The organism is Streptomyces sp. NPDC048258, from assembly GCF_043201995.1.
GTDB lineage: Bacteria > Actinomycetota > Actinomycetes > Streptomycetales > Streptomycetaceae > Streptomyces.
Genome location: NZ_JBICZH010000001.1, coordinates 122591 through 177273, shown reverse-complemented (window position 1 = coordinate 177273; position 54683 = coordinate 122591). Strand labels below are relative to the sequence as shown.

The window sequence follows — 54683 nt, the reverse complement described above, 5'->3', positions numbered from 1 at the left end:
CGCTGCCCAGCTGCTGGGCGCCCAACGACCGCGGGATCATCGCCCTCTACCAGGGCCGGCACGCGGACGGCGAGCGGTACCTGCTGGAGGCCATCGAGAACTTCCGCGCCGACGGCAACAACGTCGGCGAGGCCAGCGCGCTGTGCAACCTCTCCCGCATCCACGTGGAGCTGGGCCGCCTCGCGAGCGCGATAGACCTCGCCCAGCAGGGCATCGCCATCTACGACCGGATGGGGCTGACCCTGCGCCTGGCCAACGGCCGCTACGCGCTCGGCATCGCCCTCACCCAGGCGGGCCGGCTCGGCGAGGCCCTGGCGCAGCTCGCCGAGGCGCTGTCGCTGTTCCACGACAACCGCCAGCCCCTGTGGGAGGGCGTGACGCACTTCCGGCTCGCCGAGGCCCATCTGGCGGCGCGCCGCCCGACGTTGGCCGCCTCGCACGCCGAGCAGGCCATCGCGCTGCGCGGGATCGGCGGCGAGTGGCGGCGGGCGACCGTGCTGACGGTGCTGGGCAGGGCGCTGCGGCAGCTGGGGCAGACGGACCGGGCGCGGGCCTGCTGGCGGGACGCGGAGACGGTGTTCGCGCAGCTGGGATCGGCCGAACTGGCCGAGGTGCAGGCCCTGCTGGCCTCGGAGATCGCGGCCTGACCCATGGGTGCGGGCACGCGGACGAGATGAACGAGTCGGCGCTGACCTGCGGCGGAGCCGGCCGGCGTGTGATGAACGAGGCGTTCATCGTTCGTTTATCGCCACACGACAGTATTAGTGCATCGACCCGGCGCGTCGGGGGGCATCCGGGTCGGTTGGAGGACTACCCGTTCGGCGGTCCTCGGGGGAATCGCCGAACGGGCCCGACCCATCCATCAGGAGATCCGATGACGACGAACGAGAACATCCTGCCGACCGACGGCGACCTCAAGCCGCTCGACAACCACGCCTCGGGCGTCGAGATCAAGCCGCTGGAGAGCCCTGCACCGGGCGTCGACGTCACGCCGATGGACAACCACGCCTCCGGCATCGAGATCAAACCGCTCGACAACCACGCCTCGGGCGAGGACATCGTGACGCTGGACAACCACGCGTCCGGTCCGCGTCCGTAAGACGTCCCACGGGGGATACGGGGGACGGTCCCACGGGGGAAGACACGGGGGACCACGGGGGATACGGGGGGTACGGGGGAGATCACCGCGGATCGGGGGACCACGGGGGTCACGGGGGAGCACAACCGATGAACGGCGGCCGCGGTGGCCCGGAGGGGGAGCCACCGCGGCCGCCGCACGCGTGTGTCCGGGTACCCGCGTGCCCATACGCTGGGTGTGTGTTCACCACCCACGGGCCGAGCGTCCGAGAACTCGCCGTGCAGGGCCTCTCCTCCGTCGAGCGGGGCTACGACCTGCTGGCGCCGAAGTTCGACCTCACGCCGTTCCGCACCCCGGACCGGATGCTCGACGCCGTCGAGGAGACCCTGGCCCAGCGGGAGGGCTCCTTCGGCACCGGGCTGGACGTGTGCTGCGGCACGGGAGCCGCGATCGGGATGCTGCGGCGGCTGTGCCTGGACCGCGTCACCGGGGTGGACCTGAGCGCGGGCATGCTGGCCGAGGCCGCGCGGGCGTACCCGGACGAGCGCGTGGACTTCGTACGGGGCGACGCGCGGGCCCTGCCGCCCGCGCTCGGGGACTCGTACGACCTGGCCGTGAGCTTCGGGGCCTTCGGCCACTTCCTCCCGGCCGAGCGGCCCGCGCTCTTCTCCGGGGTCCACTCCGCGCTGCGCGAGGGCGGGGTCTTCGCCTTCCCGATCGGCGCCCCGATCCCGCCGAGTTCACCGCTGTGGTGGGCGGTGGCCGGGTTCGACGCGGTGATGCGGGTGCGCAACGCGGTGTGGCGGCCGCCCTTCGTCATGTACTACCGGACCTTCCCGCTCAGCGGGGTCCGCGCCGACCTGCGGGCGGCCGGCTTCACCGTGGAGACCGTGCCGCTGGACCACTTCGGACGCACCCCCCAGGGCGCACCCCACTGGCGGCTGGTCCTTGCCCGGCGCTAGGCCCTGTCCGACCTAGTTCCCGGACACGGCCCGGGCCCAGGGGGCCACGCGCATCGGCCCGGACCCGAGGCGGGTCCGGGCCGATGCGGCCGGTGCGGGCCGAGACGGCTCAGCGCAGGGTGAACGGGGCCACGTGTGTCGTGGTGTCCGCTCCGCTGATGGTGAACCGCAGGTTGTAGCTGCCGTCCGCCAGCCCCTTGGTGGGGAGGTTGACGATGTAGCCGCGGATACCCGCGTCGTACCGGAACGGGGTCGTGAACGGCCTGGTGGTGGGACCGACGACCTGGCTGGGTGTGAGGGTGATGCCAGGGCTGGACAGGTTGACGCCGTTGACGTCGCAGATCTGGAGCCTGATCGGAATCGTGCTGTTCCCGCCGCGGATCGGCCGGCTCGGGTCGTAGAGCAGGCAGATCCGGTACGCCACGGTGTACGTGACGCTCTTGGTGGCCGGGTTGGCGGCGACGTCCGTGGCGTTCACCGTGAAGGTGTGCGAGCCGAACGTCGAGGTGTCGATCGGGCTGCCGTTCGGGACCGTACCGACGCAGCTCGCCACACCGGAGGTGGCGTCCGCGCACGAGTAGGACGCCGTGACCGACTCGTGGAACAGGTACGTGCCGGCCGTCGGGCGCACGATGGTGATCGTCGGCGCCGCGGTGTCGAGGCGCACCGTGATCGTCTGCGGAGCGGACGTGTTGCCGGCGTTGTCGGTGGCGGTGAACGTCACCGTCGTGACGCCGTCCGTCGTGATCGGCACGGCGGCGCTCGCGCCGGGCACGTCGGTGGATCCGATCGGCTGGGCGCCGCTCGCGCTGTAGGTGATCTTCTGGATGCCGGAGCCGCAGGACCCGTCAGCGGCGCTGATGTTGACCGTCGCCGGACTGCTGTTGTTCCAGCCGGCGCCGTTCGGCGACGGCGAGATGCTCGCGGAGGCGGTCGGCGCGGAGGTGTCCGCGTCGTACGTGAACCTGTCGGCGGCGGTGACCGGGCTGGTGCCGTTGGCGTTGGTCACGGTGACGTCCACCGTGCCCCGTGCCTGCGGGGGCACCTGCGCCGTCAGTTCCTCCGGCCCGATGACGTTCACGCTCGTGGCGGCCACGGAGCCGAACTTGACGGTGGCGCCGCTGGTCGGGAACTCCGTGCCCCTCACCGTCACCGTGTTCACGCACTGGGCCAGTTCGGGCCCGTGGTTCGGGGTGACGCTCGTGACGGTCGGCGGGGACAGCGTGACGCGGTCCATCGCGGTGCCCCAGTCGCCGCCGCGGATCCCGGTGTTGTCGATGGCTCCGATCTGCTGGACCGTCCAGACGTCCTTGGGGTTGCTCGGGTCGCGTGCGGTGCCCGAGTAGTCACCCCAGCGTGGCCGGCTGCAGTTGGTGCACGTGTAGGCCTGGGTGCCCGCGTCGTAGAAGTCGCCGAAGGTCGTCGCCGGGAAGTTCCCGCCCGGCACTCCGATCGCGACCGCCGTGACGAACATGGTGGTCGAGGACGCACTGAAGCCCGCGAACAGGTCGTCCTCGTCGTTCAGCGCCAGGGAGCCGTAGTAGAGGTCTCCACCGACGAGGCCGAGATCGAGGTTGGTGGCCAGGCTCTGGCCCCCGCCGGTCGCGATCTGGATGAAGCGCTGGCAGGAGTGGCCCGCGGTGTCGCCGATGGGGGTACAGCCGACGTTGAAGAGGCCCCACAGGTGGTTGTTCTGCCAGGCGACCGACAGCATCCGGTCGTCGTTGGTGTTGATCGTCGCGTCGCCCCCGGCCGGCTGGGCAGCCATCGGCGGTGGGGGTGCGGCCCCGATGGCGATGGTGTTCTCGGTCTGGTTGACCGCGCTGACGCCGGGCACGCCGGTGATCGTGGTCACCACGACGTCGGTGCCGTCGTGTTCCATCGCGAGCTGGTCATTGATCGCCGACAGGGAGGTGGCCGGGACGACGTCGGCCTTGGTGTTGTCCTGTGCGAACGTCGCGAGGCTGACCGAGGCGGCACCGGCCAGGAGGTCCGCCTTGTTGACGACCACGGTCTGTTCGCCCAGGAACGGCTGGCCGGGTGCGACGAGGTCGAAGTTGTTCCAGGTCAGCGTGACCTTGTCGTTGGTGTAGCCGAGCGTCGGCCGGTCGTGCTGGACGTTCGCGTTGTTGCTCCCGGCGATGTAGACGGACCACCCCCCGCGGGGGTCGGAGCTGTCGCTGACCGCGACGTCGACCTCGTCGCCGCCGGCCGGGAGTCCCTCGTACGCGGCGAAGAAACGACCGGAGCCCGCGTCGTAGTGCACCCGCGGATCACCGCCCGTGTTCGCCGCGAAGCCGAAGAAGGTGCCCAGGTCGAAGGGGGCGCCGACGGCGTTGCCGGCCTTGTCGTAGACCTGGCCCGTGCGGTTGATGAACTGGACGATGCGGGTGGGGCCGACCGCGAGCTGCGTGTCGGAGGGCGCAGTTCGGGCGGCAGCGGCGTTGTCCGCGTTCCCGAGCGTGCGGAAGGTCTTCAGCCGCTCGATGACGGCCGTGGACGGAACCGCCTTCGGCGACGCCGCGCCCTTCGGAGTCAGCTTCACGGTGGTGACGGGCAGGCTCGGCTGCCGCCGCGGTCCCACGGGCGCCGGCCGCTTCGGAGGGGCGAGGTACGGTCGCTCCTGGGGCTCGGCGGTGCCCTTCGGCCGGGGCAGCGTGCGTACGTCCACGCGCTTCTTCACGCGGACCCGCGACGGCTTCCCCTCGCCGTCCGCCGGCGACGGGCTGCTGGCCGTGGGCGGGGCGCTGGGACGCGGCTCGGCCGCCGCCCCGCCCGCGGGTGCGGCCACGGTGAGCGTCACGGCGAGCGTGAGGAGCAGGGCGCGCGGCCAGCCGCGTACGGCGCGCATCACACTGCGGTTCACTCGGAGAAGGCGTCTCGACGACACGGGCTCCCCCCTTCAGCCCTTGTCGGAAGTACGGTCCCGCCGGCGGATCGGCAGCGGGCGGTCGTTGTCCTGCAGTAGCCGATGATCACGACCGGGTGTCTATCGGATGGACCCGTCATCGGCTGCCGTCTGCGGCAAGCGTTGCCGACGCTTCCCTCTTACGGCCTACTTCGCTTCGCGCAGCTCGCGCTTGAGGACCTTGCCGCTCGCGTTGCGCGGCAGCTCGGTGACGAACTCCACCGCGCGCGGCACCTTGTAGTTGGCCATCTCCCGCCGGGACCAGGCGATCAGGTCGTCGGCGGTGAGGGTGGAGCCGGGGCGGCGGACCGCGTACGCCTTGCCGACCTCGCCGAGCCGCGGGTCCGGGACCCCGACCACCGCGACGTCGGCTATGTCCGGGTGCAGGCCCAGGAGTTGCTCGATCTCGGCGGGGTAGGCGTTGAACCCGCCGACGATGAACATGTCCTTGATCCGGTCGGTGATGCGCAGGTTGCCGTCCGTGTCGAGGACTCCGACGTCGCCGGTGCGGAGCCAGCCCTCGGCGGTGACGGCCGCGGCGGTTTCGGCCGGGTCCTCGAAGTAGCCCCGCATGACGTGGTGGCCGCGGACCCATACCTCGCCGGCCGTGCCGGCGGGCCGGGCGCTGCCGTCGGGTCCGGCGATGCGTATCTCCGTGCCGGGGATGGGCCGCCCCGAGGTGGCGGCGATGACCTCCGCCGGGTCGCCGCGGCGGCACATGGTGACGATGCCGCCGGCCTCGGAGAGCCCGTACGCGGTGAGGACGGTGGCGATGTGCAGCTCGCCGCGGAGCCGCTCGACGAGCCTGAGCGGGACGACGGCCGCGCCGGTCACGACCAGGCGCAGGGCGGAGAGGTCGTGGCGGTCGCGCTGGGGGTGGTCGAGGAGGGACTGGTGGAGCGTGGGCGGGCCGGGGAGTACGGAGATCCGCTCGGCGGCGATGTTGGCGAGGACGGTGTCCACGTTGAAGACGGGCTGGGGGACCATCGTGGCGCCGCGCATCAGGCAGGCGATGATCCCGGCCTTGTAGCCGAAGGTGTGGAAGAAGGGGTTCACGATCAGGTACCGGTCGCCCTCGCGCAGTCCGGCGAGTTCGCTCCAGACGGCGTAGCAGCGCAGGGACTGGGCGTGGGTGATGACGGCGCCCTTGGGGCTGCCGGTGGTGCCGGAGGTGAAGATGATGTCGGAGGGGTCGTCGGGCCGAATCGTTTCGGCACGCTCGCGGACCGCCGCCGCCGGTACGGGATCCCCGCCCGCGAGGAAGTCCTTCCAGGTGCGGAACGACTCGGGGGCGTCCTCGGCGAGGACGACGACCTGCTCCAGGTGCGGCAGCCCGGGCAGCGGCCCCGCGCCGGGGCCCTCGGCCGCGGCGCGGCGCAGGGAGGCGACGTACGAGGTACCGAGGAAGGTGCCGGTGACGAAGAGCAGCCTGGCCCGGCTGCGCTGCAGGACGTACGCGGCTTCGGTGCCCTTGAAACGGGTGTTGAGGGGGACGAGGACCGCGCCGGCGGAGACGGCGCCGAGCGCGGAGACGATCCACTCCAGGGTGTTGGGGGCCCAGACGGCGACCCGGTCGCCGGGCTCGACCCCGGCGGCGACGCAGGCGGCCGCGGCGCGCTCGACCCGCTCGCCGAGCTGCGCGTAACTGATCCGGACGCGGCCGTCGACGACGGCCTCGCGGTCGGCGTACTGTTCCGCTGCCGCCCGGACCAGCCCCGCGATGCTGCCCCAGCGCAGGTCTCCGCGTACGTCCTCGCGCCGGTCGTCGCGCCCGTCGTCGCCCATGTGTGTCACCCTCCCGCGAACCCAGTAGCTGACTATCCGTCAGATTAGCTGTAGCCTTCGCGGCTGTCAGTACTGGCGCACCCCGGAGGTGGCGATGGCGGCAACGCTCAAGGACGCTACGGCGATAGTCGGCATCGGCCAGACCGCCTTTGCCAGACAACTGCCGCAGTCCGAGAAGGAACTGGCCTGCCGGGCCATCCTGGCGGCCCTGGCCGACGCGGGCATCGAACCGTCCGAGGTCGACGCCTTCGCCTCCTACACCATGGAGGAGACCGACGAGGTCGAGGTCGCCAAGGCCATCGGCGCCGGCGACGTCACCTTCTTCTCCAAGGTCGGCTACGGCGGCGGCGGTTCCTGCGCCACCGTCGGCCACCTCGCCTCCGCCGTCGCCACCGGCCAGGCCACCGTCGGCGTCGCCTGGCGCTCCCGCAAGCGCGGCTCGGGCCCCCGCCCATGGAAGAACACCGCCGTCCAGCTGCCCACCCCCGGCCAGTGGACCCGCCCCTTCGGCCTGCTGCGCCCCGCCGACGAGATCGGCATGCTGGCCCGCCGCTACATGCACGAGTACGGCGCCACGCGCGACCACCTCTTCAACGTGGCGATGGCCTGCCGCAACCGGGCCAACGAGAATCCGGCCGCGATGATGTACGAGCGCCCGCTGACCCGCGAGATGTACATGAGCTCCCGCATGATCAGCGACCCGCTCTGCCTCTTCGACAACTGCCTGGAGACCGACGGGGCCCTGGCCTGCGTGATCGTCTCCGCCGAGCGGGCCCGGGACTGCCGCCAGAGGCCCGTCTACGTGCACTCCGTCGCCCAGGGCCTGCCCGCCCAGCACCACGGCATGGTCAACTACTGGAACGACGACCCGCTGTCCGGACCCGCCTGGACCGCCGCCCGACACCTGTGGAAGCAGGCCGACTTCGGGCCCCAGGACGTGGACGTCGCCCAGATCTACGACGCCTTCACCCCGCTGATCCCGCTCTCCCTGGAGGGCTACGGCTTCTGCGGACGCGGCGAGGGCGCCGCCTTCACCGAGGGCGGGGCCCTGGAGATGGGCGGCCGGCTCCCGATCAACACGGGCGGAGGCGGCCTCTCGGAGGCCTACGTGCACGGCTTCAACCTGATCAACGAGGGCGTCAAACAGCTGCGCGGCGTCTCCACCGCCCAGGTTCCCGACGCCGCCACCTGCCTGGTGACGGCGGGCGAGGGCGTCCCGACCTCCGCCATCCTGCTTCGAGCCTGACCCGAGGAGCCGACCGATGACCGCACCCGCCACCGACGAACTCCTGCTCCCGGTCCCCGACGAGGACGGCGCCCCCTTCTGGGAGTACGCCGCCCAGGGCGAACTCCGCGTCCAGGCCTGCGCCGCCTGCGGCAGACTCCGCTTCCCGCCGCGCCCCTGCTGCCCGCACTGCCGGTCCTTCGACTCCGAGTGGCGCCTGATGAGCGGCCGCGGCCGGATCTGGTCCTACGTACAGCCGCACCCGCCGCTGCTGCCCGCGTACGCCGCGCAGGCCCCGTACAACGTGATCCTCGTGGAGCTCGCCGACGCCCCGCACATCCGGCTGGCCGGGAACCTGGTGGCCTCGGCCGACGCCCCGCTGAACTCGGTGGACCCGGCCCGGCTGCGCATCGGGGCACGGGTGCAGGTGGTCTTCACCGAGACCGGCGGGATGTCCGTGCCGCGCTGGGTGCTGGAGCGGTCATGACGCTGCGGGTGGAGCGGGACAAGGCGACCGGGGTCGCGGTCGTCACCCTGGACCGGGAGCGCAGGCACAACGCCATCGACCTGGAGACCGCCGCCGAACTGGGCGAGGTGTGGCGGGAGTTCCGCTTCGCCGAGGACGTACGGGCGGTGGTGCTGACGGGCGCCGGGACGGCGGCCTTCTGCACGGGCATCGACCGCGGCGTGGACGTCCCCCAGCCCGGCTCCCCGTACTCGGTCGACGATCCGCTGCTCTCCATCGGCCCGAAGGCGGGCGACCTGTGGAAGCCGGTGATCGCCGCCGTGAACGGCATGGCGTGCGGCGGGGCCTTCTACCTGCTGGGCGAGGCGGAGTTCATCATCTCCTCCACGTCCGCGACGTACTTCGACCCGCACACCGCGTACGGGATGGTCAGCGCCTACGAGGCCGTGTACATGGCGCAGCGGATGCCCTTCGGGGAGGCCGCGCGGATGTCCCTGATGGGCACGGCGGAACGGCTCTCCGCGCAGCGGGCGTACGACATCGGCCTGGTCTCGGAGCTGACCGGGCCCGGGGAGCTGCTTCCGGCGGCGCTGTGCGCGGCGGGGACGCTGGCCGGCTTCCCGACGGAGGCCGTACAGGGCACCGTACGGGCCCTGTGGTCGGCGAAACAGGCCGCGCTGCAGCAGGCGCTGGCGCAGGCTCCGGCGCTGATCGCGCTGGGGAACCTGGCGCCGGAGCGGCAGGCGGACTTGTTCGCGGGGCGGCGGCGGGCGGCGGAGCCGCGGGTGCGGTGACGGGCGGGCCTGGCCGGGCCGACTGACCGCTAGGAGCGGGTGATCCGGCCGAGCCGGCAGTTCTTGACCTCGGCCGCCTTGTCCGCCTGCGTCATCGAGACGGTGACGATCCGGGTCTCGTTCGCCTTGAGCGTGAGCCGGATGGTGTTCCGGTCGACCACGGCGCCGCTCGTACCCTCGAACACCACCGGCACCTCCACCGCGCGTTCCGTGTTCAGGTCGGAGGTGACCTTGAGCGTGGCTTCCTTCTTCCCGGCGCCGGCGCAGGTGACGACCTCGGCGTGCGCGCGCGGGGCGGTGCTGCTGGGCGAGGGCGTCGGGCTGCTGGAGCTGCCGCTGCCGCTGTGGGACTTCTTCTTCGTCTTGGAGCTGGAGCAGCCGCCTCCGCTGCTGCTCTTGCTCTTGCCGCTGCTCCCGCTGCTCCCGCTGCTCCCGCTGCTGCTGCTCCCGCCGTGCGACGAGAACCCGGTCAGCGCGAGCACGACGCCGACGAGCACCGCGGTGAATCTGATACGACGTCCAGCCACCATGGCCCGAACCCCTCCCGTTGGACAGACGGCGCGTCACGCTACCAGGCTCCCCCCGGGCACCCGTCGTCCGCGTGCGCGGTCCCGGGTCCGGGCGTAGCGTCGGGATCGAGGCCCGCACCTCGGAGGGCCGGGCATGCCCCCGCGACGTACTCGGCTCGCCGACGGGTCCCCTCGAAGCGGCGGCCGCCGTCTGAGCCCCTTCCGTGCCTGGTACGACGGCCGTCCCACGGGCGCGGGCCCGGCCGTACGCCGAAACGGCGGCGGCCCCGGCCCCCGGGGAGGGGGCGGGGCCGACCGGCCGTACTGGCGGGGTGGGGATCAGGCGGCGTCGACGACGCCCGAGGCCGCGATCTCGATCTTGGCGCGGGTGGCGCCGGACTGGGAGCCCAGGGACTCGATCTTCTTGACCAGGTCCGAACCCGAGACGACCTCGCCGAAGACGACGTGCTTGCCGTCGAGCCACGGGGTCGGGATGGTCGTGATGAAGAACTGCGAGCCGTTGGTGTTGCGGCCGGCGTTCGCCATCGACAGCAGGAACGGGCGGGTGTGCTTCAGCTCGAAGTTCTCGTCGGCGAACTTCTCGCCGTAGATGCTCTTGCCGCCGGTGCCGTTCTGGTTGGTGAAGTCGCCGCCCTGGAGCATGAACTCCGGGATGACGCGGTGGAACGGCGAGCCCGCGTAGCCGAAGCCGTGCACGCCGGTGGCGAGCTCGCGGAAGTTCTGGGCGGTCTTCGGGACGACGTCGTCGAAGAGCTTGAACTCGATGCGGCCCGCGGCCTCGCCGTTGATGGTGATGTCGAAGTAGACGTTGCTCATGGGGTCCATCCTGTCACTCCCCGTCCGGTGCGCTACCCGGCGGGGCCGCAGCCCCACCCCGGACAGGTCAGCCGCTCGTCCGCGTGCCCGTGCCCTTGGCCGCGTCCAGGGCGTACACGCAGCGGTCCTTGCTGCACGCGTAGACCACGCCCGCCTCGGCGACCGGGGCACCCGTGATCTCACCGCCCGTGGCCAGCTTCCAGCGCAGCTGGCCGCCCGCCGCGTCCAGGGTGTACAGGCAGTGGTCGGCCGAGCCGAAGTGCACCCGGCCGTCCGCGACCGCCGGCAGGCCGGTGATCTCGCCGCCCGCCGCGAACCGCCACTTCGGGGTGCCGGTGACCGCGTCGAGCGTGTACAGCGCGCTGCCCGCGCCCAGGTGGACGCTGCCGTTAGCCACCAGCACCGGGTCCGCGGACGTGCGCGCCTCGGTCGCGATCCGCCAGCGGTCCTGCCCGGTGGCCGCGTCCAGCGCGTAGACGGTGCCCAGGTAATCGGCGAGGTAGACCCCGCCGCCCGTCACGGCGGCGCCCGGCGCGAAGGCCGGCGGCGCCAGGAAGACCGCGGGGGCCTCGAAGTGCCAGCGGACCCGGCCCGAGGCCCGGTCCACGGACAGCACCCGGGTGCCGGCCGCGACGTAGACGTTGCCGTCCGGCGCCGGGGTGACCCGTACGGGGACGTTCCCGCAGGAGGCAGCGTCGCCGACCGGGTAGGACCAGGACTCGCGGCCGCTGCGGGCGTCGAGCGCGCGCAGCCGGGCGTCCGCCCACACGTAGACCGTGCCGTCGTGCAGGACGGGGGCCGCCTCCGGGGTCTCGAAGTCGGTCTGCGCGCCGTTCAGCTCCCACAGCTTCTGGCCGTTGGACGCCTCCCAGCCCTGTACGCCGCCACCGCGGGTGGCGGTGACGACCGTGCCGCGATCCGCGCGCAGGGCGTACACCCAGGCGTCGGAGGACAGCCTCCACCGCTCGGAGCCGTCGGAGGCGTCGAGGGCGTAGAGGGAGGGGCCGTCGGAGGCGTGGATGCGGCCGTCGGCGACGGCCATGGACCAGGCGACGTCACGGGTCTTGAACTGACGGCGGCCGCTGGCCACGTCCAGGGCGTGGACCTCGAAGGAGGTGACGTAGAGCAGGTCGCCGGCGACGGTCGGGGTGCCCCAGACCTCATTGGACATGCGGAAGCGCCACGGGCGCCAGCGGCCGCTGTCCGGGGCCGGCCCGGGAGCCGGTACGGACGGCAGGGCGGAGCCGGCGGGGGTGACGGCCACCGCTCCGCCCGGCGGGCGGATCCAGCCGGTCGCCGAGTCCACGGAGGCGTGCGCGGCGGGCGCCGCGGCCGTCGCACGCGGCCCGGGGCCGATCGGCACCGGGGAGCCGCCCAGCCGGACCGGCTCGCCCGAGGGCACCGGCGACATCGGCGGGTGGTGCGGGCGCTGCGGAACGGCCTGGCCGGTGCGCGGGTCCACCCACGCCTCGGCGCCGCGCTGGCGGCGGTGCGTGGCGGCTCCGGAGCCCGGCCCGCGGGATGCGGCGCCGCCGCCCCCGCCGTCCCGGCCGGAGCCGGGCACGGGCACCACGGCCGCGGCCGCGGCGGGCGTACGGTTGCCCGCGCGCCGGGCCTCGATCATCGCGACGGCCCGCCCGGGCAGCCACGCCGAGGCGGTCCCGCTGTCGTCACCGCCGTCGAAGAGGTGCGGGGCGAGCTGCGCCTGGAGGTCGGCCGGGGTCGGCCGCAAGGTGGCGTCCATCTGCATGCAGGATTCGATCAGCGGCCGCAGCTCCTCGGGCAGCCCCTCCAGGTTGGGCCCCTCGCGCAGCAGCATGAAGACCGTCTCCACCGGGTTCGCCCCGTGGTACGGCGGATGCCCGGTCGCGGCGAAGACCAGCGTCGAGCCGAGCGAGAAGACGTCGCTGGCGCCCTTGACGCTGCGCGAGTCCTTCGCCTGCTCGGGCGACATGTACGCGGGAGTGCCGACGGCGACGTTCGTCATGGTCAGGCGGGTGTTGGAGACCCCGCTCGCGATGCCGAAGTCGATCACGCGCGGCCCGTCCTCGACGACGAGGACGTTGGACGGCTTCAGGTCGCGGTGGACCAGGCCGGCGCCGTGGATGGACTGCAGGGCCTCGGCGATGCCGGCCGCGAGCCACCGCACGGCCTGGGCGGGCATGGGCCCGCACTCGTTGACGATCTCCTCCAGGGAGGGCGCCGGGACGTACGCGGTCGCCAGCCACGGCACGGCGGCGCGCGGGTCGGCGTCGACCACGGCCGCGGTGTAGAAGCCGGACACGGCGCGGGCCGCCTCCACCTCGCGGGTGAAGCGGACCCGGAACAGCTGGTCCTCGGCGAGCTCGGTGCGCACCGTCTTGATCGCGACCCGCCGTCCGGACGCGGACCGCGCGAGATAGACCAGCCCCATGCCGCCGGCGCCGAGCCGTCCCAGCACCTCGAAGGGGCCGATCCGTCTCGGGTCGTGCTGCGTCAGCTGCTCCACCACTCGCCTCCACACCTCCCCGTACGGGCCCTCGCCGGGCCCGCTTCCACCAGCGCGCGCACCGGTACGGGGCCCTGGTCGTGCCCCGTGCAGCGTCTCACCCCCGGACGCCGCCCGGGTCGCGCAACCCCGATTCTGTCAGGCCCGCGCCCGGTCCGGCCCCGGCACGGCGGACGCCGCGTCCTGTCGTCCGGGTCACACCCGGCTCAGGCACGGCTCATGCGCGCATCAGGCGCGCATCAGGCGTGGCCCGTCTGCTTGGTGCGGGGTTCCGACAGCAGCCCGAAGACCGCCCCCTGATTGTCGGCGACGACCGCGATCCTCCCGTAGGGGGTGTCGAAGGGGTCGGCGGTGACCCGGCCGCCGAGCCGCTGCACCATGGCCACGGACTGGTCGCAGTCCGGGACGGCGAAGTAGGCGAGGAAGTGGGCCGGCATGATCTCCGGGAAGGCGTCGGTGATCAGGCTGCGGCCCATGACGGCGGTGTCGGTGCCGGGCGCGCTGCCGGGCGGGGACCAGACGCGGTACTCCACGCCCGCGTCGTCCTGGTCCTGCGGTACGTAGCCGAAGACCTTGGCGTAGAAGACGTCCACGGCGTCCCGAGCCCGCGTGTACACCTCGGTCCAGCAGTACGTGTACGGCTCCTGCTGGGCCTCGAAACCGTGGTGGGTACCGGGCTGCCACAGGCCGAAGACGGCTCCGCCGGGGTCGGCGGCCATCGCGGCGGTCCCGTACGGGCCGACGGGCATCGGGTCCATCACCATCTGGCCGCCGGCGGCGCGGATCCGCTGCGCGCAGGCGTAGGCGTCGGTGGTGTAGAGGTAGATCCCCCATACGGTGGGCATCCGCCCGTCGGGCTTGGGGGCGAGGGCGGCGACGTTGCGGCCGCGGCTGTAGGCCTGCGTGTAGTGGCCGTATTCGGCGCCCGCGCTCTCGGAGAAGGTCCACCCGAAGAGCTCACCGTAGAAGCGCTTGCCCGCCTCGACGTCCGGGAGCGAGGCGTCCACCCAGCAGGGTGCGCCTTCCGCGAATGCGGCCATGAGCCCGGTTCCTTCCGTTGTGCGGAGGTATGTACCCTCCCACCTCTCCCAGCCATGATCCGCCCGAAAACTTGTCCACAGCCTGTTGATAAGACTATTCGGGGGAAACATTGCGGAACCGGGCGACACGCCCTGGCCTGGCCCCCCGGGCCGGTCGGGGGCCGGCTCCGGCCGGATCCCGGGGCGGACCGCGGGCGGACTACGGCAGGACCGCAGCCGAATCGCGGCCGGATTTCGCCGCCGCGGCCGTGCGGGACCCGCTTCCGCCCAGGCCAGCGACCCCGTAACCCCATTTGCAGGCGGCCGAATAGCGCGCCGATCACCCCTCGGTAAGCTGACGGCATGACAGGACAAGTACGCACCGTCGACGGGCGTGTCGCCGGCCGGCGCGGTCAGGCGACGCGGCAGAAGCTGCTCGACTGCCTCGGCGAGATGCTCAGCTCCTCGCCGTACCGCGACGTCAAGGTGATCGACGTCGCACGCAAGGCCGGCACCTCCCCCGCGACCTTCTACCAGTACTTCCCGGACGTCGAAGGCGCCGTCCTGGAGATCGCCGAGCAAATGGCCACCGAGGGTGCCCAGTTGACGGCACTTGTCGAGGGCCGGAACTGGGTCGGCAAAGCCGGTTGGGCCGCCGCCGAGGAACTCGTCGAGGGCTTCCTGGAGTTCTGGCGGCGCAACGACGCGATCCTGCGGGTCGTCGACCTCGGCGCGGCCGAGGGCGACAAGCGGTTCTACAAGATCCGCATGAAGATCCTGAACTCGGTCACCAACTCCCTCACGGAGTCGGTGAAGGAGCTCCAGTCCAAGGGCAAGGTCGACAAGGACATCAGTCCGGCGGCCATGGCCGGTTCGCTGGTCGCGATGCTGGCCGCGGTCGCCTCGCACCAGAAGGGCTTCCAGACCTGGGGTGTCAAGCAGGCCGAGCTCAAGCCGAACCTGGCACTGCTCGTCCACCTCGGCATCACGGGCAAGAAGCCCACCAAGTAGCGGCGGGCCCCTTACAGGGTCCGCCGCCCCGGTACTGCTTCCGCACGCCTGTGATCAGCGACGCTCCAGGCGGAACAGCCGGATCTCGCGCTCGATGCGCGCCTGGTACGTCGCGTACGGCGGCCAGAACCCCAGCACCGCCCGCCACGCCGCCGCGCGCTCCTCGCCTGCCAGCAGCCGGGCCCGTACGGCGATGTCCTGGCCTTTCCAACTCACGGACGCGTCCGGGTACTTGAGCAGATTCCCGGTCCACGCCGGGTGCCCGGGCCGGCCGAAGTTGGAGCCGATCAGCAGCCAGGTCGCCCCGCCGTCCTCCGGCATGCAGGCGAGTGGCGTGGTGCGCGGTTCGCCGGTCTTGGCGCCCTTGGCGGTGAGGATCACGCCCGGCAGCATCTGCGCGCTGAGCATGACCTTGCCGCGGGTCAGCTTGTGCACCGCCTTGTCCATGGCGGGGATGAAGTGCGGTGCGATCTTGGCGAACAGCATGGTCGAGGAGACCTTCTGCATCAGCCTGACGCCGGGAGCCACGCGGTCCACGCGAGCCATCAGACGGCCACCTTCACGTGTGCGGTCGGGGACGCGAACAGGCCCGCGCGGTCGGCGGCGTGTGCCCGCAGCCGGTGGACCGGGCCGAACAGCAGCTCGTCGGCCGCCGCCCGCTTGAAGTAGAGGTGCGCGTCGTGCTCCCAGGTGAAGCCGATGCCGCCGTGCAGCTGGATCGCCTCGCCCGCGGTCACGCGCAGGGCCTCCAGGGCCTGGGCGAGGGCGAGGCCGCCCTGCCGCGGGTCCCAGGCGGCGTAGTAGGCGGCCGAGCGGGCCGCCTGCACCTGTACGTAGAGGTCGGCGAGGCGGTGCTTGACCGCCTGGAAGGAGCCGATCGCCCGGCCGAACTGCTCGCGCTGCCGTACGTACTCCACGGTGCGGGCGAGCGCCTGGCCGGCCGCGCCGACGGCCTCGGCGGCGAGCACGGCGCAGGCGGTACGACCGGTCGCGGCGAGGGCGCCCAGTACGTCGGCGCCGGCGCCGACGCCGGTCCCCGCACCGGCACCCGGCTCGCCCAGCAACTCGGCCGGGGCGTCCCTGAGCTGGATCCGGGCCTGGGGGCGGGTCTCGTCCAGTGTGGCCTGCCTCGACCGTACGAGCCCGGGCGCGTCCTCCCGTACGAGGAACAGCAGCGTACGGCTGCGCGCGAAGCCGCCCGTGTGCGCGGCGACCAGCAGCACCGAGGCGCTGTGCCCGTCGAGCACCTGGGCGGTCTCCCCGTACAGCCGCCAGCCGTCGCCCTCCGCGTCGGGACGGGCCTGGACCCCGCCCGCGCGGCCGCCGCCGGACCACGGGCCGGCGGTGTTGTCGCCGGTCAGCGCGAGGGCGGTGGCCAGCGCCGGGCCGGGGACGGCGAGGGCGGCGGTCAGCCCGCCGGCGGCCAGCGGCGGGAGCAGCGCGGAGCGCTGGGCGGCCGTGCCGAGCGCGGTGATCAGCGGCACGCAGAGCGCGGCGGTGGCGAACAGCGGCGAGGGCAGCAGCGCCCGGCCGGTCTCCTCGCAGGCGAGGGCCAGGTCGGCGGGGGTGCAGCCGACGCCGCCGTACTCCTCGGCGACGGCGAGGCCCGGCAGCCCGAGCCGCTGGGAGAGCTGCTGCCACAGCTCGCGGTCATGTCCGTCGGCGGTGCGGACGGCGGCTTTGACCTCGTCCGGGCCGCAGCGTTTGCCCAGGATCTCGCGCAGGGTACGGCGCATCTCGTCCTGCTCCGCGGTGAAGGCGGCATCCATCGTCGGGCTCCTCCCCGTATCTGACGGGCCGTCATGTTAGGGCGGGCGGAGTCAGATGCACAGGGGGCGGGCGGAACGGGCCGCATCGCATCGCGGGCTAGCTTCTGACGAACCGTCAGATGTACCGTCCCTTCATGCCTGGACTCACACCCGGACCCGTATCCGGACCCACCCCTGGTCCCGCGCCCCGCCCGCGCCGGAGGGTCGCGGTGGTCGGCGTCGCGCTCTCGGACTGCGGGCGGGTGGACGGACCCACCCCCTACGCCCTGCACGCGCAGGCCGCCCGCCGCGCCCTGGCCGACTCCGGCCTCGACCGCTCGGTCATCGACGGCTTCGCCTCGGCCGGCCTCGGCACGCTCGCGCCGGTCGAGGTGGCCGAGTACCTGGGCCTGCGCCCCACCTGGGTCGACTCCACCTCGGTGGGCGGCTCCACCTGGGAGGTCATGGCCGCCCACGCGGCGGACGCGATCGCCGCGGGGCACGCCAACGCCGTGCTGTTGGTCTACGGATCCACGGCCCGGGCGGACATCAAGGCCCGGCGGCGGACCTCGAACCTCTCCTTCGGGGCACGGGGGCCGCTGCAGTTCGAGGTCCCGTACGGCCACACGCTGATCTCCAAGTACGCGATGGCCGCCCGCCGCCACATGCACGAGTACGGGACGACGCTGGAGCAGCTCGCCTCGGTGGCGGTACAGGCCAGGGCGAACGCGGCCACCAACCCGGACGCGATGTTCCGGACCCCGATCACCGTGGACGAGGTCCTGTCCGGCGACATGATCGCGGACCCGTTCACGAAGCTGCACTGCTGCATCCGCTCGGACGGCGGCTGCGCGGTGCTGCTGGCGGCGGAGGACTACGTACCGGATACGGCGAAGGCCCCGGTCTGGATCCTGGGGACGGGCACCTCGGTGTCCCACACCACCATGTCGGAGTGGGAGGACTTCACGGTGTCCCCGGCTGCGGTCTCGGGCCGCATCGCCTTCGAGCGGGCGGGCCTGACTCCGGCGGACGTGGATCTGGCCGAGATCTACGACGCCTTCACGTACATGACCCTGGTGACCCTGGAGGACCTCGGCTTCTGCGCGAAGGGCGAGGGCGGGGCCTTCGTGGAGAAGGGCCGCCTGCTGCGCGAGGGGGAACTCCCGGTCAACACGGACGGCGGCGGCCTCTCGGCCTGCCACCCGGGCATGCGGGGCCTGTTCCTGCTGGTCGAGGCGGTCCGCCAACTCCGCGGCGAGGCGGGCGCGGGCCAGGTCACCAAGCCCGGCGGCCGCCTCCCGGAGGTGGCCCTGGCCTCGGGCACGGGCGGCTGGTTCTGCTCGTCGGGGACGGTGATCCTGGGACGGGGGTGAGGGGCCCGCCGCTTCGATCGGCAGGGGCCTTCGTCATGCGGCGGACGTCAGCCGTCGGCGCCGGTGTCGTCCGGAACGACCGAGACGACGGCGGCGGCCGGCGGACGGGGCTCGGGCACGAACACGTACGTCACGGACAGCGCGGGCATCGTTGGCCGCCGCTCGATCCGAGTCGTCCAGACCTGGACGCCGCCGGGCCTGACCTGCACCAGGCGCCCCAGGCGCGGTGTCGCCGAGAGCTCCGTCCGCAGCTCCTCGACCGCCGTCGAGACCTCGTCCCCCAGTTCGGCGACACGCTTGGCGGCGGCGTGGGTGATTTCCACGACCACCGACTCCCCCTGATCGCTCAACGGGCCTTTTCCTCCTTCAGGGACCGCACAAGCGCGATCCCCTCGGCGAGGGCGTCCTCGAACCCCGGGTCGCAGCGCGTCAGTACGTGACCCCGGTAGGCGGCGATGATCTCGGACACTTCGCTCAGGTCGGTGTAGTCGACACGCTCCAGAGTCGCGGCGAGCTCGGCCTCCATGCCCGCCAGATCGCCGGGGAACCCGAGACCGGCTGCGAGGGCTGCGCGGACCTCTCCGAGGGTGCGCATGGGCGGCGGTGCGGGTGGGGCAGTGGGGGAAACGGGGTGAGTCGTCATAGACGCGGGCACCAATCGGTCTGGGGCAAGGACAGGGCCCTCACCCGGTGTGCAAACGACGCTACTCCTCGGCCCGGGGTGACGGTGCGGCTCGTTCGAGTTCGGCGAGGGTCACCGCTTCACGATGCGCACGGTCGGCCCCGTCGGCTGGGCTCGTGGTGTTCCATAGGCGGAATGACCCGTGACATCAGCAGTGACGAGTTCCACGAGACCCTGCACTCCCTGCGCGTGTGGGACTCGCCGCTTCCCGGATTCGACGTCGGGGACGCGCCCGAGGAGCCGTTGGCGCTGTTTCGGGAGTGGTTCACGCATGCCGCGAAGGCCGGGCAGCCGGAGCCGCACACCATGAGCCTGGCGACCGTGGACGGCGAGGGGCGGCCCGACGTGCGGACGCTGATGCTGCACGACGCCGACGGGCGGGGCTGGCACTTCGCCTCGCACGCCACCAGCGCCAAGGGCCGGCAGCTGGCCGGGCAGCCGGAGGCCGCGCTCGGGTTCTACTGGCCGGCCGTGGCCCGGCAGGTGCGGATCCGGGGGCGGGTGACCGCGTGCGGGCCCGAGGAGAGCCGGGCCGACCTGGCCGTGCGGTCGCGCGGGGCGCTGGCCGCCGCGCTCACGGGCCGGCAGAGCGAGGTGCTCGGCTCCGCCGAGGAGCTGGCGCGGGTGTCGGCGGCCGCCTGGGAGCGGGCCGGGGCCGAGCCGGACGCCCCGGCCCCGACGTGGACGCGGTACGTGCTCGACGCCGCCGAGGTCGAGTTCTTCCAGGGCGACGCCGCCCGCCGTCACGTCCGGCTGCGTTACCGGCGCGCCGCCGACGGCTCCTGGCTCCGCGAGCTGCTCTGGCCCTAGGTCGTGGGGGGCCACGACGGCGCCCTGGTCGGGATCCCTCTCGCGCGCACCGGGTCTGCACGGCCCGGCCCCGGGCACCGGCGAGTACCCGCTGGACTCCGGGGTCCGGCGGACGACAGCGCCTGCTTCGACCGGGCCGAGCAACCCCCGTGTGCCGCGGCCCCGCACCAGCCGCCCGGTAGCCCCGCCCCGGATCAGGCCGTCGGGCGGAAGACCGCCACCCACACGCCGTCCGCCGCCTCGCGGAAGGTGACCGTGAGCGGCATGCCGATGCGGAGGTCCGCCGCCCCGCAGCCGACGACCTCCGTCATCATCCGCGGGCCCTCGGCCAGGTCGACGACCGCCGCCGTGTACGGGACGCGCATGCCGAAGGGCGGGAGGTCGTTGCGGTGGACCACCGACCAGGTGTAGAGGGTCGCGCGGCCGCTCGCCGCCTCCCACGCCACCCGGTCCTCGCCGGCCCAGCAGAACGGGCAGAACTCCCGCGGGTAGTGGTGCGCCCGCCCGCAGTCCGCGCAGCGGCGCAGCAGGAGCCGGCCCTCGGCCGCCGCGTCCCAGTAGGGGCGGGTGAACTCGTCCGCCTCCGGCAGGTCGTACCGTACGGCGCTCACGGGAACGTTCACAGGAAGAGTCCGATCGCCGCGTCGAGGGACCAGGTCTGCCAGGCCATCGCGAGGAGCGCGACGAACGAGATGAGCGCCATCATGGCGTTCTGGCCCTGCTCGGCCCAGTCGTGGATCATCAGGACGAGGTAGAGCAGGTTCAGCAGCAGCCCACCGACCAGCGCGACAGGGGTCAGGAAGCCGAGCACCAGGCCCAGTCCGAGGGCGAGTTCCGCGTAGACGACGATGTACGCCATCACCTTCGGCCGCGGCTTGACGATCAACTCGAAGCCGCCCTTGACGAACGTCCAGCGGTGCTTGCCCGCGACGTCGGCGGCCCAGGCGATGCCGGTGCCGCGCTCGAACCAGCCCTTCTTGTCCTTGTGCCGCCAGCTCTCCAGCCACCACAGGCCGAGGCCTATCCGGAGCACGGCGAGCCATTCGGCCCCACTGAGCCATACGGTCTGCATCGGCGGCCCCCACCCCTCTCGCGATCGACGCGATCGATCTGACGGTACGTCAGTTCAGCGGATCCGCGCCGATCCCGCAAGGGCCCGGTCAGTGCGAGGCCGATCCCACATCACGGACCCAGACGGGGAAGGGCGGGAACTCCGGCTCGGACGCATCCGGTACGTCTTCCAGGTCATCCAGATCCGACCAGGCGATGACACCGGGCTCCTCGTCGGCGAGGAAGCCCTCGACAACGGCCCCGAGATCACCCACGGGCACGTAGGCGCCCCCGAACGGCAGCTCGTCCGCGCCCACCGAGCCGGTCGAGCAGCGCAGCGACCCGGCCTGCTCGTCGTGCCACACGTAGAACGTCGCAGGCCCCACGAAGCCCCGCTCGAGGACGCGGCGCCGGATGGCTTCCGCCGTCCGTTCGAAGGCTCCGACCACCTCGGAGACCGACAAGGACCGACGGTCCTCGTCCCCCGGGCTCAGCCGCCAGGTGTTGGTCTCCCACTCGACGCGCCTTCCGGCCGGCTCCAGCACGAGAGGCTCGTCCGCTATCTCCGCGATCCATGTCAGCAGCACAGGGGGAAGTATCCCCGTAGCCCACCGAGCCACTTGCCGCCCGGCCACCGGCCACCGGCTACCGGCCACCGGCTACCGGCTACCGGCTACCGGCTACCGGCTACCGGCTACCGGCTACCGGCTACCGGCTACCGGCTACCGGCTACCGGCTCGCGAAGAGCCTGCCGTAGCCGGTGATGCCGTCCGTCGGAGCGGCGGCCGCGCGCAGGGCCGCCCAGAGCAGGACCTGGTTGGCCGTGAGGACGGGGCGGCCGAGGGTGGCCTCCAGGGCTTCGACGGCGCCGACCGCGCGGAAGCCGTTGCCGCCGACGACGACCGCCTCGGCCGCGTCGGGAACGCGGGGGGCCACCCAGTCGTGGAGGGCGTCGGGCCGGATGAGCCCCTGCCCGCTGGGCAGGCCGCACGGGGCCGCGTACGGGACGTCGAAGCCGGCGGCCAGGTAGTAGGCCCGGCCCAGCCCGTTCAGCTCCGCGTCGAACCACGGGGGATCGACGAGGCAGAGCCGGGTGACCCCCAGCACGCGCAGCGCCTCGACCGTCGCCGCGCAGGTGGCGACCACCGGCAGGCCGTGGGCGCGTTCGCCCAGCCGGGCGAGCATCGCCGCCTCGCCGCGCGCGCCGATGACGTACGCGGAGCTGGTGAAGGCGAAGGCGATCGCCGCCACGGGGGCCGCGGCCAGCAGCTCGGTGGCGTCGTCCACGTACGGCGGCTCGGCGAAGGCCCGTACGGGGGCCAGCGGAATGGTCGGGTCCATCACGCCGCCCCGCCTGATCCCGCCGAACGGCACCCGGGCGGCGTGCACCCCCACATCGGCCGGGGCCATCGCCCGCAGCTCCGACTCGGGGCCGACGTCGGCGTGCGGGGTGAGGACACCCAGGCGGACGCGTACGTCCCAGCCGTCGGGCTGCCACATCGGCTCCGGCTCCTGTTCTCCCCCCGCCTCCAGCGGTACGCACCACCCTGCCACGACGGCATTCCGCCCGCTTCCGACCACTTCCGCCCGCCCGTGACCGATCCGCAATCGATTCCCTCCTCGAACGAGACCCATCAACCCAGCGTGGCGATACGATCACACCTCATGCCCGGACTCCCCACAGCACCCGACATGACCACCCAGCCCCGCCCCGTGTACGTCATCGGCGGCGGTCCCGGCGGCCTCGCCGCCGCCGCCGCGCTGCGCGCCCGCGGGGTCCGCGCGGTGGTCGTCGAGAAGTCCGACGAGGTCGGCGCGTCCTGGCGGCGCCACTACGACCGCCTCCACCTGCACACCACGCGCCGGCTCTCGGCCCTGCCGGGCCTGGCCATGCCGCGCCGCTTCGGCCGGTGGGTCGCCCGCGACAACGTGGTGCGGTACCTGGAGAAGTACGCCGAGTTCCACGAGCTGGAAATCGTCACCGGCGTCGAGGTGACCCGGATCGAGCGCGAGCCGGACGGCGGCTGGACCCTGCACGCCAGCGGCGGGCGGGTGCTCACCGCCGCGGCCGTGGTCGTGGCCACCGGGTTCAACCACACGCCCGCGCTGCCCGACTGGCCGGGCCGCGACACGTACACCGGGCGGCTGCTGCACGCCGCCGACTACCGCAACCCCGGGCCCTACGCCGGCCAGGACGTGCTCGTCGTCGGCGTCGGCAACACGGGCGCCGAGATAGCCGTCGACCTCGCCGAGGGCGGGGCCGGCCGGGTGCGGCTCGCCGTGCGCACCGCCCCGCACATCGTGCGCCGCTCCACCGCCGGCTGGCCGGCCCAGCGCACGGGGATCCTCGTACGCCGGCTGCCCGTGCGGTTCGTGGACCGGCTGTGCGTGCCCGTCGCCAAGGTCTCCGTCCCCGACCTGTCGGCGTACGGGCTCCCGCGCCCCGGTCCCGGCCTGTACAGCAGGGTCAAGGAGGGGGCGATCCCGGTCCAGGACGTCGGCCTGATCGACGCGGTCCGCGCCGGGCGGGTCGAGCCGGTCGCCGCCGCCCTGGCCTTCGACGGCGGCGAGGTGGTGCTCGCGGACGGCTCGCGCATCACCCCGGACGCGGTGGTCGCGGCGACCGGATACCGCCGTGCGCTGGAGGGCCTGGTGGGCCACCTGGAGGGCGTGCTCGACGAGCGCGGGCGGCCCCGTACGCACGGCGCCGACACCCCCGCCCAGGCCCCCGGCCTGTACTTCACCGGCTTCACCAACCCCATCAGCGGGATGTTCCGGGAGCTGGCCCTGGACGCCGGGAAGATCGCCAAGGCCGTGCAGCGGCATCTGCGCAGCGCGGCCTGAACGGCACTCTGGACCCGATCACGGGAGATCTGCCACCGTTCCACACACCACCTCCACCAGCTTTCCTGCGCAGCCCTGTTCCTGACGGCACGTCAGTTCAGTAATCTGACTACACGTCAGTTATTGAGGTTCCATCGAGGTTCATCGAGCAGGAGCGGGCGGAACGATGCTTGGATCTACTCACGGCACCCTCACCACCGACTTCCGCGCACGTGTCGAGGCCTGCGGGGAGTCCCCCAGGACGGCCGTCCACTCGACCGCGGCCCCGACCGCCGAGGACGCGGTCGCCGTGGACGTCAGCGGACGGCCCCTGCACTCCGACGTCCCCGACCTGGACCGGTTCTTCCGGCCCGAGTCGGTCGCCGTCATCGGCGCCTCCGACGCCGAGGGCAGACCGAACACCGGCATCACCCGCCAGCTCATCGCCTGGGCGCAGCGCGTCGGCGCCCGGATCCACCCCGTGCACCCGACCCGCGAGAGCGTCTTCGGACTGCCCTGCGCGGCCACGGTCGCGGCCCTGCCCGAACAGGTGGACCTCGCCGTCCTCCTCGTCGCCGACCCGCTCCACGTCATCGAGGAACTCGCCGAGACCAAGGTGAAGTTCGCCGTCGCGTTCGCCTCCGGCTTCGCCGAGACCGGCGACGCGGGCGCCGCCGCCCAGGCCCGCCTCGCGGCCGCCGTCGGCCGCTCGGGCCTGCGCCTGCTGGGCCCCAACACGAACCTCAACGCCTTCGAGGAGTTCCGCGACGACCTCGACGGCCCGGCCATCGCCCTGATCACCCAGTCCGGGCACCAGGGCCGGCCCGTCTACACCCTCCAGGAGCTGGGCATCCGCCTCTCCCACTGGGCGCCGACGGGCAACGAGGCCGACCTGGAGACATCCGACTTCATCTCGTACTTCGCCGAGCAGCCCGAGGTCGGGGCCATCGCCTGCTACGTCGAAGGCCTCAAGGACGGCCGGTCCTTCCTGCTCGCCGCCGACCGGGCGGCCCGCAACGGGGTCCCGGTCGTCGCCGTCAAGGTCGGCCGGACCGAGACCGGGGCCCGGATGGCCGCCTCCCACACCGGGAAGCTGACCGGCGCGGACACCGTCGTGGACGCCGCCATGCGCCAGTTCGGCGTGATCCGCGTCGACGGCCTGGACGAACTCCAGGACACGGCCGCGCTCCTGGCCCGTGCCCGCACACCCCGCGCCGACGGGGTGGTCGTCTACTCCATCTCCGGCGGAACCGGAGCCCACTTCTCCGACCTCGCCTCCGAGGCGGGCCTGACCCTGCCCACCCTCTCCCGGGCCAAGCAGGACGAGCTCCACCAGTGGATCCCGGAGTACCTGAACGTCGCCAACCCCGTCGACAACGGCGGCCACCCCGTCGGCGACTGGCGCGGCCGCAAGATCATCGACGCGATCCTCGCCGACCCGTCCGTCGGCGTGCTGATCTGCCCGATCACCGGCCCCTTCCCCCCGATGAGCGACAAGCTCGCGCAGGACCTGGTGGACGCCGCCGAGGCCACGGACAAGCTCATCTGCGTGATCTGGGGCTCCCCCGTCGGCACCGAGGAGGCCTACCGCACCACCCTGCTCGGCTCCTCCCGCGTCGCCACCTTCCGCACCTTCGGCAACTGCATCACCGCCGTACGCGCCTACCTCGGCCACCACCGCTTCACCGCGGCCTACCGCTCCCCCTTCGACGAGGCCCCGCGCACCCCCTCCCCCTCGTACCGCAAGGCGCAGGCCCTGATGCGGCCGGGCCAGCAGCTCAGCGAGCACGCGGCGAAGCAGCTGCTGCGCGCGTACGGGATACGGGTCCCGCGCGAGCAGCTGGTGACCAGCGCGGCGGCGGCCGTCCGCGCGGCCGGCCTGGTCGGCTACCCGGTCGTCATGAAGGCCTCGGGCCCGCAGCTCGGCCACAAGACCGAACTCGGCCTGGTCAAGATCGGGTTGACCTCGGCCAGCCAGATCCGCGACGCGTACCGGGAACTCACCGACATAGCCCGCTACGAGAACGTCCCGCTGGACGGCATCCTGGTCTGCCAGATGGTCGAGCGGGGCGTCGAGATGGTCGTCGGCGTCACCCAGGACGACCTCTTCGGCCCCACCGTGACCGTCGGCCTCGGCGGGGTCCTCGTGGAGGTCCTGCACGACGCGGCGGTCCGCGTGCCGCCGTTCGGTGAGGACCAGGCGCGCCGGATGCTCACGGAGCTGCGCGGGCACGCGCTGCTGGAGGGTGTACGGGGGGCGCCGCCGGCGGATGTCGACGCCCTGGTGGAGGTCATCCTGCGGATCCAGCGGATGGCGCTGGAGCTCGGGGACGAGCTGTCCGAGCTGGACATCAACCCGCTGATGGTACTGCCCCGCGGGCAGGGGGCGGTGGCGCTGGACGCGCTGGCCATCTGCCGCTAGCCCCCGGCGGGGCGCGGGTCGCCGCTGCGCGGAGCCTCTCCCCGCCCCGTCGCCGTTTCCCGGGGGCTCTGCCCCGAACCCTCCCCCAGACTCCGTCCGGGGGACCCCCAGCGCCTCAAACGCCGGCGCGGCTCAAAGACCTGGGGCTCCGCCCCCGGAACCCCCGCGCCTCAAACGCCGGCGCGGCTGGAATTGCCCTGCGGGCAATCCAGCCCGCGCCTGACGGGCGGCATCAGCCACATCCAGCCCCGCCTGGGGGCCCCTCCCAGCGGTAGCTGGGGGAGTTTGAGGCGCTGGGGGTCTCCCCGGACGGAGTCTGGGGGAGGGTCCGGGGGCGGAGCCCCAGGCAACGGCGCCGCGCCGTCCCCAGGCACCGGCACCGGCACCGGCACCGGCCCACCACCACCACCACCACCAAACGGGAGTTCCTCATGGACGACGAGATCCTGCACCGCATCGACAGTGGTGTCTCCTGGATCACCCTCAACCGGCCCGACGCCATGAACGCCGTCACCTGGGATCAGCGTGAGCGGGTCATCGCGCTGCTCGGCGACGCCTCCGCCGACCCCGACGTGCGGGCCGTCGTCATCACCGCCACCGGCAAGGGCTTCTGCGCCGGCGCCGACCTCCGCGGCGCGCCCGCCACCGGCGACCGCGTGGCCGGTGACGTCGCCCGCATGATCCGCCTCGGCGCGCAGCGCCTGATCACCGCGGTCCTCGACTGCGAGAAGCCGATCATCGCCGCGGTCAACGGCACCGCCGCCGGCATCGGCGCCCACCTCGCGCTCGCCTGCGACCTGGTCATCGCCGCCGAACCGGCCCGTTTCATCGAGGTGTTCGTACGCCGCGGCCTGGTCCCCGACGGCGGCGGCGCGTACCTGCTGCCCCGCCTGGTCGGCCCGCAGAAGGCCAAGGAGCTGATGTTCTTCGGCGACGCCGTCCCGGCGGCGGAGGCGGAACGCCTCGGCCTGGTCAACAAGGTGGTCCCGGCCGAGGAGCTGGAGGCCACCGCCCGCGCGTGGGCCGAGCGCCTCGCCCAGGGCCCCACCCGCGCCCTCGCGATGACGAAGCAGCTGGTCAACGCCTCCTTGGACAGCGACCGGGCGACCGCACTGGCCGCCGAGGCCACCGCCCAGGAGATCAACATGACCACGGCCGACGCCAACGAGGGCGTGGCGAGCTTCGTGGAGCGCCGCACCCCCAAGTACCTCGGCCGGTAGGGCATCGCGAGCCGGGCGCTACACGCGCGGGTCCGGCTTCAGCAGCGCGAACACCGCCCCCGACGGGTCCGCCACCCACGCGATCCGCCCGACCTCCGGCACGTCGGACGCCGGCATGACCACGGACCCGCCGTTCGCCGTGGCCGTCGTGACGGTGGCGTCGACGTCCGGCACGTTGAAGTACGGCGTCCAGCGCGACTCCTCGCCCTCCCCCATGTGCGGCGCGACCCCGCCGAAGGAGGCGTCCTGCTGGTCCCCGTCGGCCACGCTCAGCACGCGGTAGGTCATCCCGGGCGCCTCCATCTCGGCGTGCCGCCACCCGAACACCCCGGCGTAGAAGGCGATGGCCGCGCCCGGGTCCGGTACGTGGAGCTCCGCCCACACCAGCGTGTTGTCGTCGGAGGCCCGCTGAAGCCCGGCGGTCTTCCCGGGCTGCCAGGACGCGAACTCGGCGCCCTGCGGGTCGGTGAACTGCGCCAGCCAGCCCTCGCCCATGACGTCCATGGGCTCCATCCGCACCTTCCCGCCGCCGTCCTTGACGGCCTTGGCGGTGGCCTGGATGTCGGGGCTCATGAAGTGGACCATCCACGCGGACGCCGCCCCCTCCTCGGTGAGCGGGCCCAGCGCGGCGACGGTCTTCCCGTCGAGCTGGAAGAAGCCGTACCCGCCCGCCTCGGGTCCGGCGGAGACGAAGTTCCAGCCGAACAGGGCGCTGTAGAAGCGTGCGGCGCCGTCGGTGTCGGGGCTGCCGAGGTCGAGCCAGTTGGGTGATCCGGTACGGAAGTCGGTGCCGAGCATGGTTCCTCCTGCGGATGGGGCGGACGACGACCCGGGCCACGATGCCGACCGTTCCGGGCCGCCCACCCGCACATGCTCCGACGGGGCGGTGGATTCACCCGTTGGGGGGAATCCGGGCGCTCACCACTCCAGCCGGGCGATCTCCTCCAGCAACGTCTCCTCCAGGCCCTCGCGGCAGACCAGCAGGTCCGGAAGCCGGGGGTCGCGCCGGTTGTAGCGCAGTGGGGACCCGTCGAGCCGCGAGGCATGGGCACCGGCCGCCAGTGCCACGGCGACCGGTGCCGCGGAGTCCCATTCGTACTGGCCGCCGCCGTGGACGTAGGCGTCGACCGTACCGAGGACGACGGCCGAGATCTTGACGCCGGCCGAGCCCATCGGGACCATCTCGGCGCCCAGCGCTTCACCGTCGACGCCACCACCGGCCGGGGCGATGTGACAGGTCACATATGCACGGTACGGAAAGGGACAGTCAGACATGTGGATCGTTGAACTCGCCTTCACCCAGGGCCCCGAGCGACTCGCCGCACGACCCGCGCACCGCGAGAAGCTGACCGCTCTGCACGAGAAGGGCCTGCTGCGGATGGCCGGCCCGCTCGCCGACCCGATCGAGTTCGATGCGACCCACCATTTTCCGCCACAACTCACCGATGAAATCCAACGGACCATTCTGGAACTCATGGTGAAGGGGCACACCGACGAAGCCATTTCGAAGCGCCTCGGTCTGAGCGCGCGCTCGATCGGCACCCACATCAAGCGCGCCTCGTCCCTCTTCGGCAGCCGCAGCAGGGCCGAGGTCGGCTACAGCCTCGCGAAGGCCGGAGTGCTCGGCCTCGACTGAGGGCACCCCGCGTGGGGATCGGGGGCCCGGCCTCGCGGCCTTCTCAGATTCCCACGCGGTCCAGCGCCGGCAGGAACTGGTCGTAGAAGCTCACCTTGAGCCGGAGCGAGCGCTCCTCCGCTTCCTTGAAGGCGTCCGTCGCCCCCTCGCCCCCGCTGACGAGGAACTCCCTCAGCCGGGTCGCCAGCCGGTCGGGGTGGGCCGTGGCCAGCATGCCCCCGGCCGCCAGCGTGCGCGTCTTGGCGTCGTGGACGTGATGCGGAAGGTAGAAGCGTGAGCGGTACCCGCCCTCCCGCGCCATCAGGGGCTCCATCCGCTCCCACAGCCGCCCGTACTCGACGGACACCAGGATCTCGCCCCAGAAGCGCAGGATCGTCAACACCCGCAGATCGGCGTCGTCATGGGTGCCGGCGTCGGCGATCAGGTCGAAGGTGTCGCCGATGGCCTTCTTCGTCGCCGCCGTCGGCCTCGTGTGGACGAGGTCCGTCCGGGAGACGCCGAGCCTGAGCATGTCCTGCGTCATGTCCTCACGGTGCGAGGGCGTGTTCCCGCGAACGTCCGGATACTCCTCGCGCAGGATGACCCGGGCGATCCGCACCGCCGTCTCGTCACGCAGGAGATCGATCGCCAGGTCGTAGGCCGGCGTGAACGCCAGCGACAGGAAGCGTCTCTGCAGCAGGATCGCGGCGAAGTCCTCGTCCGGAAGCAGCGCGATGTTCGCCAGTACCGGGTGCTGCTCGTACCGCTCGATCAGTTCGTCCTCGAACCTGTCCAGTTCCCGCACGACCGTGCCCTCACTTCCGGATCGGATCACTGATTGATGCTGTCGATCGACCTGTGCCAGTCACCGAGGTCCACATCGCGGCCGATGCGCCACAACGTGTCCAGCTCGTTCTGGACCTCCCGGCCCATCAGGGTGTCGCACCCGTCGATCTCGGTCTGGGTGGAGGCGATCGCGAGCTGCCCGTGCAGGAACGAGCTGACCAGGTAGCGGTCGTCGACCTTGTACACGGCGATCGACGGAAGGGAGTTGTACACCCGCACCCGGAGCTTGTACCGGAGCTCGGGGGAAACCTGGCGGTGGACCAGTTCGAGGCTCCGCAGGCTCGCGTCCACGTCCACCGCCCCGGCGCTCTGTCCGGTTGTCCGCAATGCCTCGTCGCGCAGCCCGGCCACGGGGGACGACGGATGCAGCAGCAGGATGTTCACCTCGATCCGCCGCTCGTTGATGGCCTTCGCCAACTCGCTCTGGAAGCCGCCGAGGTTGGGTATCCAGGTCTGCAGGATGGCCACCTCCCGCCTGGCGGCCCGTACCAGCCCGATGAACGCCGACTCGGGGAACTCCCTGTGCACCTGGACCACGCCGAGGTAGTGACCGCGCCGGAGCTCGCCCGTCAGGCCGTCGACGGTGAGCCCGGAGATCTGCCGGTTGATGTTGTCGAGCACCTTCAGGCGGTCGAACTCCATCAGGAGGAACAGGGTGACCGTACTCAGGATGAGCAGCGTGATCTTCGGGAGCGTGCCTCCGGGGGCCATCTTGTCGAGCCACCCGAGGAGGTCGGCGACCAGGACCGCGATGCCCGCCGCCGCCATCGCACCCAGTGAGATCCGCTCGGCCCGGTAGCGAAAACCGTTTCCCATGCCCACCCCAGCCCCCGACGTCGTTGTCGTTGGCGACGACTGTACACACGCGCCGTCGCGGGCATGAATCAGGGCCATGTCTCCTTTGTCACAAGGGGAGTTGAGGTCTCATGCCGGTCCGGACCACCGGCGGCTCAGGAGCCACATGTCCCCGTTGGCCGGGTCGCCGTACAGCTGGAAGAGCTCCGGGCGCTCCGCACTCCCGGCCACCTCCCAGGTCGTGCTCCAGCCGTCGCAGTCGCGGACGACCAGATCCACCCCGGCCCGCCGGCCGCGCTCCGTGTTCGCGGTCCGCGGCGACCAGGCGCCTACGGCGGTGCAGTGGGTGACCCCCTTGCGGGAAGTCGTACGCCGGCACGCCCTCGACCACGGCCTCGCCGCCCTCCTTGAGCCGTACCACCCCGCCGTCCGCGCCGCGCCACTCGCCGACGTACTCCGCGCGCTCCAGCCGGGGCGGCTCGTAGCCCTCGACCACGCCGCGCTCGACCAGGAGGATCCCGGTCGCCATGGCGGCATATACGAGCACCGCGGTGACCGGGCCCGTCACCCCCACGACGGAGCCGGGCCGCCTGCCCGTGCCGACCGCCCGGCGCGCCACCAGCAGCGGGGGCGCCCCGAACCCCGCGATGCAGGCCCAGGAGACGGCGTACGGGGCACCGCACGCCCACGGGAACAGCGCGCGGGCCGCCGAGAGGGCGAGGAGCCAGGCCGGTGCGACCACCCGTCGGCCGTAGCGGTCGGCCAGGGCGAGTGCGGGCCGGGTGAAGACCATGGCGTGCAGGCAGGCAAGGCCGAAGAGCGCGGCGGGGGCGATGACGGGCCCCATCCCTCTTCCCATCTGACGAACCGTCAGCTTCAATCGACGGTGTGATGGGACATGCAGGGATGGCGGCCACCGTCGTCCGGTACCTCAGGTCAGTCGGCGCCCCCACCTCCGCCGCGGCGGGTCCGGAGCCCGTGGACGTTCTGCCGCGCCCCGACCTGCGGGCCGTCGGCGAGGACGAGCGCGCGCCGGTCTCCCCCGCCGAATTCCGGGCCGTGCTCGGCAACTTCGCCAGCGGGGTCACCGTCATCACCGCGCCGCCCGGCGCGGACGAGGACGGACCGGCCGGCTTTGCCTGCCAGTCCTTCGCCTCGCTGTCCCTCGACCCGCCGCTGGTCACGTTCATGGTGGCCCGTACGTCGACCACCTGGCCGCGGATCGCCCGCGCCGGGGTGTTCTGCGTCAACATCCTGGGCGCCGAGCAGGGCGAGCTGTGCCGGTCCTTCGCCGTCAGCGGCGCGGACAAGTTCGCCGGTGTCTCCCACACCCCGGCCCCGGTCACCGGATCCCCGCAGCTCGACGCCGTGCCCGCATGGATCGACTGCCGGATCCACGCCGTGCACACCGGCGGGGACCACCTGATCGTCGTGGGCCGCGTCGTGGCCATGGGCGCGGCCGGCGAGGGCGATCCCCTCCTCTTCCACAAGGGCCGCTTCGGCCGCTTCAGCGACTGACCCGACGCCCCGGCAATCGGGACGGCTCGGCCCGGAGCCGGGCGACTCGCTCCCGTGTGCGCTGCCACGACCCCCACCCCGGGAACGGGATGAGGACGGTCGTGGCCCGGCCGAGCCCCGCAGGAACCGGGTCGCCGCCCACCCTGGCACGGCTGCCCGGCCCTGGGCGGCCCGGCGTTCCCTCACCTCACCCGGCCTAGGTCGTGTCGTCAAAGTCCCGTCTGGCTGGTGGGGCCTGGCACGCACTCCCCCAGACTCCGTCCGGGGGGACCCCCAGCCGCGTTGTCGTCGGTCACCGACGTCCCCCAGCTACCGCTGGGAGGTGCCCCCACCGCGTCGATTCCCTCCTCCGCGTTGCGATCGCACGCACCAGACCCCACCAGCCCCGCCCTTCGGGCGGGCCGACGCTACTTTGACGACACTCCCTAGAACGTGAGCACCCCGCGTGCCACGCGCCCGTGGTGGGCGTCGTCGGCGGCCTTGGCGAAGTCCTCGATCGGGTAGACCTCCGTCACCAGCTCGTCCAGCAGCAGCCGGCTCTGCCGGTAGAGCTCGGCGTACAGCGCGATGTCGCGCTGCGGGCGCGAGGACCCGTACCGGCAGCCCGTGATCGTCTTGTCGAGGTACATCGACGAGACGAGGAACGAGGCCTCCTCAGCGAAGCCGGGCACCCCCAGCAGGATCGCCTGGCCGTGCCGGTCGAGGAGGTCGATGGCCTGGCGGATCAGTTTCACGCTGCCCACGCACTCGAAGGCGTGGTCGGCGCCCGTCGGGAGGATCTCCCTCACCGCCGCCGAGGAGTCCGCCACCGCCGACGCGTCGATGAAGTGCGTGGCCCCGAACTGCCGGGCCACCGCCTCCTTCGCCGGGTTCGCGTCCACCGCCACGATGGTCGTGGCACCGGCGATCCGGGCGCCCTGCAGGACGTTCAGCCCGATCCCGCCCGTACCGATGACGACCACCGACTCGCCGCGGTCCACCTTCGCCCGGTTCAGGACCGCGCCCACGCCCGTCAGCACCCCGCAGCCGATCAGCGCCGCCGAGGTCAGCGGGATGTCGGCCGGAATCTTCACCGCCTGGACCGCCCTGACGATCGTCCGCTCGGCGAAGGCGGAGTTGGAGGCGAACTGGAACAGCGGCCTGCCGCCCCGCGAGAACGGCTGACCGGGCATCCCGATCGCCTTGCGGCACATCGTCGGCCGGCCCCGGTCGCAGTCGGCGCACGCACCGCAGTTGGCGAGGGTGGACAGCGCCACGTGGTCGCCGGGCGCCACGTGCGTGACCCCCGGTCCGACCGCCTCGACCACCCCCGCCCCCTCGTGCCCGAGCACCACCGGCGGCGGGAACGGAATCGTCCCGTCGATCACCGACAGGTCGCTGTGGCAGAGCCCGGCCGCCGATATCGCGACCAGCACCTCCCCCGGCCCCGGATCGCGGATCTCCAGGTCGTCGACCACCTGGGCCTGCTTGCCGTCGAACACGACGCCTCTCACCTGGACTCCTTAGGCAGGCCGAGCACGCGCTCGGCGATGATGTTCCGCTGGATCTCGTCCGAGCCGCCGTAGATGGTGTCGGCACGGGTGAACAGGAAGAGCCGCTGCATCTCGTCGAGTCCGAGCTCGTACGGGACCCCGGGCGCCCAGCCCTCCGGTCCGGCCGAGGCCGCCGCGCCCCGGACCTCCACCGCCAGCTCGCCGAGCCGCCGGTGCCACCCGCCCCACAGCAGCTTGGCCACGCTCGGGGCGCCCGCGTCGTCCGTGGCGCCGAGGGTGCGCAGCGCGTTCCACCGCATCGCGCGCAGCTCCGCCCACTGCCGTACGAGGCGCTCCCGCAGGACCGGATCCGGAGCACCCGAAGCCGCGTAGGCCCGGACCACGCGCTCCAGCTCCGCCGCGAAGCCGATCTGCTGGACCAGCGTGGACACCCCCCGCTCCAGGGCGAGCAGCCCCATGGCCACGGTCCAGCCGTCGCCCTCCGCGCCGACGGCCTCGGCCGCCACCGCCCCGTCGAAGAACACCTCGTTGAACTCCGAGGTCCCCGACATCTGCCGGATCGGGCGGACCTCGATCCGGCCCGGCTGGTCCATCCGTACGAGCAGGAACGACAGCCCGCGGTGCCGCCGGGAGCCGGGCTCGGTGCGTGCCAGGACGAAACACCAGTCGGCGTCCCGGGCGAGGGAGGTCCAGATCTTCTGCCCGGTCACCCGGAACAGCCCGTCGGCCGGGTCCCGTACGGCGGCCGTACGGATCGCGGCGAGGTCGGAGCCGGCGCCCGGCTCGCTGTAGCCCTGGCACCACAGCTCCTCGCCCCGCGCGATGCCGGGCAGGAAGCGGTCCCGCTGCTCCTGGGTCCCGTAGGCGATGAGGGTGGGCGCGAGGAGGTTCTCCCCGATGTGGCCGACCCGGCCGGGCGCGCGCAGCGCCGCGTACTCCTCGGCCCACACCACCTGCCCGGTCAGGGAGAGCCGGCGGTTCCCGTACCCTCCGGCCTCCCAGCCCTGCCCGATCCAGCCGCCGCGGCCCAGCTCGCGCTCCCACGCGCGCCGGACGTCGACCTGCTCGTGCTCGCTCCCCGGGCCGCCGAGGCCGCGGGCGTGCGCGTACGGGCCCACGAGGTGCTCCGTCAGCCACGCCCGGGCGCGCCCGCGCAGCTCCTCGTCCTCGGCCCCGAAGCTGAAGTCCACGCCGTCCCCTACGCGTTGGCGGCGTTCGGGCGGTCCTTGGCGGCCGCCGCCTTGGCCATGGCCTCCAGCTGGGCGAGCATCGGCATCGGGTCGGTGCCCACCGTCCCGGGGAGGAAGTCGGCGATCTTCTCCGGCGTCCAGGAGCCCTCGGCGTACCCGGCGCGCAGCTCGCGCGGCTGGGCCCAGACGGCGATCTTCGGGCCGGCGATCGTGTAGACCTGCCCGGTGATCTTCTCCCCGCCGACGGCCACGGCCTTGTCGCTGAGCAGGTAGGTCACGAGCGCGGCGACGTCCTCGGGCTCGCCGATCTCCTTGAGCTCCATGGGGACGTTGGCGGACATGCGGGTACGGGCGACGGGTGCGACGGCGTTGGCCGTCACCCCGTACTTGGCCAGGCCCAGCGCGGCGGACCGGACGAGGGAGATGATCCCGCCCTTGGCGGCGCTGTAGTTGGCCTGGGCCACGGAGCCCTGGTGGTTGCCGCTGGTGAAGCCGATCAGGGTGCCCGAGCCCTGCCTGCGCATGACGGCGGAGGCGGCGCGGAAGACGGTGAAGGTGCCCTTGAGGTGGGTGGCGACCACCGGGTCCCACTCCTCCTCGGACATGTTGAAGAGCATGCGCTCGCGCAGGATGCCGGCCACGCACACGACGCCGTCGACGCGTCCGTACCGGGCGAGGGCCGTGTCGACGATGCGCTGGCCGCCCGCCATGCTGGAGATGTCGTCGGCGACGGCGACGGCCTCCCCGCCCGCGGCGAGGATCTCCTTCACCACTCCCTCGGCGATCTCACTGGTGGGCGCTCCCCCCTCGATGCCGACGCCGTAGTCGTTGACGACGACCTTGGCACCCTCGGCGGCCGCGGCGAGTGCCACGGCCCGCCCGATGCCCCGGCCGGCGCCGGTGACGGCGACGACCTTGCCTGCCAAGAAGTTCCCCACGTCCGGCCCCTTCCCGCGTTTTCTGACGGTCCGTTAGATTCTATGGGCACCTCGATACGCGAGCACAAGCCCTCGTTGCCGTTTCCACGCAAGGAGCTGTTGAGGCCCATGTCACTGCCCGCCGAGTTCCACGACATCGCCAAGCGCGTCAACAACTGGGGGCGCTGGGGCGCCGAGGACGAGATCGGCACGCTGAACCTGGTCACCGACGAGGTCGTCCGGGCGGCCGCGGCGGAGATCCGTACCGGCCGCCGCATCCCTCTCGCCCTCCCGCTCAAGGAGGACGGGGTGCAGGCCGGCCTGATCCCCGGCCGGATCAACCCGTTGCACACGATGGTGCAGATCAACCAGGAGATCTTCGGCCCGGGCACGGTGGCGTGCAGCGACGACGCCGTGACCATGGGCCTCCAGGCGGGCACCCACTGGGACGCCCTCACGCACGTCTCGCACTCGGGGAAGATCTACAACGGCCGTCCGGCGTCCTCGATCACCCCGCACACCCGGGCCCAGTACAGCGGCATCGACAAGGCGGGGCACATCGTCTCGCGCGGGGTCCTGCTGGACGTGGCGCGCGCCAAGGGCCTGGACCGGCTCCCCGGGGGGCACGCGGTGACCCCGGAAGACCTCGCCGAGGCCGAGGAGTTCGGCGGGGCCACGGTCCGCGCCGGCGACATCGTCCTGGTCCGCACCGGCCAGATCCAGGTCTACCTGGCGGGCGACAAGCACGGCTACGGCTTCCCCTCGCCCGGGCTGTCCGTCCGTACGCCGGAGTGGTTCCACGCCCGGGACGTGGCGGCGGTCGCGAACGACACGCTCACCTTCGAGATCTTCCCGCCGGAGCTGGAGAATCTGTGGCTGCCGGTCCACGCCCTCGACCTGGTCGAGATGGGCATGCACCAGGGCCAGAACTGGAATCTCGAAAAGTTGTCCACAGCCTGTGCAGAAGAGAACCGGTACGCCTTCCTCCTCTCCGCCATGCCGGAACCCTTCGTCGGCGGCACCGGCACCCCGGTGGCCCCAGTGGCCGTCCTCTGAGAGGTCAGGGGGCGGTGGCGCGCCGGGAGGCGACGACGAGCCGTACGGTCGCCGCGGCGGTGAGCAGGAGGACCGCGCCGGAGGCCGCGAGCGTCGCGGTGTCCGGGTGGATCAGGGACTGGCCGCGGGCGGCCTGCCAGGTGACGACCGCGACCAGGCCGCAGTAGCCGAGCGCGGCGCTGCCCACCAGGCGGGCGCGGGCCCGCTCGTCCCGCAGCCAGGCGTGCCGGGCGGAGAGGGCGGTCAGCGCGACGGTGAGCAGGAGGAGGACCTGGATGCCGTGCAGGGCGAAGAAGTGCGGGGCCCGGAAGTCGCCCCCGGTCACGCTCCAGTTGGTCAGGGGCATGCCGTGGCCGTCCGGGTCGCCGATGCCGTGGCCCTGGTACATCGGGACGTCGGCGCCGTTGGCGTCGGTGACGGTACGGGGGTGCGTCCCGGTCACCATCCAGTTGACGGGGATGAGCATGCCGGCGGTGGCGAGGCCGAGCCCGGCCCGGATCGCCCGGTTCAGGTCCGGTCCGCCCGTGCGCTGGATCAACACGGCTACGGCGACGACCAGTTGCGCGACGGTGATGACCAGGACGCCGAAGGTGAGGACCGGTACGAGGGCCAGGGTGGTCGGGTCGCTCCGGTCGGCGTTGAAGTGGCTGAACGTGCCACGTGCCGCCTGGAGGGTGATGGCGCCGACTTCGGCGGTCACGGCCAGCGCGAAGACCGTACCGACCCACCAGGCCAGGCGCCTTCCCCTCTTCAGCTCCGTCAGCAGCCAGGCCAGCGTGCCCGTGTAGAGGGCGAAGGCGAAGCCGAACTTCATCGGCTTGACCCATACCGACTCGCCCAGCAGGGTCCGGTCGTCCACGGCCGTTCCGATTCCGCAGAGGACCACGAGGCCCGCCATGAGGGCCGCGCAGATCAGCAGCGGGCGGTGCCACGTGCGCCAGGCGCCGCGCCGGGCGGTCCCCCGGGAGGCGTGCGCGGGTTCGAGCTGCGACGTCATGCAAGTCCCCTCGCGTCGGTCACGGTGTGCGGTCGAGTGCGGATGCCCACGCCGGCCCCCTACAGCGGCGCCTCGTCCCCCGCCGGGAACGGGCCGCCGTGGCCGGGGACGATCACGTCGGCCGCCGCCACGACGCGCATGCGGGAGGTGCGCAGGACGTCCCGGTCCGGGGCCACCGGGTCCTCGGCCGGGCCGTCCGGGCGCCACCAGAGGTCGCCGGCGAAGGCGACCACGCCGTCGGCGGTGCCGACGAGGAGGGTGATGTCCTCGGGGCTGTGGCCCGGGGTGCGGATCAGACGCAGGGAGTCGGAGAGTTCATGGCCCTCGGCGTCCCGGTCGGTCCACTGGTCGTCGCGGTACTCCGCCTTGTGGTCGTGGACCCACGCCTGGGGGAACAGGCCCACGTTCATGGTGTTGTCGGGGTGGTGGTGGCTGAGCACGACATCGGTGATGTCGTCCGGCCCCAGGCCCAGTTCCGCGAGCGGGCCGAGGATGCGGTCGCGGTGGGCCACCATGCCCGGGTCGACGATCACGTGCCGGTCGCCGTCGGAGACGTACGAGACGGTGGCGGCGACCCCGGGGCCGGTGGAGAGGGTGTAGCCGGTGGTCAGGACGGTGTACACGGCGCTGCGGCCGAGGGGCTTGTCTGTCATGGCTCAAGCTTCGCGCCGCAGGCCCACAGGCCACGAGTGGCTCTTCTGCCCGTGATCGCGGGTTTCGTGCCACGCCGCCGCGCACGCGGCACGCCCGCGCACAGCCGGGCCGCCAACTCCCGCAGCAGCAGCTGAACGGGCGGCCGCCCCCTGCCCCGAGGGGGCCCGGGACGGCCCGGTACCCTGCGTTGCCCCCGACCGCCGGGGGCCGCGTTTTCCGCTCAGGAGTCCCCCATGGCCGTCAAGAAGGCCACGATCCAGCAGCAGGTCGCAGAGGCCATCACGCAGGCCAACCCGGCCGACCGTCCCCTCGTCACCATCCAGGCCGTCGCCGGGCCCAGCGTGTGGCTGATGAGCATGCTCGGCCTCATCGGCCAGGCGTTCCTCACGTACTACTTCGTCACCGTGACCGAGCAGGCCGTGGTGATCCACAAGGCGAGCCGGATGAGCAACCGGCCGCAGGAGATAGCCTTCGCGATCCCCACGGACCAGGCGGCCGGCCTGGTCTCGGAGATCAACCGGAACGCGGTCTGGAGTCACTTCCGCATGCAGCTCCCGGGCCAGCCGAAGCCCACGCGCATGAACGTCCACCGCATGTGGCGCACCGAGATGGACCAGCTGCTGACCGCGCTGACCGGCCAGCCGGTCGCCTGAGCCCCGTCCGCCGGCGCGGGACTCCCCACCCCGCGTCGGCGGCGACGGCCGGGCCTCGGACCACGGTCACTCGGGTCTCCCCCACCGTGGAACTATGAGGTGTTCATGACGTGTCACCGTTCTCGCGTCACCCCCCGGACCCACCACCCTCACCACAGGAGGAGCGCATGGCCAACCCGTACGAGGTAACGCCGCCCCAGGCCCCCAGACGCCGGTCGAACGGAGGCCTCACCGGCTTCCTGACCGTCGCCCTGATCGTCGGCGGCATCTACGGCGCCTCCCAGTGGCTCGGCCACGACGACGGCAAGCCGTCGGCATCCGCGTCCGCCTCGGCGTCCCCCTCCGCCAAGCCCTCGGACCCGGGTTCCCCCGAGTCCTCCTCCGACACCTCCAGTTCGTGGAAGGTCGGCGACTGCGGCGGACCCGACCCGGACAACAAGCCCGACGGCTACCGCCCGCAGCGCTGCTCCGCCTCCGGTGCCACGTTCAAGGCCATCGACATCAAGGACGCCAGCATCCTGCCCGGCTCGATCCAGTGCCCGCCCGGCACCGACCTCATGATCGAGGTGAGCATCTCCTACGGCAGCAGCAAGAAGGGCGGCATCCCCACCAACACCGTCTGCGGCCGGAACCTGTCCGAGGACCACCCCGGCGACCCGGGCGCCGGCGGCGGCCAGCTGGTGAAGGGCGACTGCGTGACCGACCAGGCCCAGGAAGTCGCCTGCGCCTCCGGCGGTTCGGGCACGTACAAGGTGCTCGGCCTCGTCAAGCAGAAGAGCGAGTGCCCGTCGGGAACCAGCGAGCCCATGGAACTGACCATGGCCGTCGGCCGCCCGTACGACGTGATCTGCGCCGACGGCTGAGCCCCCGGCCGACCCGGCCGGCCGTCTCCGGGGTCACCCTCCAGGCCCTCACCCCCCGCCCGCCGCAGCGAGGCCTTTCCTCACCTCGCGCCGACGGGCGTCGTACTGCCATGCGCAGCCCCTCCGCAACGGCGGAGGGGCTGTCTTGATGTGTGCACTCGGGAGCCGTTCGCCGATGGCCTCGGGTCAGACGTCGGATGACGGGGAAGCGGGCCACGGGACGGTGGTCTCGGCTGCGACCTCATAGTCGACGCCGGGAACGGCCCAGCCGTAGAGCTGGCCGACCTGGTCGCGGAACCAACCCGTGTCCGCGCTGGTGGAAATGGTGTCGGCGTCGACCTGGTCCCACGTGGCGCGGACGGCGGCCTGAACCCCGGGATTCATCTCCCAGTCGTCCAGCCGGATGCGGTCCTGGTCGTCCAGGTCGAGTTCGGCGTCACCGGCGAGCTGGTTCCACAGGGCCGCTGCCTGGTCGACGGTGGCCTGCCAGCCGTCACCGGTAACGCGGTGAAGGATGCTGGTGTAGAGCGCGATGCTCGGGATGGCGGTGGAGGCCTGGGTGACGGCCGCGCCCGCGACGACGGTGTAGGCGTGGCCCGTTCCCTTGAGCTGGGTGTCGATGGCGCGGGCGGTGTCTTCCAGGTGCTGCTTGGCGGCTCCGATGGTTCCGGCCCGGTAGATGGGGGCGGTGATGTCGGATCCGACGTACGAGAGGGCGACGGTCTGGAAGCCGTCGGCGAGCAGGCCTTTGGACTGCAGGGCGTCGATCCACATCCGCCAGTCGGCGCCGCCCATGACCTGCACGGTCGCGTCGCGCTCGGCCTCGTCCGCGGCCTGCAGGTGCAACTCGCCGATCTGCGGGGCGCCGTCCTCGAACACGAGGGTTTTGGCCCGGTAGTCGGTGCCGAGCGGCTTGATGACGGAGTGGTGGACCTCGCCGGTCAGCGGGTTCGTGCGACGTGGGGCCGCGATGCTGTAGATGAGCAGGTCGATCTTGCCGAAGCGGGCGGCGAGCTGGTCGGCCGCCTCATCCTTGACGCCATCGGAGAAGGCGTCGCCGTTGAGGAAGGTGAAGTCAGCGCCGGCCTCGGCGGCGAGTTCGGCGGTCCGCGCGGTGCGGTACCAGCCCGCGCTGGCGGTGCGGCGCTCGGTCGCGGTGGACTCGAAGGCGATGCCGAGTCCGCGCATCCGGTGGGCGCGCAGACCGACCAGGGTCGCGGCCAGTCCGTAGCCGGCGCTGGAGCCGATGACGAGGGCGACCGGGCCGGGCCGGTCGCCGGCAGGGTCCGGTGTCCGCTGCCACATGCGGTCGACCACCGCTTTGCAGCCGGTCGGATGGCTGTTGACGTAGAGGTAGCCGCGGTTGCCGGGCTTGATCTCGCGGAGGCTCACTCGTGGGGTCCTTCGGGTGCGGGGATCGTGGCCGCCGCGGCGGTGCGCGGTTCCACGCAGCGGCGGACGTCGCCGACGGTTTCCAGCCGGTCGGTGACCTCGTCGGGATGACGATGCCGAACGTGCCCTCCAGGGCGGTGACCAGGCGAGGCTGTCCATGCCCCGGGTCTCGCTCCGGATGGGCCTGCTCACATCCTCGGTGAGCAGGGCTCAGCCGGCGATGGTGATCTTCGCTAGAAGTGGCCGCGGATTCTTGTCGGTGTCCCATCCGGTCATGTCGCACCGCCTGACGGGTCTGGTTGCGGGAGAACAGCGCCTCAGTGGGGAGCGCCGACCGACATCACAAAGCGAACGCGCTGAACCCGCCAAGGGCGACGCAGCGGAAGAAGATGCGGGTGGCGGCGGCGCGCATGCACGCCCCGAGCGCGGCACCGCGGCCGCCACCCCGCGACCCGCACTCGTCAAGGCAGGCCCTTGGCGTCCCCTCGCGTCGAATCGCTCCACACCAGGGTGATCAAGATGTGACGGAACGTCAACACCTCGTTAGAGGTACACGCGCGGTTCCCGCACCTGAGGGTGAATCTCGGAAGGGCCGTCCGAGGCGCAGTCCGACGCCGCTTTCTCCGCGCGGTCGATCTCGCACCAGATCCGTTTGCCCGCGCCCTCGCGCTGCCAGCCCCAGCGGTCCGCCAGGCCGTCCACCAGTTCCAGGCCGCGGCCGCCCGTGTCGTCCCCGGCGGCCTGGCGGGGGGCCGGCGCCCGGTCGCTCGCGTCGGCGACCTCGACCCGTACCCCCGGCTCCCCGAACAGCATCCGCAGCACGGCCGGACAGCCCGTGTGCACGACCGCGTTCGTGACCAGCTCGGAGATCAGCAGGATGAGCGTCTCGGCGAGCGGCTCGTCATCCCCTATGCCCGACCCCGCCAGCCGGGACCGGGCCCACCGGCGCGCCCGGCCGACCTCGGCGGGGTCCGGTCCTACCTCCAGCTGAACCTGAAGCACCTGCACCGCTCACACCATCCGAACCGGCGGACACTTCGCCTCGCGACAGGATGGGATCACCCAGTGTGATCCCCTTGCGGAGCAGCATGGTTGACATACAGTCACGACAACAAGCGCTTCGGGCATATTCCCGCGCGAAGGAGTGGGCGTGGTGCATACTGTGCGACGCCTGCGCCGCTCAACCGCTCGCATTCGTGGGAGCGTACCGGAGCAGCCCCCTGCGTTCGGGCCGCAAAGGGGTGGGCGAAGGACACAAACCGATATCAACTCTCTGTAATCGGACATGCGTCCCTCCGCGTCCCTCCCGTGCCCTCCGGTAACAACGCGCTACCACCGTGGCAGTACGACGCTACGACAGCGAGCCCAGCAGTTCCGCCGCCAGCAGCTCCTCCGCCTCCGCCGCGGTCCGCCACTGCTCGGCCCGCACCCAGGCCCGCTTCAGGTGCAGGTGCACGTCCGCCTCCCACGTGAAGCCCATCCCGCCGTGGACCTGGAGGCAGTCCCGCGCGCCCAGCACGGCCGCCTCGTCCGCCAGGAGTTTCGCGGCCGCGATCTCGCCCGCCTCCGCCCCCTCCACACCCTCCGTGCCCTCTCCCGTCACCGCGCCCTCCGCGCCACCTCCCGTCACCGCGCCCTCCGCCGTCACCGCCGCCGCGTACACCGCCGTACGGGCCACCTCCGCCCGCACCAGCATCCGCGCGCACAGGTGCTTGACCGCCTGGAACGCGCCGATCGGCTGCCCGAACTGCTCGCGCTCCCCCGCGTACCGCACCGCCAGCTCCACCGTCCGCAGCGCGCTGCCCACCTGGAGGGCCGCCGTCAGCAACGCCCCCACGGAGACGTACGGGGACACGTCGCCGACGGACGCCACCCGGTGCAGCGGGGTCAGGGGGTCCGCCGAGCGCACCGGCTCCCCCGCCGGCAGCTCCGCCGCGCCCAGCACCGCGTCCGCCTCCGCCAGGTGGGCCACCAAACCCCCGGCCAGGTCGAAGGCCGTCACCACGGCCGTGCCGTCCGCCGCCCCCGGCACCACCCCGGCGGCCAGGTGCGTGGCCACCAGCGGCCCCGGCAGCAGGGCCCGCCCGGCCTCCTCGAAGAGCAGGACCGCCTCCGGGAGACCCAGACCCACGCCCCCCGCAGCCTCCGGAAGCCGCAGCGCGAAGAAGCCGGCCTCGCCCAGCTCCCGCCACAGCCCCCGGTCCACGGCGACCCCCGTGTCCACCGACGCCCGCAGCGCCTCCCGCCCGTACCGCCCCGCCAGCAGGCCCCGTACGCCCGCCCGCAGGTCCCGCTGCTCCTCGGTCGGCTGGAAGTCCATGCCCCTCACCGGCCCTTCGGAAGGCCGAGGATCCGCTCGGCCACGATGTTCTGCTGGATCTGCGAGGTGCCCGCCGCGATGGTGTAGGAGAGGGACGAGAGGCGGTCCAGGACCCATTCCTCCTCCATCACCAGCGAGTCCGCCCCCAGCACCTGCGCCGCCGTGTCGTACAGCTCCTGGCGCGCGTGCGAGTAGGCGAGCTTGAAGACGGAGCCGCCGATGCCGGGGACACCGCCGGAGCGCTCCGACTCGCTGACGTTCCACTGCGTGAGCCGCCACAGCGCGCCGAACTCCCCGTACAGCCGCCCCAGCCTGCGCCGCAGCACCGGATCGTCCCAGCGCCCGTTCGTCCTCGCCGTACGGGCCAGCTCGCCCAGGGTCCGGCGGCAGGCGACGACCTCGCCGACGAAGGCTGTGCCCCGCTCGAAGGACAGGGTCACCATGGTGACCCGCCAGCCGTCGTTCTCCGCCCCGACGCGGTTGGCGACCGGGACCCGTACCTCGTCGAGGAACATCTCCGCGAACTCGGTCGATCCCGCGAGGGTGCGCAGCGGCCGTACGGTCACCCCTGGCGCGTCCATCGGCATCGCCAGCCAGGAGATCCCCCGGTGCTTCGGCGCGGCAGGGTCGGTCCGCACCAGCAGTTCGCACCAGTCGGCGACCTCCGCGTGCGAGGTCCAGATCTTCGACCCGGTGATCACGTACTCGTCGCCGTCGCGCACCGCCCGCGTGCGCAGGGAGGCCAGGTCAGAGCCCGCCTCCGGCTCGCTGAACCCCTGGCACCACACCTCGTCACCCCGCAGGACGGGCGGCAGCCAGCGCGCCCGCTGCTCCGCCGTGCCCTCGGCGGCGATGGTCGGCCCCGCGTGCAGCAGCCCGACGAAGTTCGCGCCGACGTACGGGGCCCCCGCGCGCTCCGTCTCCTCCAGGAAGATCAGGTGCTGGGTCGGGGTGGCTCCGCGCCCGCCCGCGTCCACCGGCCAGTGCAGGCCCGCGTACCCGGCCTCGTACAGCCGGCGCTGCCAGCCGAGGTCGTACGCGCGGCGCCCCGGCCAGTCGTCCGGGGACGGCTTGGCGGGCAGCTCGGGCAGCACCTTGCCGAGCCATTCGCGCAGCCGCGCCCGGAAGTCCCGTTCCTCCTCCGTGTAGGTCAGATCCATCAGACGAGATCCAGGCCGAGCATCCGGATGGCGTTGCCGCGCATCAGCTTGTAGACCGTTTCCTCGTCCAGTCCCTTCACGTGGTCGAGGGCGACCTCCTTGGTGTGCGGGAAGGTCGAGTCCACGTGCGGGTAGTCGGTCTCGAAGGTGGCGTTGTCGCGCCCGACCACGTCCAGCGAGGCGATGCCGTGCTTGTCGCGGAAGAAGCAGCAGAACATCTGCCGGTAGTAGTACGTGGAGGGCGGCTCGGGGATCAGGTCGCGGACCCCGCCCCAGGCGCGGTGCTCCTGCCACACGTCGTCGGCGCGCTCCAGGGCGTACGGGATCCAGCCCATCTGCCCTTCGCTGTAGGCGAGTTTCAACGTCGGGAACTTCACCAGCACCCCGCTGAACAGGAAGTCCATCATCGAGGCCATCGCGTTGTTGAAGCTGAGCGAGGCCTGCACGGCGGGCGGGGCGTCGGGCGAGGCGGCGGGCATCTGGGAGCTGGACCCGATGTGCATGTTGACCACCGTGCCGGTCTCCTGGCAGACGGCGAAGAAGGGGTCCCAGTAGCCGGAGTGGATCGACGGCAGCCCCAGGTAGGTCGGGATCTCGGAGAAGGTCACCGCCCGTACGCCCCGCGCCGCGTTGCGCCGGATCTCCGCCACGGCCAGGTCGATGTCCCACAGCGGGATGATGCACAGCGGGATCAGCCGCCCGCCGCTGTCGCCGCACCACTCCTCGACCATCCAGTCGTTGTAGGCGCGCACGCAGGCGAGGGCCACCTCCTTGTCGTGGGCCTCGGCGAAGGTCTGCCCGCAGAACCGCGGAAAGGTCGGGAAGCACAGCGAGGCCTCGACGTGGTTGAGGTCCATGTCGGCGAGGCGCGCCTTGGGGTCCCAGCAGCCGCGCCGCATCTCCTCGCGGGTGATCCCCTCCAGCGTCATGTCGTCGCGGTCGAAGCCGACGGCGGCGATGTTGCGCTTGTACGGGAACTTCAGGTCCTCGTAGATCCACCAGTCGGTCGGCGGGCCGTCGGGGTCCATGGAGATCACGTACTTGCCGCCCGTGTACTCCAGCTCGCCGATGCCGGCGGTGAGCGCCTTGGGCCCGCGGTCCCGGTACCTGGCCGGCAGCCAGACGTCGAACAGGTGGGCGGGCTCGATCACGTGGTCGTCGACGCTGATGATCCGAGGCAGTTCCATGGTCTCCCCAATTCCCCGATCTGATGGATCGTCAGAAACAAGCTAGCCCCGCCACCCCTGGACCGACAAGCGTCGGCGCTCTACGCTCTGCGCTTGATCTGACTAACCGTCAGCTACTCTCGCGTCGGCCAAGGGGAGGTCCGGGATGACGGACACCGCGACAGAACTGAGCCGCTGCGCGACCCTGTGGGAACTGATCACCCGCCGGGCCGCCCTGACCCCGGACACCACCGTCCTCATCGAGGCCGCCGACGACCCGGCCGACGACCGCCGGCTGACCTTCGCGGAGCTCCGCGACCGCTCCGAACGCGTCGCCGCGGGCCTGCACGGCATGGGCGTACGCCCCGGCACGGTCGTCGCCTGGCAGCTCCCCACCCGCATCGAGACCGTGCTGCTCTCGGTCGCCCTCGCCCGGATCGGCGCCGTCCAGTCCCCCGTCATCCCCTTCTACCGGGACCGGGAGGTCGGCTTCGCGCTCCGCGAGTCCAAGGCCGAGTACTTCGCCGTCCCCGGCCCCTGGCGGGGCTTCGACTACCCGGCGATGGCCGAGCGGCTCGGCGCGCGCGGCGTCTTCGAGGCGTACGCGTCCCTCCCCGACGGCGACCCCGCCGTACTCCCGCCACCCCCCGCCTCCGGCACGGACGTCCGGTGGATCTACTGGACCTCCGGCACCACCTCCGACCCCAAGGGCGTCCTGCACACCGACCGCTCCCTGATCGCGGGCGGCTCCTGCCTCGCGCACGCCCTGCGCCTGACCCCGGCCGACGTCGGCTCGATGGCCTTCCCCTTCGCGCACATAGCCGGGCCCGACTACACCGTGATGCTGCTGCTGTACGGCTTCCCCGCGGTCCTCTTCGAGAAGTTCGCGATGCCGGACGCGCTGGACGGCTACCGCCGCCACGGGGTCACGGTGGCCGGCGGGTCGACGGCCTTCTACTCCATGTTCCTCACGGAGCAGCGCAAGGACCCCGGCACCCAGCTCATCCCCACCCTCCGCCTCCTCGCGGGCGGCGGAGCCCCCAAGCCGCCGGAGATCTACCACGCGGTCGTACGCGAGATGGGCTGCCAGCTGACCCACGGCTACGGCATGACCGAAGTCCCGATGATCACCATGGGCGCCCCGGACGACACCCCGGAACACCTCGCGACCACCGAGGGCCGCCCGCCGGCGGGGATGTCCATCCGCATCACGTCGGCCGACGGCACCCCGCTTCCCCCGGACACGGACGGGGAGGTCCGGCTGCGGGGCGAGGCGGTCTGCCAGGGCTACTTGAACCGGGACCAGTCGGCGGAGGTCTTCGACCGCGACGGCTATCTGGTCACGGGCGACCTGGGCCACCTGACGCCGGACGGGTACCTGGTCCTCACGGGGCGCAGCAAGGACGTCATCATCCGCAAGGGCGAGAACATCTCGGCGAAGGAGATCGAGGACCTGCTGCACCAGTTGCCGGGGGTGGCGGACGTGGCGGTGATCGGGCTGCCGGATGCGGAGCGCGGCGAGCGCGTCTGCGCGGTGGTGGAGCCGGTTCCGGGCGCGGGGCCGCCGCTGACCCTGCCGGGCCTGACCTCGTACCTCCGCGGGCAGGGCCTGTCCCCGCACAAGCTTCCGGAGCAGCTGGAACTCCTGGAGTCGCTCCCCCGCAACGAGGCCTTGCGCAAGGTCCTGAAGTACCGCCTCCGCGAACGCTATTCCTGACCGGGGTCGTGGCCGGGGCCGGGGCCGGGGCCGTGGCCGTGGCCGTGGCCGTGGCCGTGGCCGGCTTCGCCCCAGCCCCCGGCCCGGGCTACAGCCGGCTCAGGGACGCCGCTGCGAACAGGACGTCGCGGATCGCCTCGCGGTCGCCGTGCTGGCCCGCCGCCGCTTCCTCCGGCGAGATGTGCCCGGCGGCCAGCTGGCAGAACTCGGCCCCGTCCAGGGCGATCTCCGCCACCGTCCGCTCCGCCGACGGCACCGCCCCCGGCGAGTCCAGCGCGATGTCCCAGCCCCCGCCACCCGCACCCTCGATCTCCAGGTGCAGCGTCCGCCCCGGCGCACCCGCCGCGACCAGCCCCCGCGCCGGCGCCGCCAGCCCCGCACGACGGCGCCGCGCCAGCGCTCCCGGCAACTGCCGCGCCGCCAGGTCGATCATCCGGTGCAGATGCGGCCCGGACGGCGGCTCGTACGGGTAGTCCACGGCCTCGGCGATGTCCGACGCGTGCACCCAGCACTCGAAGGCCCGCTCCAGGAACGCGTCCCCGAGCGGCAGCGCGAAGCCCCCGTAGTCCACCGCCAGCTCGGCGACACCACGGCCCGCGAACGACACCGTACGCACCAGCGTGTGCCCCTGCTCCCGCCACGGCTCGCGGACCTTCCGGGTGGCCGGGTACTCCGACGCGTTCCAGAAGTGCTCCGTGCGCGCGGTCGTACCGCCGCCCTCCGGCGCCTCCTTGCCCAGCGGGTCGTCCAGCCCCAGCGCGGTGGCCACCATCCCGTCCACCGTCAGCAGGTGCCCGATCACCCCCGCCACCGTGGTCCGGTGCGTCATCCGCCGCTCGTCCTCGAACCACTTCAGCCGGACCGGGGTGTGCCACTCGGAGTCCCCGAAGTCCTGGAGCAGCGCGTCGAGCCGCGCGGTCTCGGTGTCGTACGGGTTCGCCCACACCGGTACCGGGATGCGGGCCGGCCGCTTGCCCAGGCAGTCCTCCAGCACCCGCGAGCGCAGCAGCGGCTTGAGGTCGAGGTTCTCCTCCGGGTGCAGCAGCCCCACCGCGTCGCGCAGCCTCAGCGCCTCTTCCGCGCAGGGCGCGCACTCGGTGAGGTGGTCCTCCACCGCCTGCGTCTCCTCGGCGGAGCACGCGGCCAACGCCCACGCCCCGAGCAGGGACTTCAGCACGGCGTGCGAGGGCGGGGGCGGTGACACCACGGACAGCGGCTCCGGGACCGGCGGCGCGTGCCGCGGGTCCAGGTCGTCGGCCGCGGCGCGCGGGCCCGGTATCCGTGCCCGGCCGCCGGGCCGCTCGTATCCGTCGTCGTGGGACTCGGCGGGACCGTTCATCGGGGCGTTCCGTATTCGCGCGGGCCGTATCCCGGCGGGGCGGTGTCCTCCTGCGGGAGGGTGTTGGCGGTCGACAGCAGCTGCAGCCCGAGCCGCAGCCGGCGCCGCGCCTCGTCCTCGCTGATCCGGAGGTCGGCGGCGGCCTGCCGGTAGTCGCGCCGCTTGAAGTACGCGAGTTCGAGCGCGGCGCGCAGCGGCGCGGGCATGGAGGTGACGATGTAGTCCGCGCGGGCGGCGGCGTTGGCGCTGCGCACCTTCTGCTCCAGCTCCTCGCGCGAGCCGCGCCCCAGTTCGGCCTGGCGCAGCCGGGCCACCGCCTGGCCCTGGGTGATGCGGGCGACCCAGGAGCGCATGGAGCCCTGCTTGGGGTCGTAGGCGTCCGGGTTCTCCCAGATGTAGCCGAAGACCTCACGGGTGATCCGGTCCGCCGCCTTCTCGTCGCCCAGCACGCGGTGCGCCAGGCTGTGCACGAGCGAGGCGAATCGGTCGTACAGCTCCCCGAGCGCGGCGGCCTCGCCGCGGGCGAGGCGCTGCTGCATGCGGCGGTCCCAGCGCGGTGGTACGTCCTTAGGCATGATGCCCCCAGCCGTGTGTCGACGCATCGAATGTAGTGGGCACATGGCCGGGTGCGCCCGTTTTGAGGGAAGGTCACTCTGGAAGTGAGCTCTCCGTGATAGGCCGGTGGCAGCGTGTGAACCGTGGTAGGGGCGGCAGCACATGGGCACAGGTGTACGCGCCCCACCGCGCTCCCCGTGCGCGGGTTCGATGCGGCCGTCTGCTTGACCCCTTCGCTTAACGCGCAGGCCACCAAGGCCTTACGCTCCTGCCTGTCTTGATCTGTACCCACCGCACACGTGAAGGCGGAACGCCGAACATGGACAGCGCAGAATACGAGCGCAAGATCGCCGCCCGATTCGCCACCTTCGACCAGGACGGGTCCGGCTATATCGACCGGGAGGACTTCAGCGCGGCCGCGAAGGCCGTCCTGGCCGAATTCGGTACCACCGCCCGGTCGGACAAGGGCCAGGCCGTGTTCGCCGGCGCCGAGGCGTTCTGGCAGGGGATGGCCGGGATCGCGGATGTCGACGGGGACCAGCGGGTGTCCCGCGAGGAGTTCATCACCGGGGCGGCGAAGCGGCTGCGGGACAGCCCGGAGCGGTTCGCGGAGATCGCGCGGCCGTTCCTGCGGGCCGTGATCGCGGTGGCGGACGCGGAGGGCGGCGGCGGGGCCGCCCCCGCGGCGGCGGCGCGGGTCCTGCGGGTCCTCGGCACGCCGCCGGAGCTGGCCACGCAGGTGGCGTCGGCCCTGGACGCCGACGGCGACGGCCGCATCTCGGAGGACGAGATCCTGACGGCCTTCGCGGCCTACTGCGGGGTGGAGGCCCCTGACGCCTGACCCCTGCGGGGGGCTTGGCAGGGGCCGGTGCCGGTACCGGGGTGGCCGCCCCCACCCCCGGCAGGCGAAGCCACCCCAGCCCGCCGGCGTTTGAAGCGCGGAGCCCCGATCTTTCAGCCTCGCCGGCGTTTGAGGCGCGGGGCCCGGGGCGGAGCCAAAACCAGCCCCGCCGGCGTTTGAAGCGCGGAGCCCGGGGCGAAGCCAAACCCAGCCCCGCCGACGTTTGAGACGCGGGGCCCGGGCGGAGCCAAAACCAGCCCCGCCGGCGTTTGAGGCGCGGGGCCCGGGGCGGAGCCCCGATCTTTCAGCCCCGCCGGCGTTTGAGGCGCGGGGCCCGGGGCGGGGCCCCGATCTTTCAGCCCCGCCGGCGTTTGAGGCGCGGGGTCCGGGGCGGAGCCCCGGCAGACGGGCCGCAGGGGCCGGACCGGGTGCGCCCCGTTCCCGGGAACGGGGCCGGGGCGGAGCCCCGCAGACGGGCCAGCGGGGCCTCGCCCGCCGGGCCGGCCCGGCCGGGGCTACGCGAAGACCACCGTGCGGCTGCCGTTCAGGAGGACGCGGTGCTCGCTGTGCCACTTCACCGCGCGCGCCAGCGCCTGGCACTCCACGTCGCGCCCGACCGCCACCAGTTGGTCCGGGGTCACCTCGTGGCCCACCCGCTCGACCTCCTGCTCGATGATCGGCCCCTCGTCCAGGTCCGCCGTCACGTAGTGCGCGGTCGCGCCGATCAGCTTCACACCGCGCGCGTGCGCCTGGTGGTACGGCTTCGCGCCCTTGAAGCTCGGCAGGAACGAGTGGTGGATGTTGATGATCCGCCCGCTCAATTCCTTGCACAGCGTGTCGGACAGCACCTGCATGTACCGCGCGAGCACCACCAGCTCGACGTTCTCGGAGCGCACGAGCTTCAGCAGCTCCGCCTCCGCCGCCGCCTTCGTGTCCTTCGTCACCGGGATGTGCACGAACGGGATGTCGTACGAGCCCACCAGCTCCGCGAAGTCGGTGTGGTTCGAGACGACGGCCGCGATCTCGACCGGCAGGGCGCCGATCGACGTGCGGAACAGCAGGTCGTTCAGGCAGTGGCCGAACTTGGACACCATCAGCACGATCCGCATGCGCTCGTCGGAGCGGTGGATCTGCCAGTCCATCTTGAAGGATTCACCGATCGCGGCGAAGCTCGCGCGCAGCTTCTCCACCGTCACCGCCGGCTCGGCCTCGAAGTGCACCCGCATGAAGAAGAGCCCGGTCTCCCGGTCTCCGAACTGCTGGCTGTCCACGATGTTGCAGCCGGTCATGAAGAGGTAACTCGACACGGCGTGCACGATGCCCTGCTTGTCGGGGCAGGACACGGTAAGGACGTACTGGGGCTGCGGCTGTGCCTCGGGCTGCGGGTCGCTCATGACCGCATAGCCTTTCACACCGCGCGGGTGACGATCCTCAGCACTTCCAGGGACGTCGGCCGGGCGTCCGGATCGTCCCCGTCCGCCACCGCCAGCCGTACGTGCGCCTCGCGCGCCGCGCGGACCGCCTCGGGCCAGGCGTGGTGCTCCAGGTAGACGGAGACGGGTGCGTCGGGCCCGACCTGGTGCAGGATGCGGAGCACCCGCAGCACGGCCAGGTCGACCAGGGCCGCCTCCTGTGAGTCGCGGAAGATCGTGCCGACGTACTTCTCGGCCGACCAGCTGTCGAGCCAGGTGTCCTCGACGAGCCGGTACACGGCGTCGGTGACGTCCCCGTACCCTTCGGCGCCGGCCAGCCAGGTGTCCTCGTGGAAGGCGGGGTCGGAGAGCATGTGCAGCGCCGAGCGCACATTGCTGCGCCAGCGCCACCACGGCATGTCGTTCAGGGGCATGCCGCCCATGGTGGAGGAGCGGCCACCGCGTCGGGAAGAGTTCTTCGAACCTTGGGCGAATGTCACGCGTTCGATCGTACGTTCCCGCCCTCTGTGATCTTGCGGCGCATGTGAACAAACGGAATATGGACTTCCCCCCGGTAATTCACCTGGACGTCACCCAATGTTGTGAACCCCTCACTCTCCAGTTCCCCGCGGGGCGGAATGGTGCATGGACATGACCGATCGGCGACGCGCAGCAACCCTCTCCCGCACCCTCCTGGCCACGGCGATGGGCGCGTGTCTCGTCGCCGGATGCGGGGTGCTCCCCGGAGGCTCGGGGGGCTCCGGGGGCACCCTCACCGTCATGACGTTCGCGCCCGAGGACACCAAAGCGACCAACATGCCCGGAATGCCCGGCATGGCCAAGGCGTACGAGCGCTGGGTCAATGCCAAGGGCGGCATCAACGGGCGCAAGCTGCGCGTCCTGACCTGCAACGAGAAGAACACCCCCACCGGCGCCGCCGACTGCGCCCGCAAGGCGATCAGCGAGAAGGCCGTCGCCGTCGTCGGCTCCTACAGCCAGCACGGACGCACCTTCATGGCCCCGCTGGAGGCCGAGGGCATCCCGTTCATCGGGGGTTACGGGGTCACGTCTGAGGAGTTCCAGTCGACCCTGTCCTACCCCGTCAACGGCGGCCAGCCCGTGCTCCTGGCCGGCGCCGGCCACCAACTGGGCCGCGTGTGCAGCCAGGTCGCCCTGGTCCGCCCCGACACCCTCGCGGGCGACTCGATGCCGGTCCTGCTGAACGCCGGGCTCAAGGCCAACAAGATGGCCGACGCCTCCGACATCCGGGCCGCCGAGGACTCCGCGGACTTCGCGCCGCAGGCCCGCGAGGCCCTCTCCGACACCGCCCCCACCGGTGCCGCGAGCGCCAAGGACTCGAAGGACGCCAAGGACGCCAAGGAGAAGGTCAAGGGCTGCGTGACCGCGGTGCTCGGCGAGCGCACCGAGACCTTCTTCGACGCCTTCCGCCGGGCCGACACCCAGAACCGCAAGCCGCAGATCTCCTCCGTCCTGGGCAGCGTCAGCCAGTCCCTGGTGGACCGCACCGGCGGCAAGGAGAGCCCCTTCGAGGGCGCGTTCCTGACCAGTTGGTACCCGGTGGCCGGCGACCCGCTCTGGGAGCCGATGCGCAAGGTGATCTCCGAGTACGCGTTCGGCGACGACACCGTCGACCCCGACGACAGCGGCGCGCAGACCACCTGGATCGCGTACACCGTGCTGAGCGAGATCGTGAAGCGCTTCAAGGCGGACGAGGACATCACGGCCCGCAAGGTCGGGCGCATGCTCAACCAGTCGCAGGCGGTCAAGACCGGCGGCCTCACCCCGGACCTGAGCTGGCGCTACCAGGACATGCGCGCCGTCGCCGGCTTCCCCCGCATCGTCAACGGCCGGGTCACCTTCCAGATCGTCCAGTCCGGCCGGCTCGTCGCCCAGGAGGGCGAGGGGTCGCTGGACATGACGGCGACACTGGAACAGGCCCCCCGGGCGGCCTGATCCCCGGCGGGCCTGCCGGTCCCCCTGGCGGGGGAGGTGTCAGAGCTGCGACTTGTCGCGCTTGGTGAGTCCGTACTTGGCCGCGATGTTGTTCCACAGCGTCGCGGCCGACTCCTTGGCCTTCGTCGCCTCGCCGCTCGCCCTGTTGCCTGCTGCGGCGTTCTCGGAGTTCTTGGCCTTGCCGTCCTTGCACTTGTCGTCGTCCACGTCGTCCGCCCAGGCCGCGTAGCTGTTGTCGGCGGCCGCGGAGGACTGCCAGGCCTTGGTGAGGGCGGCGGTCAGCTTCGCGTTCTCCGGGAGCTGGTCCACCTTCAGCTCCTGGAGGCGGGTGACGAGCTCCTCGCGCTGACGGGCCGCGTCGCGCAGGTCGCCGGCCGCCTGGTCGAGGTTCTTGCAGCCCTTGATGTCCTCCACGGCCTTGATCACCGAGGCCCGGCTGTCGTTGCTGTCCGCGAGGAGCTTGTCCAGCTGGACGGCCTGCGGGCGGCCCGGGTCCACCGGGGCCTCGCCGGCGGGCGCCGCCGTGCCGCCGCTCGCGCTGGGCGCGGCGGCCACCGCGCCCGGGTCGTTGTTCTGCGGCTTGCCGTCGCCGAGGAGCGAGCCGACGCCGAGCCCGACGACGGCCAGGCCGATGACCACCGCGGCGATGATCGCCGGCGAGACCTTGCGGGCCGGCTCCGGCGGCGGGGGCGGCGCGTACTGCGGCTGATGGAGCTGGGGCTGGGGCTGCTGGAACTGCTGCGGCGGGGGTACGGGGCCCTGCGCGCGCGGCGGGTAGGGGCGCGGCGGCGGCTGCCGCAGCACCGGCTCCTGGACCGGCGGCAGGTGCTGGGTGTGCCCGGCGGAGTCGTCGCCGCGGAACAGCCCGTCGAACGGCTCGAGCCCGGCGGACGCGGGCACCGGCGGTATGTACTGGGTCGCCGCTTCCTCGTGCGCGGGGGCCGCCGGCACGGGCGGGATGTACTGGGTCGCCGCCTCGCCGTGAACCGGGGCCGCCGGC

53 protein-coding genes and 1 pseudogene (1 of these 54 cut by a window edge) are annotated in these 54683 nt (G+C 72.5%); 20 read left to right on the top strand and 34 right to left on the bottom strand.

The features are described from left to right. The 3 genes from ACGFYQ_RS00875 to ACGFYQ_RS00865 all read left to right on the top strand — a co-directional run. Positions 1-647: the final stretch of a BTAD domain-containing putative transcriptional regulator gene (locus ACGFYQ_RS00875; RefSeq protein ID WP_393738534.1), read on the top strand. 2452 nt of this gene lie to the left of the window's left edge; the window shows 647 of its 3099 coding nt (coding positions 2453-3099); its start codon lies beyond the left edge, outside the window; its stop codon occupies positions 645-647. 227 nt (positions 648-874) lie between these two features. After that, positions 875-1099 carry a hypothetical protein gene (locus ACGFYQ_RS00870; protein ID WP_393738531.1) on the top strand — a complete coding sequence of 75 codons (225 nt, stop codon included), beginning with the start codon at positions 875-877 and terminating at the stop codon, positions 1097-1099. Positions 1100-1317: 218 nt separating this feature from the next. Continuing rightward, on the top strand, positions 1318-2040 hold the full coding sequence (locus tag ACGFYQ_RS00865) for a class I SAM-dependent methyltransferase (protein ID WP_393738526.1): 723 nt from the start codon (positions 1318-1320) through the stop codon (positions 2038-2040). 109 nt (positions 2041-2149) lie between these two features. Here the strand turns inward: ACGFYQ_RS00865 and ACGFYQ_RS00860 are convergent, their stop codons facing one another. After that, complete coding sequence (locus tag ACGFYQ_RS00860; RefSeq protein WP_393738524.1) at positions 2150-4906, bottom strand: IPT/TIG domain-containing protein; 2757 nt, start codon at positions 4904-4906, stop codon at positions 2150-2152. Positions 4907-5095: 189 nt separating this feature from the next. Continuing rightward, positions 5096-6733: a FadD3 family acyl-CoA ligase gene (locus tag ACGFYQ_RS00855; RefSeq protein ID WP_393738522.1), complete on the bottom strand. Its 1638-nt coding sequence runs from the start codon at positions 6731-6733 to the stop codon at positions 5096-5098. A 94-nt stretch (positions 6734-6827) separates the two neighbouring features. On the opposite strand from ACGFYQ_RS00855, the gene ACGFYQ_RS00850 reads away from it, so the two are divergent. From ACGFYQ_RS00850 to ACGFYQ_RS00840, 3 genes are read left to right on the top strand one after another with little or no spacing between them, the layout of a single operon-like run. Continuing rightward, entirely contained in the window at positions 6828-7979 is a 1152-nt protein-coding gene (locus ACGFYQ_RS00850; RefSeq protein WP_393738520.1) for a lipid-transfer protein, read from the top strand. Between the two features lie 16 nt (positions 7980-7995). Further along, the gene (locus tag ACGFYQ_RS00845; RefSeq protein ID WP_393738518.1) at positions 7996-8445 is read left to right on the top strand and encodes a Zn-ribbon domain-containing OB-fold protein; all 450 of its coding nucleotides are present in this window, start codon (positions 7996-7998) and stop codon (positions 8443-8445) included. Continuing rightward, positions 8442-9218: an enoyl-CoA hydratase/isomerase family protein gene (locus ACGFYQ_RS00840; protein WP_393738516.1), complete on the top strand. Its 777-nt coding sequence runs from the start codon at positions 8442-8444 to the stop codon at positions 9216-9218. The genes ACGFYQ_RS00845 and ACGFYQ_RS00840 overlap by 4 nt, the downstream gene beginning before the upstream one ends. A gap of 29 nt (positions 9219-9247) precedes the next feature. Here the strand turns inward: ACGFYQ_RS00840 and ACGFYQ_RS00835 are convergent, their stop codons facing one another. The 4 genes from ACGFYQ_RS00835 to ACGFYQ_RS00820 all read right to left on the bottom strand — a co-directional run bounded on the left by ACGFYQ_RS00835 (position 9248) and on the right by ACGFYQ_RS00820 (position 14092). Beyond that, positions 9248-9748: a hypothetical protein gene (locus ACGFYQ_RS00835; protein WP_393738514.1), complete on the bottom strand. Its 501-nt coding sequence runs from the start codon at positions 9746-9748 to the stop codon at positions 9248-9250. Positions 9749-10066: 318 nt separating this feature from the next. Next, positions 10067-10564: a peptidylprolyl isomerase gene (locus ACGFYQ_RS00830; RefSeq protein WP_393738512.1), complete on the bottom strand. Its 498-nt coding sequence runs from the start codon at positions 10562-10564 to the stop codon at positions 10067-10069. A gap of 67 nt (positions 10565-10631) precedes the next feature. After that, complete coding sequence (locus tag ACGFYQ_RS00825) at positions 10632-13052, bottom strand: PQQ-binding-like beta-propeller repeat protein (RefSeq protein WP_393738510.1); 2421 nt, start codon at positions 13050-13052, stop codon at positions 10632-10634. 239 nt (positions 13053-13291) lie between these two features. Beyond that, positions 13292-14092: a VOC family protein gene (locus ACGFYQ_RS00820; RefSeq protein ID WP_393738508.1), complete on the bottom strand. Its 801-nt coding sequence runs from the start codon at positions 14090-14092 to the stop codon at positions 13292-13294. Positions 14093-14434: 342 nt separating this feature from the next. Here ACGFYQ_RS00820 and ACGFYQ_RS00815 point away from each other — a divergent pair, with 342 nt between their 5' ends. Beyond that, on the top strand, positions 14435-15082 hold the full coding sequence (locus tag ACGFYQ_RS00815) for a TetR family transcriptional regulator (protein WP_328926228.1): 648 nt from the start codon (positions 14435-14437) through the stop codon (positions 15080-15082). A gap of 54 nt (positions 15083-15136) precedes the next feature. Here ACGFYQ_RS00815 and ACGFYQ_RS00810 read toward each other — a convergent pair whose 3' ends face one another. Together ACGFYQ_RS00810 and ACGFYQ_RS00805 are read right to left on the bottom strand one after the other, a co-directional pair. Next, complete coding sequence (locus ACGFYQ_RS00810; protein WP_393738506.1) at positions 15137-15628, bottom strand: nitroreductase family deazaflavin-dependent oxidoreductase; 492 nt, start codon at positions 15626-15628, stop codon at positions 15137-15139. Beyond that, positions 15628-16851, bottom strand: a complete 1224-nt coding sequence (locus tag ACGFYQ_RS00805; protein WP_393738504.1) for an acyl-CoA dehydrogenase family protein — start codon at positions 16849-16851, stop codon at positions 15628-15630. The genes ACGFYQ_RS00810 and ACGFYQ_RS00805 overlap by 1 nt, the downstream gene beginning before the upstream one ends. Before the next feature lie 134 nt (positions 16852-16985). On the opposite strand from ACGFYQ_RS00805, the gene ACGFYQ_RS00800 reads away from it, so the two are divergent. After that, positions 16986-18203 (top strand): acetyl-CoA acetyltransferase, encoded by a 1218-nt coding sequence (locus tag ACGFYQ_RS00800; RefSeq protein WP_393738502.1) that lies wholly within the window; start codon positions 16986-16988, stop codon positions 18201-18203. A gap of 47 nt (positions 18204-18250) precedes the next feature. Here the strand turns inward: ACGFYQ_RS00800 and ACGFYQ_RS00795 are convergent, their stop codons facing one another. Continuing rightward, a complete protein-coding gene (locus ACGFYQ_RS00795) occupies positions 18251-18553 on the bottom strand; it encodes a hypothetical protein (protein ID WP_393738500.1) in 303 nt (100 codons plus the stop codon). Beyond that, positions 18550-18798: a hypothetical protein gene (locus tag ACGFYQ_RS00790; RefSeq protein WP_393738498.1), complete on the bottom strand. Its 249-nt coding sequence runs from the start codon at positions 18796-18798 to the stop codon at positions 18550-18552. Before ACGFYQ_RS00790 ends, ACGFYQ_RS00795 begins: the two co-directional genes overlap by 4 nt. A gap of 222 nt (positions 18799-19020) precedes the next feature. On the opposite strand from ACGFYQ_RS00790, the gene ACGFYQ_RS00785 reads away from it, so the two are divergent. Continuing rightward, positions 19021-19695: a pyridoxal 5'-phosphate synthase gene (locus ACGFYQ_RS00785; RefSeq protein ID WP_393738496.1), complete on the top strand. Its 675-nt coding sequence runs from the start codon at positions 19021-19023 to the stop codon at positions 19693-19695. Between the two features lie 194 nt (positions 19696-19889). Here the strand turns inward: ACGFYQ_RS00785 and ACGFYQ_RS00780 are convergent, their stop codons facing one another. The 4 genes from ACGFYQ_RS00780 to ACGFYQ_RS00765 form a co-directional block, all read right to left on the bottom strand. Then, positions 19890-20306 (bottom strand): Zn-ribbon domain-containing OB-fold protein, encoded by a 417-nt coding sequence (locus ACGFYQ_RS00780; RefSeq protein ID WP_393738494.1) that lies wholly within the window; start codon positions 20304-20306, stop codon positions 19890-19892. Between the two features lie 8 nt (positions 20307-20314). Then, positions 20315-20767, bottom strand: a complete 453-nt coding sequence (locus ACGFYQ_RS00775; protein WP_393738492.1) for a DoxX family protein — start codon at positions 20765-20767, stop codon at positions 20315-20317. An 88-nt stretch (positions 20768-20855) separates the two neighbouring features. Continuing rightward, positions 20856-21332, bottom strand: coding sequence for a hypothetical protein (locus ACGFYQ_RS00770; protein ID WP_393738490.1), 477 nt, complete (start codon positions 21330-21332; stop codon positions 20856-20858). A gap of 142 nt (positions 21333-21474) precedes the next feature. Continuing rightward, entirely contained in the window at positions 21475-22245 is a 771-nt protein-coding gene (locus ACGFYQ_RS00765; RefSeq protein WP_393738488.1) for a maleate cis-trans isomerase, read from the bottom strand. Positions 22246-22437: 192 nt separating this feature from the next. On the opposite strand from ACGFYQ_RS00765, the gene ACGFYQ_RS00760 reads away from it, so the two are divergent. From ACGFYQ_RS00760 to ACGFYQ_RS00750, 3 genes are all read left to right on the top strand, one after another. After that, positions 22438-23589 carry a flavin-containing monooxygenase gene (locus ACGFYQ_RS00760; RefSeq protein WP_393738486.1) on the top strand — a complete coding sequence of 384 codons (1152 nt, stop codon included), beginning with the start codon at positions 22438-22440 and terminating at the stop codon, positions 23587-23589. 166 nt (positions 23590-23755) lie between these two features. Beyond that, complete coding sequence (locus tag ACGFYQ_RS00755; protein WP_393738484.1) at positions 23756-25990, top strand: acetate--CoA ligase family protein; 2235 nt, start codon at positions 23756-23758, stop codon at positions 25988-25990. A 431-nt stretch (positions 25991-26421) separates the two neighbouring features. Beyond that, positions 26422-27210, top strand: a complete 789-nt coding sequence (locus ACGFYQ_RS00750; protein WP_393738482.1) for an enoyl-CoA hydratase/isomerase family protein — start codon at positions 26422-26424, stop codon at positions 27208-27210. Between the two features lie 18 nt (positions 27211-27228). Here ACGFYQ_RS00750 and ACGFYQ_RS00745 read toward each other — a convergent pair whose 3' ends face one another. Further along, a complete protein-coding gene (locus tag ACGFYQ_RS00745) occupies positions 27229-28008 on the bottom strand; it encodes a VOC family protein (RefSeq protein WP_393738480.1) in 780 nt (259 codons plus the stop codon). A 120-nt stretch (positions 28009-28128) separates the two neighbouring features. Then, positions 28129-28452: an inositol monophosphatase family protein gene (locus tag ACGFYQ_RS00740; protein ID WP_393738478.1), complete on the bottom strand. Its 324-nt coding sequence runs from the start codon at positions 28450-28452 to the stop codon at positions 28129-28131. A gap of 31 nt (positions 28453-28483) precedes the next feature. Between ACGFYQ_RS00740 and ACGFYQ_RS00735 the strand changes: the two genes are divergently transcribed. Then, on the top strand, positions 28484-28846 hold the full coding sequence (locus tag ACGFYQ_RS00735; RefSeq protein WP_393738476.1) for a LuxR C-terminal-related transcriptional regulator: 363 nt from the start codon (positions 28484-28486) through the stop codon (positions 28844-28846). A 43-nt stretch (positions 28847-28889) separates the two neighbouring features. Here the strand turns inward: ACGFYQ_RS00735 and ACGFYQ_RS00730 are convergent, their stop codons facing one another. From ACGFYQ_RS00730 to ACGFYQ_RS00720, 3 genes are all read right to left on the bottom strand, one after another. After that, positions 28890-29660 (bottom strand): hypothetical protein, encoded by a 771-nt coding sequence (locus ACGFYQ_RS00730; RefSeq protein ID WP_393738474.1) that lies wholly within the window; start codon positions 29658-29660, stop codon positions 28890-28892. Next, a complete protein-coding gene (locus ACGFYQ_RS00725; protein ID WP_393738472.1) occupies positions 29657-30487 on the bottom strand; it encodes a hypothetical protein in 831 nt (276 codons plus the stop codon). Before ACGFYQ_RS00725 ends, ACGFYQ_RS00730 begins: the two co-directional genes overlap by 4 nt. A gap of 88 nt (positions 30488-30575) precedes the next feature. Next, positions 30576-31325 (bottom strand): hypothetical protein, encoded by a 750-nt coding sequence (locus ACGFYQ_RS00720; protein WP_393738470.1) that lies wholly within the window; start codon positions 31323-31325, stop codon positions 30576-30578. Between the two features lie 47 nt (positions 31326-31372). On the opposite strand from ACGFYQ_RS00720, the gene ACGFYQ_RS00715 reads away from it, so the two are divergent. Continuing rightward, positions 31373-31984 carry a flavin reductase family protein gene (locus tag ACGFYQ_RS00715; RefSeq protein WP_393739672.1) on the top strand — a complete coding sequence of 204 codons (612 nt, stop codon included), beginning with the start codon at positions 31373-31375 and terminating at the stop codon, positions 31982-31984. Between the two features lie 425 nt (positions 31985-32409). Here ACGFYQ_RS00715 and ACGFYQ_RS00710 read toward each other — a convergent pair whose 3' ends face one another. From ACGFYQ_RS00710 to ACGFYQ_RS00700, 3 genes are read right to left on the bottom strand one after another with little or no spacing between them, the layout of a single operon-like run. Then, a complete protein-coding gene (locus ACGFYQ_RS00710) occupies positions 32410-33477 on the bottom strand; it encodes a Zn-dependent alcohol dehydrogenase (RefSeq protein WP_393738468.1) in 1068 nt (355 codons plus the stop codon). Beyond that, positions 33474-34667: an acyl-CoA dehydrogenase family protein gene (locus ACGFYQ_RS00705; protein WP_393738466.1), complete on the bottom strand. Its 1194-nt coding sequence runs from the start codon at positions 34665-34667 to the stop codon at positions 33474-33476. Before ACGFYQ_RS00705 ends, ACGFYQ_RS00710 begins: the two co-directional genes overlap by 4 nt. 8 nt (positions 34668-34675) lie before the next feature. Further along, positions 34676-35605 (bottom strand): SDR family oxidoreductase, encoded by a 930-nt coding sequence (locus ACGFYQ_RS00700; RefSeq protein ID WP_393738464.1) that lies wholly within the window; start codon positions 35603-35605, stop codon positions 34676-34678. 108 nt (positions 35606-35713) lie between these two features. Here ACGFYQ_RS00700 and ACGFYQ_RS00695 point away from each other — a divergent pair, with 108 nt between their 5' ends. Continuing rightward, positions 35714-36640 (top strand): cyclase family protein, encoded by a 927-nt coding sequence (locus tag ACGFYQ_RS00695; protein ID WP_393738462.1) that lies wholly within the window; start codon positions 35714-35716, stop codon positions 36638-36640. Positions 36641-36644: 4 nt separating this feature from the next. Here ACGFYQ_RS00695 and ACGFYQ_RS00690 read toward each other — a convergent pair whose 3' ends face one another. Together ACGFYQ_RS00690 and ACGFYQ_RS00685 are read right to left on the bottom strand one after the other, a co-directional pair. Beyond that, positions 36645-37637, bottom strand: a complete 993-nt coding sequence (locus ACGFYQ_RS00690) for a hypothetical protein (protein ID WP_393738460.1) — start codon at positions 37635-37637, stop codon at positions 36645-36647. 59 nt (positions 37638-37696) lie between these two features. Then, positions 37697-38290: an MBL fold metallo-hydrolase gene (locus tag ACGFYQ_RS00685; RefSeq protein WP_393738458.1), complete on the bottom strand. Its 594-nt coding sequence runs from the start codon at positions 38288-38290 to the stop codon at positions 37697-37699. A gap of 234 nt (positions 38291-38524) precedes the next feature. Between ACGFYQ_RS00685 and ACGFYQ_RS00680 the strand changes: the two genes are divergently transcribed. Beyond that, a complete protein-coding gene (locus ACGFYQ_RS00680; protein WP_393738456.1) occupies positions 38525-38944 on the top strand; it encodes a hypothetical protein in 420 nt (139 codons plus the stop codon). 167 nt (positions 38945-39111) lie between these two features. Next, on the top strand, positions 39112-39807 hold the full coding sequence (locus ACGFYQ_RS00675) for a hypothetical protein (RefSeq protein ID WP_393738454.1): 696 nt from the start codon (positions 39112-39114) through the stop codon (positions 39805-39807). 186 nt (positions 39808-39993) lie between these two features. On the opposite strand, the gene fabV is transcribed toward ACGFYQ_RS00675, so the two are convergent. The 5 genes from fabV to ACGFYQ_RS00650 all read right to left on the bottom strand — a co-directional run bounded on the left by fabV (position 39994) and on the right by ACGFYQ_RS00650 (position 45866). Next, positions 39994-41199 carry an enoyl-[acyl-carrier-protein] reductase FabV gene (gene fabV / locus ACGFYQ_RS00670; protein WP_393738452.1) on the bottom strand — a complete coding sequence of 402 codons (1206 nt, stop codon included), beginning with the start codon at positions 41197-41199 and terminating at the stop codon, positions 39994-39996. Between the two features lie 543 nt (positions 41200-41742). Beyond that, positions 41743-42207 carry an ATP-binding protein gene (locus tag ACGFYQ_RS00665; RefSeq protein WP_393738450.1) on the bottom strand — a complete coding sequence of 155 codons (465 nt, stop codon included), beginning with the start codon at positions 42205-42207 and terminating at the stop codon, positions 41743-41745. Between the two features lie 343 nt (positions 42208-42550). After that, on the bottom strand, positions 42551-43519 hold the full coding sequence (locus ACGFYQ_RS00660) for an acyl-CoA dehydrogenase family protein (protein WP_393738448.1): 969 nt from the start codon (positions 43517-43519) through the stop codon (positions 42551-42553). Positions 43520-43524: 5 nt separating this feature from the next. Continuing rightward, positions 43525-44679 carry an acyl-CoA dehydrogenase gene (locus ACGFYQ_RS00655; protein WP_393738446.1) on the bottom strand — a complete coding sequence of 385 codons (1155 nt, stop codon included), beginning with the start codon at positions 44677-44679 and terminating at the stop codon, positions 43525-43527. Then, a complete protein-coding gene (locus ACGFYQ_RS00650; protein ID WP_393738444.1) occupies positions 44679-45866 on the bottom strand; it encodes an amidohydrolase family protein in 1188 nt (395 codons plus the stop codon). Before ACGFYQ_RS00650 ends, ACGFYQ_RS00655 begins: the two co-directional genes overlap by 1 nt. 145 nt (positions 45867-46011) lie before the next feature. Here ACGFYQ_RS00650 and ACGFYQ_RS00645 point away from each other — a divergent pair, with 145 nt between their 5' ends. Then, positions 46012-47562: a class I adenylate-forming enzyme family protein gene (locus tag ACGFYQ_RS00645; protein ID WP_393738442.1), complete on the top strand. Its 1551-nt coding sequence runs from the start codon at positions 46012-46014 to the stop codon at positions 47560-47562. Between the two features lie 88 nt (positions 47563-47650). Here the strand turns inward: ACGFYQ_RS00645 and ACGFYQ_RS00640 are convergent, their stop codons facing one another. Beyond that, on the bottom strand, positions 47651-48901 hold the full coding sequence (locus ACGFYQ_RS00640; protein ID WP_393738440.1) for a zf-HC2 domain-containing protein: 1251 nt from the start codon (positions 48899-48901) through the stop codon (positions 47651-47653). Next, positions 48898-49476: a sigma-70 family RNA polymerase sigma factor gene (locus tag ACGFYQ_RS00635; RefSeq protein ID WP_393738438.1), complete on the bottom strand. Its 579-nt coding sequence runs from the start codon at positions 49474-49476 to the stop codon at positions 48898-48900. Before ACGFYQ_RS00635 ends, ACGFYQ_RS00640 begins: the two co-directional genes overlap by 4 nt. Before the next feature lie 299 nt (positions 49477-49775). Here ACGFYQ_RS00635 and ACGFYQ_RS00630 point away from each other — a divergent pair, with 299 nt between their 5' ends. Continuing rightward, on the top strand, positions 49776-50297 hold the full coding sequence (locus tag ACGFYQ_RS00630) for an EF-hand domain-containing protein (RefSeq protein WP_393738436.1): 522 nt from the start codon (positions 49776-49778) through the stop codon (positions 50295-50297). A 515-nt stretch (positions 50298-50812) separates the two neighbouring features. On the opposite strand, the gene purU is transcribed toward ACGFYQ_RS00630, so the two are convergent. Further along, positions 50813-51691, bottom strand: coding sequence for a formyltetrahydrofolate deformylase (gene purU, locus ACGFYQ_RS00625; RefSeq protein WP_393738434.1), 879 nt, complete (start codon positions 51689-51691; stop codon positions 50813-50815). Between the two features lie 14 nt (positions 51692-51705). Continuing rightward, complete coding sequence (locus tag ACGFYQ_RS00620) at positions 51706-52152, bottom strand: hypothetical protein (RefSeq protein WP_393739670.1); 447 nt, start codon at positions 52150-52152, stop codon at positions 51706-51708. Positions 52153-52360: 208 nt separating this feature from the next. On the opposite strand from ACGFYQ_RS00620, the gene ACGFYQ_RS00615 reads away from it, so the two are divergent. After that, positions 52361-53683, top strand: a complete 1323-nt coding sequence (locus ACGFYQ_RS00615; protein ID WP_393738432.1) for an ABC transporter substrate-binding protein — start codon at positions 52361-52363, stop codon at positions 53681-53683. Between the two features lie 39 nt (positions 53684-53722). Here the strand turns inward: ACGFYQ_RS00615 and ACGFYQ_RS00610 are convergent. After that, positions 53723-54683 (bottom strand): annotated as a pseudogene (locus ACGFYQ_RS00610) (hypothetical protein); the annotation flags it as partial.

What these genes read in the sequence shown, in the direction of transcription:
- ACGFYQ_RS00845 (WP_393738518.1), top strand. Translation starts at nt 7,996, where the DNA reads ATGACCGCACCCGCCACCGACGAACTCCTGCTCCCGGTCCCCGACGAG.
- ACGFYQ_RS00720 (WP_393738470.1), bottom strand. Translation starts at nt 31,325, where the DNA reads ATGGGAAGAGGGATGGGGCCCGTCATCGCCCCCGCCGCGCTCTTCGGC.
- ACGFYQ_RS00775 (WP_393738492.1), bottom strand. Translation starts at nt 20,767, where the DNA reads ATGCAGACCGTATGGCTCAGTGGGGCCGAATGGCTCGCCGTGCTCCGG.
- ACGFYQ_RS00650 (WP_393738444.1), bottom strand. Translation starts at nt 45,866, where the DNA reads ATGGAACTGCCTCGGATCATCAGCGTCGACGACCACGTGATCGAGCCC.
- ACGFYQ_RS00715 (WP_393739672.1), top strand. Translation starts at nt 31,373, where the DNA reads ATGGCGGCCACCGTCGTCCGGTACCTCAGGTCAGTCGGCGCCCCCACC.
- ACGFYQ_RS00655 (WP_393738446.1), bottom strand. Translation starts at nt 44,679, where the DNA reads ATGGATCTGACCTACACGGAGGAGGAACGGGACTTCCGGGCGCGGCTG.
- ACGFYQ_RS00725 (WP_393738472.1), bottom strand. Translation starts at nt 30,487, where the DNA reads ATGGGAAACGGTTTTCGCTACCGGGCCGAGCGGATCTCACTGGGTGCG.
- ACGFYQ_RS00695 (WP_393738462.1), top strand. Translation starts at nt 35,714, where the DNA reads ATGTCACTGCCCGCCGAGTTCCACGACATCGCCAAGCGCGTCAACAAC.
- ACGFYQ_RS00675 (WP_393738454.1), top strand. Translation starts at nt 39,112, where the DNA reads ATGGCCAACCCGTACGAGGTAACGCCGCCCCAGGCCCCCAGACGCCGG.
- ACGFYQ_RS00745 (WP_393738480.1), bottom strand. Translation starts at nt 28,008, where the DNA reads ATGCTCGGCACCGACTTCCGTACCGGATCACCCAACTGGCTCGACCTC.
- ACGFYQ_RS00805 (WP_393738504.1), bottom strand. Translation starts at nt 16,851, where the DNA reads ATGGATGCCGCCTTCACCGCGGAGCAGGACGAGATGCGCCGTACCCTG.
- ACGFYQ_RS00735 (WP_393738476.1), top strand. Translation starts at nt 28,484, where the DNA reads ATGTGGATCGTTGAACTCGCCTTCACCCAGGGCCCCGAGCGACTCGCC.
- ACGFYQ_RS00640 (WP_393738440.1), bottom strand. Translation starts at nt 48,901, where the DNA reads ATGAACGGTCCCGCCGAGTCCCACGACGACGGATACGAGCGGCCCGGC.
- ACGFYQ_RS00750 (WP_393738482.1), top strand. Translation starts at nt 26,422, where the DNA reads ATGGACGACGAGATCCTGCACCGCATCGACAGTGGTGTCTCCTGGATC.
- ACGFYQ_RS00830 (WP_393738512.1), bottom strand. Translation starts at nt 10,564, where the DNA reads ATGAGCAACGTCTACTTCGACATCACCATCAACGGCGAGGCCGCGGGC.
- ACGFYQ_RS00680 (WP_393738456.1), top strand. Translation starts at nt 38,525, where the DNA reads ATGGCCGTCAAGAAGGCCACGATCCAGCAGCAGGTCGCAGAGGCCATC.
- ACGFYQ_RS00690 (WP_393738460.1), bottom strand. Translation starts at nt 37,637, where the DNA reads ATGACGTCGCAGCTCGAACCCGCGCACGCCTCCCGGGGGACCGCCCGG.
- ACGFYQ_RS00820 (WP_393738508.1), bottom strand. Translation starts at nt 14,092, where the DNA reads ATGGCCGCATTCGCGGAAGGCGCACCCTGCTGGGTGGACGCCTCGCTC.
- ACGFYQ_RS00635 (WP_393738438.1), bottom strand. Translation starts at nt 49,476, where the DNA reads ATGCCTAAGGACGTACCACCGCGCTGGGACCGCCGCATGCAGCAGCGC.
- purU (WP_393738434.1), bottom strand. Translation starts at nt 51,691, where the DNA reads ATGAGCGACCCGCAGCCCGAGGCACAGCCGCAGCCCCAGTACGTCCTT.
- ACGFYQ_RS00815 (WP_328926228.1), top strand. Translation starts at nt 14,435, where the DNA reads ATGACAGGACAAGTACGCACCGTCGACGGGCGTGTCGCCGGCCGGCGC.
- ACGFYQ_RS00685 (WP_393738458.1), bottom strand. Translation starts at nt 38,290, where the DNA reads ATGACAGACAAGCCCCTCGGCCGCAGCGCCGTGTACACCGTCCTGACC.
- ACGFYQ_RS00645 (WP_393738442.1), top strand. Translation starts at nt 46,012, where the DNA reads ATGACGGACACCGCGACAGAACTGAGCCGCTGCGCGACCCTGTGGGAA.
- ACGFYQ_RS00870 (WP_393738531.1), top strand. Translation starts at nt 875, where the DNA reads ATGACGACGAACGAGAACATCCTGCCGACCGACGGCGACCTCAAGCCG.
- ACGFYQ_RS00850 (WP_393738520.1), top strand. Translation starts at nt 6,828, where the DNA reads ATGGCGGCAACGCTCAAGGACGCTACGGCGATAGTCGGCATCGGCCAG.
- ACGFYQ_RS00620 (WP_393739670.1), bottom strand. Translation starts at nt 52,152, where the DNA reads ATGGGCGGCATGCCCCTGAACGACATGCCGTGGTGGCGCTGGCGCAGC.
- ACGFYQ_RS00755 (WP_393738484.1), top strand. Translation starts at nt 23,756, where the DNA reads ATGCTTGGATCTACTCACGGCACCCTCACCACCGACTTCCGCGCACGT.
- ACGFYQ_RS00855 (WP_393738522.1), bottom strand. Translation starts at nt 6,733, where the DNA reads ATGGGCGACGACGGGCGCGACGACCGGCGCGAGGACGTACGCGGAGAC.
- ACGFYQ_RS00785 (WP_393738496.1), top strand. Translation starts at nt 19,021, where the DNA reads ATGACCCGTGACATCAGCAGTGACGAGTTCCACGAGACCCTGCACTCC.
- ACGFYQ_RS00615 (WP_393738432.1), top strand. Translation starts at nt 52,361, where the DNA reads ATGACCGATCGGCGACGCGCAGCAACCCTCTCCCGCACCCTCCTGGCC.
- ACGFYQ_RS00660 (WP_393738448.1), bottom strand. Translation starts at nt 43,519, where the DNA reads ATGGACTTCCAGCCGACCGAGGAGCAGCGGGACCTGCGGGCGGGCGTA.
- ACGFYQ_RS00630 (WP_393738436.1), top strand. Translation starts at nt 49,776, where the DNA reads ATGGACAGCGCAGAATACGAGCGCAAGATCGCCGCCCGATTCGCCACC.
- ACGFYQ_RS00810 (WP_393738506.1), bottom strand. Translation starts at nt 15,628, where the DNA reads ATGGCTCGCGTGGACCGCGTGGCTCCCGGCGTCAGGCTGATGCAGAAG.
- ACGFYQ_RS00840 (WP_393738516.1), top strand. Translation starts at nt 8,442, where the DNA reads ATGACGCTGCGGGTGGAGCGGGACAAGGCGACCGGGGTCGCGGTCGTC.
- ACGFYQ_RS00800 (WP_393738502.1), top strand. Translation starts at nt 16,986, where the DNA reads ATGCCTGGACTCACACCCGGACCCGTATCCGGACCCACCCCTGGTCCC.
- ACGFYQ_RS00765 (WP_393738488.1), bottom strand. Translation starts at nt 22,245, where the DNA reads ATGTGGCAGCCCGACGGCTGGGACGTACGCGTCCGCCTGGGTGTCCTC.
- ACGFYQ_RS00760 (WP_393738486.1), top strand. Translation starts at nt 22,438, where the DNA reads ATGACCACCCAGCCCCGCCCCGTGTACGTCATCGGCGGCGGTCCCGGC.
- ACGFYQ_RS00835 (WP_393738514.1), bottom strand. Translation starts at nt 9,748, where the DNA reads ATGGTGGCTGGACGTCGTATCAGATTCACCGCGGTGCTCGTCGGCGTC.
- ACGFYQ_RS00790 (WP_393738498.1), bottom strand. Translation starts at nt 18,798, where the DNA reads ATGCGCACCCTCGGAGAGGTCCGCGCAGCCCTCGCAGCCGGTCTCGGG.